At 59.2% G+C, this 57,671-nt stretch carries 42 protein-coding genes and 3 tRNA genes (1 of these 45 cut by a window edge); 28 read left to right on the top strand and 17 right to left on the bottom strand.

The window, feature by feature from the left end:
- The first annotated feature begins 361 nt into the window (after positions 1-361).
- From AB4N84_RS02835 to AB4N84_RS02820, 4 genes are all read left to right on the top strand, one after another.
- On the top strand, positions 362-835 hold the full coding sequence (locus AB4N84_RS02835; protein ID WP_074757162.1) for a MarR family winged helix-turn-helix transcriptional regulator: 474 nt from the start codon (positions 362-364) through the stop codon (positions 833-835).
- Positions 832-2,328, top strand: a complete 1,497-nt coding sequence (locus AB4N84_RS02830) for an efflux transporter outer membrane subunit (protein WP_460045179.1) — start codon at positions 832-834, stop codon at positions 2,326-2,328. The genes AB4N84_RS02835 and AB4N84_RS02830 overlap by 4 nt, the downstream gene beginning before the upstream one ends.
- A gap of 10 nt (positions 2,329-2,338) precedes the next feature.
- Entirely contained in the window at positions 2,339-3,616 is a 1,278-nt protein-coding gene (locus AB4N84_RS02825; RefSeq protein WP_460045178.1) for an HlyD family efflux transporter periplasmic adaptor subunit, read from the top strand.
- 63 nt (positions 3,617-3,679) lie between these two features.
- Positions 3,680-5,212 (top strand): DHA2 family efflux MFS transporter permease subunit, encoded by a 1,533-nt coding sequence (locus AB4N84_RS02820; RefSeq protein WP_074757156.1) that lies wholly within the window; start codon positions 3,680-3,682, stop codon positions 5,210-5,212.
- Between the two features lie 162 nt (positions 5,213-5,374).
- On the opposite strand, the gene lpxH is transcribed toward AB4N84_RS02820, so the two are convergent.
- Entirely contained in the window at positions 5,375-6,139 is a 765-nt protein-coding gene (gene lpxH / locus AB4N84_RS02815; protein WP_460045177.1) for a UDP-2,3-diacylglucosamine diphosphatase, read from the bottom strand.
- Entirely contained in the window at positions 6,136-6,639 is a 504-nt protein-coding gene (locus tag AB4N84_RS02810; RefSeq protein ID WP_074757367.1) for a peptidylprolyl isomerase, read from the bottom strand. Before AB4N84_RS02810 ends, lpxH begins: the two co-directional genes overlap by 4 nt.
- 270 nt (positions 6,640-6,909) lie before the next feature.
- Here AB4N84_RS02810 and AB4N84_RS02805 point away from each other — a divergent pair, with 270 nt between their 5' ends.
- Both AB4N84_RS02805 and cysS read left to right on the top strand, forming a co-directional pair.
- Entirely contained in the window at positions 6,910-8,610 is a 1,701-nt protein-coding gene (locus AB4N84_RS02805) for a glutamine--tRNA ligase/YqeY domain fusion protein (protein WP_074757152.1), read from the top strand.
- Positions 8,611-8,619: 9 nt separating this feature from the next.
- Entirely contained in the window at positions 8,620-10,002 is a 1,383-nt protein-coding gene (cysS, locus tag AB4N84_RS02800) for a cysteine--tRNA ligase (RefSeq protein WP_460045176.1), read from the top strand.
- Between the two features lie 132 nt (positions 10,003-10,134).
- On the opposite strand, the gene AB4N84_RS02795 is transcribed toward cysS, so the two are convergent.
- The gene (locus tag AB4N84_RS02795) at positions 10,135-11,988 is read right to left on the bottom strand and encodes a sigma-54-dependent Fis family transcriptional regulator (protein ID WP_460045175.1); all 1,854 of its coding nucleotides are present in this window, start codon (positions 11,986-11,988) and stop codon (positions 10,135-10,137) included.
- Positions 11,989-12,328: 340 nt separating this feature from the next.
- Here AB4N84_RS02795 and AB4N84_RS02790 point away from each other — a divergent pair, with 340 nt between their 5' ends.
- The 6 genes from AB4N84_RS02790 to AB4N84_RS02765 all read left to right on the top strand — a co-directional run bounded on the left by AB4N84_RS02790 (position 12,329) and on the right by AB4N84_RS02765 (position 18,487).
- Positions 12,329-13,423, top strand: coding sequence for an ABC transporter ATP-binding protein (locus tag AB4N84_RS02790; protein ID WP_460045174.1), 1,095 nt, complete (start codon positions 12,329-12,331; stop codon positions 13,421-13,423).
- Positions 13,423-14,553: an ABC transporter ATP-binding protein gene (locus AB4N84_RS02785; RefSeq protein WP_460045173.1), complete on the top strand. Its 1,131-nt coding sequence runs from the start codon at positions 13,423-13,425 to the stop codon at positions 14,551-14,553. The genes AB4N84_RS02790 and AB4N84_RS02785 overlap by 1 nt, the downstream gene beginning before the upstream one ends.
- Positions 14,546-15,412 (top strand): carbohydrate ABC transporter permease, encoded by an 867-nt coding sequence (locus AB4N84_RS02780; RefSeq protein ID WP_074757142.1) that lies wholly within the window; start codon positions 14,546-14,548, stop codon positions 15,410-15,412. The genes AB4N84_RS02785 and AB4N84_RS02780 overlap by 8 nt, the downstream gene beginning before the upstream one ends.
- A gap of 10 nt (positions 15,413-15,422) precedes the next feature.
- Positions 15,423-16,241, top strand: a complete 819-nt coding sequence (locus AB4N84_RS02775; RefSeq protein WP_074757140.1) for a carbohydrate ABC transporter permease — start codon at positions 15,423-15,425, stop codon at positions 16,239-16,241.
- An 11-nt stretch (positions 16,242-16,252) separates the two neighbouring features.
- Complete coding sequence (locus AB4N84_RS02770) at positions 16,253-16,525, top strand: DUF2160 domain-containing protein (protein ID WP_296262550.1); 273 nt, start codon at positions 16,253-16,255, stop codon at positions 16,523-16,525.
- A 156-nt stretch (positions 16,526-16,681) separates the two neighbouring features.
- Positions 16,682-18,487, top strand: coding sequence for an ABC transporter substrate-binding protein (locus AB4N84_RS02765; protein WP_460045171.1), 1,806 nt, complete (start codon positions 16,682-16,684; stop codon positions 18,485-18,487).
- A gap of 59 nt (positions 18,488-18,546) precedes the next feature.
- On the opposite strand, the gene folD is transcribed toward AB4N84_RS02765, so the two are convergent.
- A complete protein-coding gene (gene folD, locus AB4N84_RS02760) occupies positions 18,547-19,401 on the bottom strand; it encodes a bifunctional methylenetetrahydrofolate dehydrogenase/methenyltetrahydrofolate cyclohydrolase FolD (RefSeq protein WP_074757134.1) in 855 nt (284 codons plus the stop codon).
- Positions 19,402-19,709: 308 nt separating this feature from the next.
- On the opposite strand from folD, the gene AB4N84_RS02755 reads away from it, so the two are divergent.
- The 10 genes from AB4N84_RS02755 (at position 19,710) to AB4N84_RS02710 (ending at position 31,303) form a co-directional block, all read left to right on the top strand.
- Positions 19,710-19,786, top strand: a tRNA-Arg gene (locus AB4N84_RS02755).
- A 61-nt stretch (positions 19,787-19,847) separates the two neighbouring features.
- A tRNA-His gene (locus AB4N84_RS02750) sits at positions 19,848-19,923 on the top strand.
- 58 nt (positions 19,924-19,981) lie between these two features.
- A tRNA-Leu gene (locus AB4N84_RS02745) sits at positions 19,982-20,066 on the top strand.
- A gap of 373 nt (positions 20,067-20,439) precedes the next feature.
- On the top strand, positions 20,440-21,750 hold the full coding sequence (tig, locus tag AB4N84_RS02740; protein ID WP_460045170.1) for a trigger factor: 1,311 nt from the start codon (positions 20,440-20,442) through the stop codon (positions 21,748-21,750).
- A 91-nt stretch (positions 21,751-21,841) separates the two neighbouring features.
- Entirely contained in the window at positions 21,842-22,483 is a 642-nt protein-coding gene (gene clpP, locus AB4N84_RS02735; RefSeq protein WP_460045169.1) for an ATP-dependent Clp endopeptidase proteolytic subunit ClpP, read from the top strand.
- Between the two features lie 115 nt (positions 22,484-22,598).
- Positions 22,599-23,882 (top strand): ATP-dependent Clp protease ATP-binding subunit ClpX, encoded by a 1,284-nt coding sequence (gene clpX / locus AB4N84_RS02730; protein WP_062390606.1) that lies wholly within the window; start codon positions 22,599-22,601, stop codon positions 23,880-23,882.
- A gap of 181 nt (positions 23,883-24,063) precedes the next feature.
- Complete coding sequence (lon, locus tag AB4N84_RS02725) at positions 24,064-26,460, top strand: endopeptidase La (protein ID WP_074759351.1); 2,397 nt, start codon at positions 24,064-24,066, stop codon at positions 26,458-26,460.
- A gap of 145 nt (positions 26,461-26,605) precedes the next feature.
- A complete protein-coding gene (locus AB4N84_RS02720) occupies positions 26,606-26,878 on the top strand; it encodes an HU family DNA-binding protein (RefSeq protein WP_074759350.1) in 273 nt (90 codons plus the stop codon).
- Positions 26,879-27,129: 251 nt separating this feature from the next.
- Positions 27,130-29,004, top strand: a complete 1,875-nt coding sequence (locus AB4N84_RS02715) for a SurA N-terminal domain-containing protein (protein ID WP_074759349.1) — start codon at positions 27,130-27,132, stop codon at positions 29,002-29,004.
- 944 nt (positions 29,005-29,948) lie between these two features.
- Positions 29,949-31,303, top strand: a protein-coding gene (locus tag AB4N84_RS02710) for an IS3 family transposase (protein WP_460042898.1) whose coding sequence is annotated in 2 segments (ribosomal slippage) — positions 29,949-30,408 and positions 30,408-31,303 — 1,356 coding nt in all. Because the reading frame shifts where the segments join, the coding sequence is not laid out codon by codon here.
- Positions 31,304-31,925: 622 nt separating this feature from the next.
- Here AB4N84_RS02710 and fabI read toward each other — a convergent pair.
- From fabI to gloB, 8 genes are all read right to left on the bottom strand, one after another.
- Entirely contained in the window at positions 31,926-32,720 is a 795-nt protein-coding gene (gene fabI / locus AB4N84_RS02705) for an enoyl-ACP reductase FabI (protein WP_074759137.1), read from the bottom strand.
- Between the two features lie 18 nt (positions 32,721-32,738).
- Positions 32,739-34,349, bottom strand: coding sequence for an ABC transporter ATP-binding protein (locus tag AB4N84_RS02700; protein WP_074759139.1), 1,611 nt, complete (start codon positions 34,347-34,349; stop codon positions 32,739-32,741).
- Position 34,350: 1 nt separating this feature from the next.
- The gene (locus AB4N84_RS02695) at positions 34,351-35,370 is read right to left on the bottom strand and encodes an ABC transporter permease (protein WP_460045168.1); all 1,020 of its coding nucleotides are present in this window, start codon (positions 35,368-35,370) and stop codon (positions 34,351-34,353) included.
- A 1-nt stretch (position 35,371) separates the two neighbouring features.
- Positions 35,372-36,445 carry a microcin C ABC transporter permease YejB gene (locus AB4N84_RS02690; protein ID WP_074759143.1) on the bottom strand — a complete coding sequence of 358 codons (1,074 nt, stop codon included), beginning with the start codon at positions 36,443-36,445 and terminating at the stop codon, positions 35,372-35,374.
- Position 36,446: 1 nt separating this feature from the next.
- Positions 36,447-38,330: an extracellular solute-binding protein gene (locus AB4N84_RS02685; protein WP_460045167.1), complete on the bottom strand. Its 1,884-nt coding sequence runs from the start codon at positions 38,328-38,330 to the stop codon at positions 36,447-36,449.
- A complete protein-coding gene (locus tag AB4N84_RS02680) occupies positions 38,327-40,156 on the bottom strand; it encodes an extracellular solute-binding protein (protein ID WP_460045166.1) in 1,830 nt (609 codons plus the stop codon). The genes AB4N84_RS02685 and AB4N84_RS02680 overlap by 4 nt, the downstream gene beginning before the upstream one ends.
- A gap of 223 nt (positions 40,157-40,379) precedes the next feature.
- Complete coding sequence (locus AB4N84_RS02675; RefSeq protein WP_460045164.1) at positions 40,380-41,987, bottom strand: lytic transglycosylase domain-containing protein; 1,608 nt, start codon at positions 41,985-41,987, stop codon at positions 40,380-40,382.
- A gap of 99 nt (positions 41,988-42,086) precedes the next feature.
- Positions 42,087-42,866, bottom strand: coding sequence for a hydroxyacylglutathione hydrolase (gloB, locus tag AB4N84_RS02670; protein ID WP_460045163.1), 780 nt, complete (start codon positions 42,864-42,866; stop codon positions 42,087-42,089).
- A gap of 97 nt (positions 42,867-42,963) precedes the next feature.
- Between gloB and AB4N84_RS02665 the strand changes: the two genes are divergently transcribed.
- The 4 genes from AB4N84_RS02665 to AB4N84_RS02650 all read left to right on the top strand — a co-directional run bounded on the left by AB4N84_RS02665 (position 42,964) and on the right by AB4N84_RS02650 (position 45,810).
- Positions 42,964-43,722 (top strand): class I SAM-dependent methyltransferase, encoded by a 759-nt coding sequence (locus AB4N84_RS02665; protein WP_346829722.1) that lies wholly within the window; start codon positions 42,964-42,966, stop codon positions 43,720-43,722.
- 44 nt (positions 43,723-43,766) lie between these two features.
- Positions 43,767-44,219, top strand: coding sequence for a ribonuclease HI (gene rnhA, locus AB4N84_RS02660; protein WP_074759157.1), 453 nt, complete (start codon positions 43,767-43,769; stop codon positions 44,217-44,219).
- A gap of 199 nt (positions 44,220-44,418) precedes the next feature.
- Complete coding sequence (gene dnaQ / locus AB4N84_RS02655) at positions 44,419-45,177, top strand: DNA polymerase III subunit epsilon (protein ID WP_460045162.1); 759 nt, start codon at positions 44,419-44,421, stop codon at positions 45,175-45,177.
- 84 nt (positions 45,178-45,261) lie between these two features.
- On the top strand, positions 45,262-45,810 hold the full coding sequence (locus AB4N84_RS02650) for a GNAT family N-acetyltransferase (protein WP_460046926.1): 549 nt from the start codon (positions 45,262-45,264) through the stop codon (positions 45,808-45,810).
- A 94-nt stretch (positions 45,811-45,904) separates the two neighbouring features.
- On the opposite strand, the gene AB4N84_RS02645 is transcribed toward AB4N84_RS02650, so the two are convergent.
- Entirely contained in the window at positions 45,905-46,117 is a 213-nt protein-coding gene (locus AB4N84_RS02645) for a hypothetical protein (RefSeq protein WP_074759161.1), read from the bottom strand.
- Between the two features lie 316 nt (positions 46,118-46,433).
- Here AB4N84_RS02645 and AB4N84_RS02640 point away from each other — a divergent pair, with 316 nt between their 5' ends.
- Positions 46,434-46,997, top strand: a complete 564-nt coding sequence (locus AB4N84_RS02640; RefSeq protein WP_460045161.1) for an NADPH-dependent FMN reductase — start codon at positions 46,434-46,436, stop codon at positions 46,995-46,997.
- Between the two features lie 251 nt (positions 46,998-47,248).
- Positions 47,249-52,516, top strand: coding sequence for a hypothetical protein (locus AB4N84_RS02635; protein WP_460045159.1), 5,268 nt, complete (start codon positions 47,249-47,251; stop codon positions 52,514-52,516).
- Positions 52,517-52,540: 24 nt separating this feature from the next.
- Here the strand turns inward: AB4N84_RS02635 and AB4N84_RS02630 are convergent, their stop codons facing one another.
- The 4 genes from AB4N84_RS02630 to egtB all read right to left on the bottom strand — a co-directional run.
- Complete coding sequence (locus AB4N84_RS02630) at positions 52,541-53,692, bottom strand: acyl-CoA dehydrogenase family protein (protein WP_074759167.1); 1,152 nt, start codon at positions 53,690-53,692, stop codon at positions 52,541-52,543.
- Between the two features lie 3 nt (positions 53,693-53,695).
- The gene (locus tag AB4N84_RS02625; RefSeq protein ID WP_460045158.1) at positions 53,696-54,793 is read right to left on the bottom strand and encodes an enoyl-CoA hydratase/isomerase family protein; all 1,098 of its coding nucleotides are present in this window, start codon (positions 54,791-54,793) and stop codon (positions 53,696-53,698) included.
- Positions 54,794-55,003: 210 nt separating this feature from the next.
- Positions 55,004-55,582, bottom strand: a complete 579-nt coding sequence (locus AB4N84_RS02620; protein ID WP_460045156.1) for a TetR/AcrR family transcriptional regulator — start codon at positions 55,580-55,582, stop codon at positions 55,004-55,006.
- A 131-nt stretch (positions 55,583-55,713) separates the two neighbouring features.
- Positions 55,714-57,671 carry the 3' portion of an ergothioneine biosynthesis protein EgtB gene (gene egtB / locus AB4N84_RS02615; protein ID WP_460045154.1) on the bottom strand. It continues 190 nt past the right edge of the window, so 1,958 of the gene's 2,148 nt are visible here — the last part of the coding sequence; its start codon lies off the right edge, out of view — the gene reads right to left on this strand; it ends in the stop codon at positions 55,714-55,716.

Genomic DNA, 57,671 nt, shown 5'->3' with positions numbered 1-57,671 from the left:
TCCCACAGAGGTTCTGCCAGCCGCGAATCCAGATTACGCCGCGATAACTGTAGGACGTCCGAGGTTACGAGGGCAGCGAACGCGATGGGTCAGCCAATGGTGATGTCGGCTGGCCTGATGCCTTCGTCCGAACGCGGCCCGCACCAAGCCGGCTCCTACAGGTCGCAGTCTTTCGCAACGCCTTGTCGGCAGGCCTGACACCACCCCTCCAGAGAACCGAATTCGCCACCTCCCGCCACCGATCCGGGCGACCACGTTCGTCAGGAACTCTGCATCCTAAAAATTGTTTCATTGTGTGTTAGCTGCTTAGGCAGTAATATTCGGGCCATTCACTGCCTAGGCAGATAATTGGTGACTATCAATGGTTCATTTCACCCCTGAACGTTTTAATGAAAGCTTCCTCGGCATGCTCCTCGGCCGAGCCGAACAGCTGAAAAACCGCATCCTCGACAAGCACCTGGAACCTCACGACGTCACTGCTCAGCAGTTCAAGGTGCTGGTGATCATCTCCAGGTTCAACGCCGACACCCCGGCCGAGCTGTGTCGTTCGCTGTCACTGGACAGCGGTTCCATGACCCGCATGCTCGATCGTCTTGAGCAGAAAGGGCTGTTGGTCCGCACACGCTGCGAGTCCGATCGTCGTCAGGTGCGGCTGGTGCTGACCGAGTCGGGCCAGGCGCTTTCCGACCTGTTGCCGCACGTCGGCGCGGCCGCGATGAACGAGATGGTCGGCGTGCTGGAAGACAGTGAACTGGCCACGCTGGAAAAGATCCTCACCAAGATTCTGGTGGCCTCGGCTGACTCCATCACACTCGCCCGGTTGGCAGGAAAATGAACATACGACCCAAACAGGGCTCGGCCCTGCGCACTTCATTGAGCCTGGTGTTTGTCGCGCTGGTCATGGCCGGTTGTGCGAACTCCAAAGGCCTGAACACAGAAGGCGTCGGCATCGATGCCAACAGCCTGCAGGCCGGACAGAGCCTGCAAGGCGTCAACCTGTCGCCGGCCGCCTGGCCCAAGCGCGACTGGTGGACCAGCCTCGGCGATCCACAACTCAACGGTTTGATCACCGAAGCGCTGCGCGACAGCCCGGACATGCAGATCGCGGCTGCGCGCACCCATCAGGCAACTGCCGCCGCCTATGGCGCCGATGCCGAACGCATGCCGACCGTCGACGCCAGTGGCAGCGTCAGCCGCTCGCGTCTGGCGCGGGATCAGGACCCGCTCGGGCAGGGTGGCCGTTACAGCACCCTGCGCAGTCTGGGCGCGACCTTCAATTACAACTTCGATTTGTGGGGCGGCCAGCGGGCGGCCTGGGAAGCGGCATTGGGCCAGGCTCGTGCCACCGAGATCGACCAGCGGGCGGCGCAGTTGACCCTCGCGGCCGACGTCGCCCGCGCCTACAGCGACCTTGGCCAGGCCTACGTGGTTCGCGATCTGGCCGCTGAAGACCTGAAGCGCACCCGGCAATTGCTCGAACTGGGCGCCCGTCGCTTCAAGTCCGGCATCGACAGCGAATACCAGTATCAGCAGACCGAAAGTCTGGAAGCCAGCTCCCGGGAATCCCTGGCCGACGCCGACAAGCGCCTGCGCACCGCGAAAATTTCCCTTGCCGTGTTGATGGGCAAAGGCCCGGATCGCGGTGAAGAGCTCGCTCGGCCCTCAGTCTTGAAACCGGCTGTGGTGCAATTGCCGTCAACGGTGCCAGCCGAACTGCTCGGTCGCCGACCCGATCTGGTGGCGGCACGCTGGCGGGTTGAAGCGGCAAGCAAAAACATCGACGTCAGCAAGACCAACTTCTATCCAAACCTGAACCTCAGCGCGTCAGCAGGCGTTGAATCCCTGCTCGGCGATGCGATGTTCGGCTCGGCCAGCCGTTTCTTCAATGTGGCGCCGACCGTTTCGCTGCCGATTTTCGATGGCGGCCGTCGTCGCGCCGATCTGGATGCGCGGGACGCCGATTACGACCTCGCGGTGGCGCAGTACAACAAAAGCCTGGTGCGCGCGCTGGGAGACGTGAGCGACAACATCGGTCAGCTGCGTTCGATCAGCAGCCAGATCGACGCGCGCCAAGAGGCGACCGACGTCATTCAGAAGTCCTACAACACCGTCGTTCAGCGTTACTCATCGGGCATCGGCAACTACCTCGATGTGCTGTCCGTCGAGCAGCAATTGCTGCAATCGCAACGCCAACTGGCTGATCTCAACGCGGAACGAATCGATCTTTCGATCCAGTTGATGCAGGCCCTGGGGGGAGGCTTCGAGGACAGCAAGCCCGGCGAAAACGCCGCCCCGGCCGTCCCGTCAACTGCATCGCTGACCCATTAAGGTAATCGTCATGGCCACTGCCACTACCGAAAACAACACTGCAAACGAACAAAAAGCCCCCGAAGGTCAGCAACAGGCTGGCCAGGGCCAAGCGTCCCAGAATCAGTCGGGCCAACCCGGCCAGCCGCAGAAAAACCCGCGTAAGCGCAAACTGCTGCTGATCGGTCTGGCGGTCATCGTGATCCTCGGCGGCCTGGGTGTCTGGGCCTGGTACGAAGTCTATGGGCGCTGGAGCGAAAGCACCGACGACGCCTACGTCAATGGCAACGTGGTAGAAATCACGCCGCAGGTGACGGGCACGGTCGTCAGCATCGGTGCGGACGACGGCGATCTGGTTCGCGAAGGCCAGGTGCTGGTGCAGTTCGACCCCAATGACTCGGAAGTCGCGCTGCAGAGCGCCGAGGCAAATCTGGGCAAAGTCGTGCGTCAGGTGCGCGGTCTGTACAGCAACGTAGACGGCATCAAGGCGCAGTTGGCGGCCCAGCGCGCCGAGGTGAAGAAGGCGCAGGACAACTACACCCGTCGTCGCAACCTGGCGGCGGGCGGGGCGATTTCCCAGGAAGAGCTGTCCCACGCCCAGGATGACTTGACCAGTGCGAAGAACGCCCTGAACAACATCCAGCAGCAATTGGAGACCAGCACCGCGTTGGTCGACGACACCAGTGTTGCCTCGCACCCGGACGTCAAGGCGGCGGCTGCTCAGTTGCGTCAGGCGTACTTGAGTAATGCGCGCAGCACGCTGATTGCGCCCGTTACCGGTTATGTGGCCAAGCGCACTGTGCAATTGGGTCAGCGAGTGCAGCCGGGTACTGCACTGATGGCGGTCATTCCCTTGGATCAGCTGTGGATCGACGCCAACTTCAAGGAAACCCAACTGGGCAAGATGCGCATCGGTCAGCCGGTGGACATCGAAGCGGACCTGTATGGCAGTGACGTGAAGTACAGCGGCACCGTGGACAGCGTGGGCGCCGGCACGGGCAGCGCCTTTGCGTTGTTGCCCGCGCAGAACGCCACCGGTAACTGGATCAAGATCGTGCAGCGCGTGCCGGTGCGGATTCACATCAATCCGGACGAACTGGCACAACATCCGCTACGCATCGGCCTGTCCACTGTGGTCGATGTCAACCTGCACGACCAGAGCGGTCCGGTACTGGCGCAGCAGCCACCCAAGCAGGCGTCCTTCACCACGGACGTGTACGTCAAGCAACTGGCTGAGGCCGACACCTTGATCAACCGTCTGATTCACGAAAACAGCGCCTCCGCTTCCGGCAAGACCGCCCAGCGCTGATTCGCCGATCCATCAGCTCCGGCGTGATCGCCGGAGCCATTTTCGAGTGTCAAAGGATTCGCGATGAGTAACAACGCTCCCGCTTCTTTTACGCCGCCCAGCCTGTTGTTGACGACCATCGGTCTGTCGCTGGCGACGTTCATGCAAGTGCTCGACACCACCATCGCCAACGTCGCACTGCCGACGATTTCCGGCAACCTGGGGGTGAGTTCCGAGCAAGGCACCTGGGTCATCACCTCGTTTGCCGTGAGTAACGCCATCGCCTTGCCGCTGACGGGCTGGCTGAGCCGGCGCTTTGGCGAGGTGAAGCTGTTTATCTGGGCCACGATCCTGTTCGTGATGGCGTCGTTCCTGTGTGGTATTTCCACCTCGATGCCGGAGCTGGTGGGCTTCCGTGTCCTGCAGGGCGTGGTGGCAGGGCCGCTGTACCCGATGACCCAGACGCTGCTGATTGCGGTTTATCCCCCGGCGAAAAGGGGGATGGCACTGGCACTGCTGGCGATGGTGACGGTCGTTGCGCCCATCGCCGGGCCGATTCTCGGCGGCTGGATCACCGACAGCTACACCTGGCCCTGGATCTTCTTCATCAACGTGCCGATCGGGTTGTTCGCCGCATTCGTGGTGCGTACGCAAATGGCGGCTCGCCCCGTGACCACGAGCCGTCAGCCGATGGACTACGTGGGACTCATCACCTTGATCATTGGTGTGGGTGCTCTGCAGATCGTGCTCGACAAAGGCAATGACCTGGACTGGTTTTCGTCGAACTTCATCATCATCGGCACGGTGATCTCGGTAATCGGTCTGGCGGCGTTCGTGATCTGGGAAATGACCGACGAGCACCCGGTGGTGAACCTGCGCCTGTTCGGTTTCCGAAACTTCAGGGTCGGCACGATCTGTCTGGTGTTGGGGTATGCGGGGTTCTTCGGCATCAACCTGATCCTGCCTCAGTGGTTGCAGACGCAGATGGGGTATACGCCGACTTATGCAGGCCTTGCGGTGGCGCCGATCGGGATTCTGCCGGTGTTGATGTCGCCGTTCGTGGGACGTTACGCCAACAAGTTCGACCTGCGCATATTGGCGGGTCTGGCGTTTCTCGGCATCGGCATGAGCTGTTTCATGCGCTCGGCGTTCACCAGTCAGGTGGATTTCGAGCACATCGCGCTGGTGCAGTTGTTCATGGGCGCAGGCATCGCGTTGTTCTTCATGCCGACCCTGAGCATCCTGTTGTCGGACCTGCCGCCTTCACAGATTGCCGACGGCTCGGGCCTTGCGACCTTCCTGCGTAACCTGGGTGGCAGCTTCGCGGCCTCGTTGACGACCTGGATCTGGATTCGCCGGGCCAACATGCACCATGCGTACCTGAGTGAAAACGTGAACACCTACGAGTCGACGACGCGGCACGCGCTGGACACACTGGGCGGGGCGAGCAATCAGGCGTATGCGCAGCTTGACGGGATGGTGACCAGCCAGGCCTACATGATGTCCACGGTGGACTACTTCTACATGATGGGCTGGCTGTTCATGGCGCTGATCCTGGTGATCTGGATGGCCAAACCGCCGTTTGCCGCGAAAGCCGGGCCCGGCGCAGGGCACTGATAGGGTTCCCGGGGATGCAACGGATGTGATGACGTTCGGGAATCTCCTGTGGGAGCGAATTCATTCGCGATAGGTTCCAACCGCCATGGAGATCTGTCGGCTGTGCCGCCGTCTCGCGAATAAATTCGCTCCCACAGGTTTGCACCAGACGATCAACTGCGTTCAATCCTGGCTTTGTGAATGCCCAATCGCCAAAGGCGCCTGGGGCACGAACCCGAACGAGGTCAGCTGAAAGCCCTGTTCGTCGACCTGCAACGTCCAGCCCTCGCGGTCCCAGTCGCCCAGCACAATGCGTTGAGCGGTCTGGTCGCCGATCTGCAATTTGTGCAGGGCAGGGCGGTGGGTGTGGCCGTGGATCAGCGTTTTGACGCCGAACTCGGTCATGATCCGCGGGACTTCTTCGGGGGTCACATCAACGATGTCGTTGGCTTTCATGCGGGTCTGCGCGCGGCTTTCGCTGCGCAGCTTGCGCGCCAGTTTATGGCGGCTGCTCAAGGGCAGGTGACGCAGAACCCATAAAGTCAGTGGATTGCGCAGGTAGCGGCGCATGCGCATGTAGGCTTCGTCGCGGGTGCACAGGCTGTCGCCGTGCATCAACAACACCGGTTCACCGTTGAGTTCAACCACGCTCGGGTCGCTCAACAAGGTGCAGCCAGCGGCTTTGCAAAAAGCCTTACCGATCAAAAAGTCGCGATTGCCATGCATCAGGAACACCTGCGTGCCGCTGTCGCTCAAAGCGCGCAGGGCCTCGCAGATCGAGCGCTGGAAGGGCGACATCGCGTCATCGCCGATCCAGGCTTCGAAAAAATCTCCGAGGATATATAGCGACTCGGCGCCACGGGCGCGGTCAGTCAGTAGATCCAGAAACGCCCGGGTAATGTCCGGGCGTCCTTCTTCCAGATGCAGATCGGAGATCAGCAGTATCACTCAACGATCTCTGCTTTCTCGATGATCACGTCATCAGCAGGAACGTCCTGGTGGCCAGCCTTGGACGTGGTGGCAACGGCCTTGATCTTGTCGACGATGTCCTGACCTTCGATCACTTCACCGAAGACCGCATAGCCCCAGCCCTGAACGGTCTTGGCGCTGTGGTTCAGGAAGCTGTTGTCAGCAACGTTGATGAAGAACTGCGCGGAGGCCGAATGCGGCTCCATGGTACGGGCCATGGCCACCGAGTACTTCTTGTTCGGCAGGCCGTTGTCGGCTTCGTTCTGGATGCTTGGGCGCTTGTCTTTCTTCTCTTTCATGCCTGGCTCGAAACCGCCGCCCTGGATCATGAAGTTGCCGATAACGCGGTGGAACACCGTATTGGTGTAATGACCGGCATTAACGTACTCAACGAAGTTGGCGACCGTGATCGGCGCTTTTTCGGCGTTCAGTTGCAGGACGATTTCACCGTGGTTGGTGGTCAGTTTTACTTTGGACATGTGCGAGTCGCTCTTTTGGAATTCGTGGTTGGACGTGTCGATCGCGGCCTGCAGCGTAATAAATGCCGACGATTTCACCCAGACGCGCAGTTTACAGAGGCTAGTCGCTTAACGGGTAGTCGCTGTTAAGTCGCCGCCTCAAATGACCGATGGCGTATCTCGGCAGTTTTGTCACTGCGCGCTGTCAGGGGCTTGACAGGTTCGGCTATGATAGGCGCTTTGATTTATTCGGCCTACCCTGGCCAAGACTGTCAGGTTTTCAAGGATCCTATGAGCAAGCCCACTCAAGACGCTAATGCCAACACCAAGGCAGGCCCTGCAATTCCCACCAACTTCCTGCGCCCGATCGTGCAGGCAGACCTGGATTCGGGCAAGCACACCAAGATCGTGACCCGTTTCCCGCCGGAGCCCAACGGCTACCTGCACATCGGTCATGCCAAGTCGATCTGCGTCAACTTTGGTCTGGCTCAGGAGTTCGGCGGTGTCACGCACTTGCGTTTCGATGACACCAACCCGGCCAAGGAAGACCAGGAATACATCGACGCGATCGAAAGCGACGTCAAATGGCTGGGCTTCGAATGGTCCGGTGAAGTGCGTTATGCCTCGCAGTATTTCGACCAGTTGCACGACTGGGCGGTCGAGCTGATCAAGGCTGGCAAGGCTTATGTCGACGACCTGACCCCTGAGCAGGCGCGCGAATACCGTGGAACCCTGACCGAGCCTGGCAAGAACAGCCCGTTCCGCGAGCGCAGCGTCGAGGAAAACCTGGACCTGTTCGCCCGCATGAAAGCCGGTGAGTTCGAGGACGGCGCCCGCGTGTTGCGCGCCAAGATCGACATGGCGTCGCCGAACATGAACCTGCGCGACCCAATCCTGTACCGCATTCGTCACGCCCATCACCACCAGACCGGCGACAAATGGTGCATCTACCCGATCTATGACTTCACCCACGGGCAGTCGGATGCCATCGAAGGCATCACGCACTCGATCTGCACCCTGGAGTTCGAAAGCCATCGTCCGCTGTACGACTGGTTCCTGGATAACCTGCCGGTGCCGTGCAAGCCGCGCCAGTACGAATTCTCGCGCCTGAACCTGAACTACACCATCACCAGCAAGCGCAAGCTCAAGCAACTGGTCGATGAGAAACACGTCAATGGCTGGGACGACCCGCGCATGTCGACCCTGTCGGGCTTCCGCCGTCGTGGCTACACCCCGGCGTCGATCCGCAACTTCTGCGAAATGATCGGCACCAACCGCTCAGACGGCGTGGTCGACTTCGGCATGCTCGAATTCAGCATCCGTCAGGACCTGGACCACAACGCGCCGCGCGCCATGTGCGTGCTGCGTCCCTTGAAAGTGGTGATCACCAACTACCCGGAAGACAAGGTCGATCACCTCGAACTGCCGCGTCATCCGCAGAAAGAAGAACTGGGCGTGCGCAAGCTGCCGTTCGGCCGTGAAATCTACATCGACCGCGATGACTTCATGGAAGAACCGCCAAAAGGCTACAAGCGTCTTGAGCCTAACGGTGAAGTGCGCCTGCGCGGCAGCTACGTGATCCGTGCCGACGAGGCCATCAAGGACGCCGACGGCAACATCGTCGAGCTGCGTTGCTCCTACGATCCGGACACCCTGGGCAAGAACCCTGAGGGCCGCAAGGTCAAAGGCGTGGTGCACTGGGTGCCTGCGGCGCAAAGCGTTGAGTGTGAGGTGCGTCTTTACGACCGTCTGTTCCGTTCCGCCAACCCTGAGAAAGCCGAAGATGGCGCCAGCTTCCTGGACAACATCAACCCCGACTCTCTGCAGGTACTCACCGGTTGTCGTGCCGAGCCTTCGCTGGGCGACGCACAGCCGGAAGACCGTTTCCAGTTCGAGCGCGAAGGTTACTTCGTGGCTGACATCAAGGACTCCAAACCTGGTCATCCGGTATTCAACCGTACCGTGACCCTGCGTGATTCCTGGGGTCAATAAGGAATAGCCGTGCTTTCTATCTACAACACGCTCACCAAGAGCAAAGAAGTCTTCAAGCCTCTGGATGGCAACAAGGTGCGCATGTACGTCTGCGGCATGACCGTGTACGACTACTGCCACCTGGGCCACGGCCGCAGCATGGTCGCGTTCGATCTGGTCACGCGCTGGCTGCGTTTCAGCGGGTATGACCTGACCTACGTGCGCAACATCACCGACATCGACGACAAGATCATCAATCGCGCCCGTGAAAACGGCGAAGCGTTCGATGCCCTGACGGCGCGCATGATCGATGCCATGCACGAGGACGAAGCGCGCCTGAACATTCTCAAGCCGGACATGGAGCCGCGTGCCACCGACTACATCGGCGGCATGCACGACATGATCCAGAGCCTGATCGATAAAGGTTATGCCTACGCGCCGGGCAATGGCGACGTGTACTACCGCGTCGGCAAGTTTCTGGGCTACGGCAAGCTGTCGCGCAAGAAGATCGAAGACCTGCGCATCGGCGCGCGGATCGAAGTCGATGAAGCCAAAGACGATCCGCTGGACTTCGTGCTCTGGAAAGGCGTCAAACCGGGCGAACCCAGCTGGGAATCGCCATGGGGTCCGGGCCGTCCGGGCTGGCACATCGAATGCTCCGTGATGTCCACCTGCTGCCTGGGTGAGACGTTCGACATTCATGGCGGCGGCAGCGATCTGGAATTCCCGCACCATGAAAACGAAATTGCCCAGAGCGAAGCGGCCACCGGCAAGACTTACGCCAACGCCTGGATGCACTGCGGCATGATCCGCATCAATGGCGAGAAGATGTCCAAGTCCTTGAACAACTTCTTCACCATCCGCGACGTGCTGGATAAATACTCTCCGGAAGTGGTGCGTTATCTGCTCGTGTCGAGCCACTACCGCAGCGCGATCAACTACTCCGAGGACAGCCTGAAAGAGTCGAAGGGCGCGCTGGAGCGTTTCTACCACGCGCTCAAAGGCTTGCCGGTTGCCGAGCCTGCCGGCGGCGAAGCGTTCGTGGAGCGTTTCTCGGCGGCCATGAACGACGACTTCGGCACGCCGGAAGCCTGCGCTGTGCTGTTCGAGATGGTGCGCGAGATCAACCGCCTGCGCGACAGCGATGTCAACGCCGCAGCCGGTCTGGCGGCGCGTCTGAAGCAACTTGCCAGTGTGCTCGGTGTGTTGCAGCTCGAGGCGGACGACTTCCTGCGTGCGGGGGCCGAAGGTCGTGTCGACGCGGCGGAAGTGGAGGCGCTGATTGCCGCGCGTCTGCAAGCCCGCGCCGACAAGAACTGGGCCGAATCCGACCGCATTCGCGACCAGCTCACCGCCATGGGCGTAGTGCTGGAAGACGGGAAGGGCGCAACGACGTGGCGGTTGGCGGATTGATCCTCACCGCCTGACACATCAGCGCCTGTTATACCGATTCGCGAATGAATTCGCTCCCACAGGTTGATCGCATTTCAACTGTGGGAGCGAATTCATTCGCGATGACGTCGGGCCGAACGCTGCCCCTCCCGATCAGAACCCCTGCTCACGCAACCGCTTGTACAGCGTATTGCGGCTAACCCCCAAACGCTTGGCCAGCTGCGAAATATTCCCTCCGGCCGCCTGCAACAGCTCGTTCAATTCCTCCGGCGTATCCAGCGCGGCCCTGCGGTTGAACGGGGTCTCCTGCTCGTTTTGCTCGGCGTCCATGTCCAGATCGGCGAAGAAATCCTCCGGTAAATGCTCGGTGGAGATCGGCTGATCGTCGGCCAGTGCCAGCGCGACCTGAATCACGTTGCTCAACTGCCGCAAGTTGCCCGGCCAGGGATGACGCTCGAACAACGCCAGGACCGATGGCTCGAAGCCCGCCGTCTGTTGCGGTTCGCGATGCTGCTCCCAGATCGCCTGGACCAGCGCGGCCTTGTCGGTCCGTTCCCTCAGCGGCGGGAGTTCAAGGTTAAGCCCGCTGATGCGGTAGTAGAGGTCCTGACGGAAACGGCCGCTCTGCACCTGTTCGCGCAATGAGCAGTGCGTGGCGGAGATGACCCGGATATCCACCGGAAACAACTCGCTGCTGCCCAGCGGCTGAACGCAGCGCTCCTGCAACACCCTCAAAAGGCGCGCCTGAACGGGGAGGGGCATGTCGCCGATCTCGTCCAGAAACAACGTGCCTTTGTCGGCCTTGCGAATCAGCCCGATGCTGCCTTTATGGTGGGCCCCGGTAAACGCCCCTTTTTCGTAACCGAACAACTCGGCCTCCACCAACTCGGAAGGAATGGCGGCGCAGTTCACCGCGATCAACGGTTGGTCAGCCCGCGAACTGGCGTGGTGCAGGGCTTTGACGAACACCTCTTTGCCCGCGCCGGTCTCTCCGAGGATCAGCAGCGGAACGTTTTTCTCCAAGAGACGCTGCGCCTGACGCGCTGCTCTTTCGACCTTCTCATCCCCATGGCTCAACCCGCTAAACGCCGAGGAACCAACGCTGGGTTCGGCTTTTTTCGGCGTCTGCACGGTCCTGAATTTCAGCACCGGTGCCTTCGGCCGCTTGATCAGGCAATGAAAGCGGTTATGCCCCGACGCCTGGAGGGGAAACGCTTGGCCTTCCTGCTGATCCAGCAGATGGGCAATCGGCGCCTTGAACAGGTCTTCGATATTGGCCCGCAACAGGCTGACCCCCAGCAGGTTGTCGGCGCGGCGGTTGGCGCAGAGGATGCGGCCGCTTTCATCGAACACGAGCAGGCCCGCCCACTGACTGTCGAGGTTGTTCAGGCCGGTGTTGAAGGTCAGCTGAAAGTGCGTGTGCTGGAACTGGTCGAGGATCAGGCGGTTTTCGATGGTCTGGCTCATCATCTTCACCATCCCGAGCGTGTGGGAAGGCGGCAGGAAGCTGTCGCTGGACACATCGAGCACCGCGATCATGCGCCGCGACGCATCGAAAATCGGCGCGGCCGAGCCGGTCATGAAGCGGTTGGCCTTGAGAAAGTGTTCATCGTGTTCAATGTGAACGGCCTGTTCACAGGCCAGCGCCGTACCAATGGCATTGGTGCCTACACCCTGCTCGAGCCAACTGGCGCCGGCGACGAAGCCCATTTGCTGAGCCGGTTCTACAAAGCGCTTGGTGCCCCAGGAGTTGAGCACCTGGCCTTGCTGGTCGGCCAGAAGAATCAGGCAATTGGAGTTGCTCAGGATGTTTTCGTAGAACGGCAGGACCTGCTGATGGGTGGTCTGCACCAGCGAGTGATGCCGTTCCAGCAACTGCGAAACCTGTGGTTCCGGCAAGCGGCCGAAAGCAGGGCGTGACTGATGGTCAAGGCCGAACTCGCGGCAACGGGCCCAGGAGTCCTGAATGATGGTGTCGTGAGCGATGGATGCGCCTGGTGTGGCCATGAAAAGGCTCCGTCCGAGTTCTTTTATTGTTTTTGGGATACGGCTTTGGCAGAGCATCCGTGCTCGAAACGTTCACCCATTGTTGTTCAGGATTGTTCAAAGTCAATGTTCATTTTGTTCAGGTGTTCAGTATTTTCTGTTCACTTATGTTCAGCAACGAATATGGTTTTGTTCCGCCAGACGCGCTGATGGCTCTATCTCGGGCCTCTGGCCGAAGCGCGCGATAACGAACGTGGATTGGCACGATTGTCGCTATTCAACAACCGGTCGACGAATGTCATGACCTGAACACGCTACACCCTGAGCAACACCCTAATAAGAACAGATAAAAGGGCACGCCATGTCTCTCACGCTTGAGCACGTCAGCCGCGCAGTCGACGGTCAGATCTGGATCGATGATGCTTCGCTGAGCTTCGAACCCGGCTCATTCAACGTATTGCTGGGGCGCACCTTATCAGGCAAAACCAGCCTGATGCGCTTGATGGCCGGTCTGGACAAGCCAGACAGCGGCCGAGTACTGATGAATGGCAAAGATGTCACCCAGGTTGCGGTGCGTCATCGCAACGTCTCCATGGTTTACCAGCAGTTCATCAACTACCCGAGCATGACCGTTTTCGACAACATTGCCTCGCCCCTGCGTCAGGCGAAGATGTCGAAGGACGAAATCGAAAGCCGCGTGCGGGAAACCGCCAAGATGCTGCGGATCGAAAAATTCCTCACCCGTTACCCACTTGAGCTCTCAGGCGGTCAGCAACAGCGCACGGCCATGGCTCGCGCGCTCGTCAAGGACGCCGAGCTGATCCTGTTCGACGAGCCGCTGGTCAACCTCGACTACAAGCTGCGCGAAGAGCTGCGTCAGGAAATGCGCCAGTTGTTCGAGACCCGCAACACCATCGCGGTGTATGCGACCACCGAGCCCAACGAGGCCTTGGCGCTGGGCGGGACGACGACGATCCTGCACGAAGGCCGTTTGATCCAGAGCGGCAGGACGCCTGAGGTCTACCACCAGCCGAAAACCGTGCTCGCGGCCGAGCTGTTCTCCGAGCCGCCGATCAATCTCATGCCGGGCCGCATCGATGGCAACGAAGTGAGCTTCGCCAACTTCGTGCACTTCCCGCTGAACGTCGACCTGCGCACGATCGGCGATGGCGAATACGGCTTCGGCGTGCGCCCCAGCCACCTGAGCCTGGTGCCGTCCAACGACGACGACCTCGAACTGGCGGTGACCGTGGAACTCGCTGAAATCAGCGGTTCGGAAACCTTCCTGCATGTGCGCAACGAGCATTTTTCGCTGGTGCTGCACCTGCCGGGTGTTCACGAGTACGACGTCGATACGCCGATCCGCGTGTACATCCCGACTCATAAACTGTTCGTATTCGATCAGCAGGGCGGCCTTATTCAGGCGCCGGGCCTGCGCATGGCGAGGGTTGCCTGATGGCCGAGATCCGCTTGCAACAACTCGCACACAGTTACAGCGCCACGCCGAGCGGCCCTGAAGACTATGCCATTCGCGAGATGACTCACATCTGGGAGCAGGGCGGCGCTTACGCGTTGCTCGGCCCTTCCGGCTGCGGCAAATCGACGTTGCTCAACATCATTTCCGGCCTGCTCAGCCCGTCGGAAGGCAAGGTGATGTTCGACTCCACGGTGGTGAACGACATGTCGCCCGAGCAGCGCAACATTGCTCAGGTGTTCCAGTTCCCCGTGGTCTACGACACCATGACGGTGTACGACAACCTCGCGTTCCCATTGCGCAATCAGGGCATGGCGGAAGCGAAGATTCAGACCAAGGTGCAGGAAATCGCCGATGTCCTGGACCTGCAACCGCTGCTGAAGAAAAAGGCCAAGGGCCTGACCGCTGACGAAAAGCAGAAAGTGTCGATGGGACGCGGTCTGGTGCGTGACGACGTTTCGGCGATTCTGTTCGACGAGCCATTGACCGTGATCGACCCGCACCTGAAGTGGAAGCTGCGGCGCAAACTCAAGCAGATCCACGAGCAGTTCAACATCACCATGGTCTACGTCACCCACGATCAGCTGGAGGCGTCGACCTTCGCCGACAAGATTGCGGTGATGTATGGCGGCCAGATCGTGCAGTTCGGCACGCCGCGCGAGCTGTTCGAAAAGCCGCATCACACGTTTGTCGGTTACTTCATCGGCAGCCCCGGCATGAACCTGATCGAGGTCAAGCCGCAAGCGGGAGGCGTGGGGTTTGGCGGCATTCATCTGCCGTTGTCGGACGCCTTGCAACAGCGTCTGGCGGCCACCCAGTGGAAGACGCTCAAGGTCGGGATTCGTCCGGAGTTTGTACACGTCTGGGACGGTCCGTTCGAAGACGCCATGTGCGCCGACGTGACCTACGTCGAAGACTTGGGCACCTACAAGATCCTCACCCTGAACCTGGCCGGACAATCGCTGAAAGTCCGCCTGCCGGAAGACAAGCCCGTGCCGCAAGGCCAGGCCTGGATCAGTTTCCCGTCCCAATGGCTGATGTTGTACGCCGACGAATTTCTGCTGGAAGCCGACGCGAATCAAGCCTCGGCCAGCGAGGTGCCCCATGAGTAAGGTGCAGAACAACAAAGCCTGGTGGTTGGTGCTGCCGGTGTTTCTGCTGGTGGCGTTCAGCGCCATCATTCCGATGATGACCGTGGTCAACTATTCGGTGCAGGACATTTTTGACCAGTCCAGCCGCTACTTCGTCGGCACCGACTGGTTCAGGCAAGTGCTGCAGGACCCGCGCCTGCATGACTCGCTGCTGCGTCAATTCATCTATTCGGCGTGTGTGCTGCTGATCGAAATCCCGCTGGGCATCGCCATCGCACTGACCATGCCGACCAAGGGCCGCTGGTCTTCCGTGTGCCTGATCGTCATGACCATTCCGCTGCTGATCCCTTTCAACGTGGTCGGCACCATCTGGCAGATCTTTGGCCGTGGCGACATCGGCCTGTTGGGCTGGTTTCTCAATAACGTGCTGGGCATCAGCTACAACTACGCCGCCAATGCGTCGGATGCCTGGGTGACGGTGCTGATCATCGACGTCTGGCACTGGACCTCGCTGGTGGCGTTGCTCTGCTACTCGGGTCTGCGCGCGATTCCGGATGTGTACTACCAGGCGGCCCGTATTGACCGGGCCTCGAACTGGGCGATTTTCCGGCACATCCAGCTGCCGAAAATGAAAAGCGTGCTGCTGATCGCGGTGATGTTGCGGTTCATGGACAGCTTCATGATTTACACCGAGCCGTTCGTGCTCACCGGGGGCGGTCCGGGCAACTCAACGACCTTCCTCAGCCAGACCCTGACCACCATGGCGCTGGGGCAGTTCGACCTGGGGCCGGCGGCGGCATTCTCGCTGGTGTATTTCCTGATCATTCTGTTGGTGTCGTGGGTGTTCTACACCGCGATGACCCACGGCGAAAAGAACTGAGGAGCGGCTCATGAACAAGCGCGAAAAGCTGCCGTGGAAAAAAATTGTGCCGTTGTGGATCTACCTGCTGTTTCTGCTGGTGCCGATCTACTGGCTGGTGAACATGTCGTTCAAGACCAACACCGAAATCCTTGGCGGTCTGACCCTGTTTCCGCAGGATTTCACCTGGGCGAACTACAAAGTCATCTTCACCGATGAAAGCTGGTACAGCGGCTACATCAACTCGCTGTACTACGTTTGCCTGAATACCGTGATATCGCTGAGTGTGGCTTTGCCAGCGGCTTATGCGTTTTCACGCTATCGTTTCCTCGGCGACAAGCACCTGTTCTTCTGGTTGCTGACCAACCGTATGGCGCCACCGGCGGTGTTTTTGCTGCCGTTCTTCCAGCTCTATTCGTCCATCGGCCTGTTCGACACCCACATCGCCGTCGCCTTGGCGCACTGCCTGTTCAACGTGCCGCTGGCGGTGTGGATTCTTGAAGGGTTCATGTCCGGTGTACCGAAGGAGATCGACGAAACGGCCTACATCGACGGTTACAGCTTTCCCAAGTTCTTCGGCAAGATTTTCATCCCGTTGATTGGTTCGGGCATCGGGGTGACAGCGTTCTTCTGCTTCATGTTTTCCTGGGTCGAGCTGTTGCTGGCGCGCACCCTGACATCGGTCAACGCCAAGCCGATCGCCGCCGTCATGACGCGTACGGTGTCGGCCTCGGGGATCGACTGGGGTGTGCTCGCGGCAGCGGGGGTGTTGACCATCCTGCCGGGCATGCTGGTGATCTGGTTCGTTCGTAATCACGTGGTCAAGGGTTTTGCCCTTGGTCGTGTCTGAGGAGTCGAAAAATGGAGTGGATGTCCTGGACACTGCCGACCGCCATTTTCTTTGCGTCCATCGCTGCCATCCTGGTTGCGATGACCGTCTGGGAGCTGCGCTCGGCGAGCATTGAACGTCGCGGTTTTCTGCCGATTGCCACCACCCGTGGCGACCGGTTGTTCATCGGTCTTCTCGGAAGCGCCTACCTTCATCTGCTGGTGATTGGTGCAACCGACTGGAGCATTTGGGTCGCCTCAGGGCTGTCCCTGGTTTGGTTGTTGGTGGTAATGCGTTGGGGTTGAAGGTCTGAAACGCGTTCTGGTGTAGGAGCGCGCTTGCCCGCGATTGCGGTCTGTCTGCGAACGATGCGTCAACGGGCACTCCCCATCGCGGGCAAGCGCGCTCCTACAAAGCAAAGGCAAAGCAGGAATACATAAGAATCAACACTGGAGGTGTCTATGTTCAATAAGAAAAACAAGCTGCGACATAGTGTGACGGTAGCAACGATGGTGATGCTCAGCGGATTGAGCGTTTCGGCATGGGCCGATCAGTATGAAGACGCAGCCAAGAAGTGGGCGGTCAGCGAATTCAAGCCGACGACCCTGTCCGACGCTGACCAGCTCAAGGAACTGGAGTGGTTCATCAAGGCTGCCGAACCGTTCCGCGGCATGGACATCAAGGTGGTTTCCGAAACCTTGACCACCCATGAATATGAATCGAAAACCCTGGCCAAAGCCTTCACCGAAATCACCGGCATCAAAGTGACCCACGACCTGCTGCAGGAAGGTGACGTCATTGAGAAGCTGCAGACGGCCATGCAGTCCGACAAAAGTATCTATGACGGTTGGGTCAACGACTCCGACTTGATCGGTACCCATTTCCGTTATGGCAAGGCGCTGTCCCTGACCGACCTGATGGCCAGCCCCGAAGGTGCAAAAGTCACCTCGCCTACGCTGGACATCAAGGACTTCATCGGCACCTCGTTCACCACCTCGCCTGAAGTCAAAGATGCCTCGGGCAAGGTCATCACCCCGGCCAAACTGTATCAACTGCCAGACCAGCAGTTCGCCAACCTCTACTGGTTCCGTGCCGACTGGTTCGAGCGTCCTGACCTGAAAGAAAAATTCAAAGCCAAATACGGCTATGAACTGGGCGTTCCGGTGAACTGGTCGGCGTACGAAGACATCGCCAAGTTCTTCAGCGAAGACGTCAAGGAAATCGACGGCAAGAAAGTCTATGGCCACATGGACTACGGCAAGAAAGACCCGTCGTTGGGCTGGCGCTTCACCGATGCCTGGTTCTCCATGGCAGGCAGCGGCGATAAAGGCTTGCCGAACGGCCTGCCGGTGGACGAGTGGGGCATTCGCGTAGAGGACTGCCATCCGGTCGGTTCGAGCATCACCCGCGGTGGCGACACCAACGGCCCGGCCGCTGTGTACGCCACACAGAAATACATCGACTGGCTGAAGGCCTACGCACCGCCTGAAGCGGCGGGCATGACCTTCTCCGAATCGGGTCCGGTGCCGTCTCAGGGCAACGTCGCTCAGCAGATTTTCTGGTACACCGCCTTCACGGCCGACATGACCAAGCCAGGCCTGCCGGTGATGAACGCCGACGGCACGCCGAAATGGCGGATGGCGCCTTCGCCTAAAGGCCCGTACTGGAAAGAAGGCATGAAGCTGGGCTATCAGGACGTGGGTTCGTGGACCTTCCTCAAGTCCACCGAAGAGAAGAAGCGTCTGGCGGCTTGGCTCTATGCGCAGTTCGTGACCTCGAAATCGGTGTCGCTGAAGAAAACCATCGTCGGCCTGACCCCAATTCGTGAGTCGGACATCAACTCCAAGGAGATGACCGCACTGGCGCCGAAACTCGGTGGTCTGGTGGAGTTCTACCGCAGCCCGGCCCGCGTGCAGTGGTCACCGACCGGCACCAACGTTCCGGATTATCCGAAACTGGCACAGCTGTGGTGGAGTCACGTGGCTGAAGCCGTCACCGGCGAGAAATCTGCGCAGGCAGCGCTCGACGGTCTGGCCAAGGATCAGGATGCAATCATGACCCGCATCGAGCGCTCCAAGGTCCAGGACGCCAGCGGCTGTGCGCCGAAGATGAACCCGGAGACCTCGGCTGAAGAGTGGTACACCAAGGCTGAGAAGAGCAACGGTGCATTCCTCGCGCCACAACGCAAACTGGCTAACGAGAAGCCGAAGGGCGAAACCATCGCGTACTCCGATCTCCTGAAGAGCTGGGAAGCCGCGAAGAAGTAAGCAGTAGCGGAACAAAAAACGGCACCCTCGGGTGCCGTTTTCGTTTGCGCTGTTTGTAATCAGCCGTGCAGGGTTTCTGCAGCGTACAGCGTGTTCTCAAGCAGGCAAGCGCGGGTCATCGGGCCTACACCGCCCGGAACCGGCGTGATCCAGCCGGCGCGGGGCAGGGCGGTCTCGTAAACCACGTCACCCACCAGTTTTCCATCGTCCTGACGGTTAATGCCCACGTCGATGACGATCGCGCCGTCCTTGATCCATTCGCCCTTGACCAGGCCCGGTTTGCCAGCGGCCACGACCACCAGGTCGGCACGGCCGACATGCCCGGCCAGATCCTGAGTGAAGCGATGGGTCACGGTGACGGTGCAGCCCGCCAGCAGCAACTCCATGGCCATCGGACGCCCGACAATGTTGGAGGCGCCAACCACCACCGCATCCTTGCCGTACAGGTCGACGCCGGTGCTTTCCAGCAAGGTCATGATGCCTTTGGGTGTGCACGGGCGCAGCAGCGGGATGCGCTGGGCCAGACGGCCGACGTTATACGGGTGGAAACCGTCGACGTCCTTGTCGGGACGAATGCGCTCCAGCAGGCTGGAGGATTCCAGGTGCTCAGGCAGCGGCAGCTGCAGCAGGATGCCGTCGATGGCCGGATCGTCATTGAGGCTGTCGATCAGATCGGTCAGTTCGGTCTGGGTGGTTTCGCTGGGCAGGTCGTAAGCGCGGGAGATGAAGCCGACTTCTTCGCAGTCTTTGCGTTTGTGCGAGACGTAAACCTGAGAGGCGGGGTCGCTGCCGACCAGAATCACCGCGAGGCCCGGCGTGCGCAGCCCTTGCTCGCGACGTTCGGCGACTCGTTGGGCGATCTGCTGGCGCAGGTTGGCTGCGATCGCTTTGCCGTCTATTAGTTTTGCAGTCATTACGCGTGATTAACCATCGGAAGGGAGGGAAAAAGAGCGCGCATTCTCGCATGACCTGACGCAAGGGCAAAGGCGGTTGGTCTGCTTAATAAGCTAACCCCTTTAATTAACTGAATTTTTTAGAAAAAAGTGTTGACGACCTTTCGGACCGTCTATAAGATTCGTCGCACTTGTCGGGCACAACCCTACACAGGATAAGCCGGAAGCGGTTGATCAGGTCGAAAGGTTGATTAAGTCAGGTAGAGTTCAGATCGGCTCAGCGTGATTGAAAGCTCTTAATTTGCCGTCGCAAGACGCAGATTAAATAAGCGCCCGTAGCTCAGCTGGATAGAGCATCCGCCTTCTAAGCGGATGGTCGCAGGTTCGAGTCCTGCCGGGTGCGCCATTAACGGCAGCTTTGGCACAAGTAGCATTCAAGTTGAATGCGTCGGTTACAACGCAATATGGTGGGCGTAGCTCAGTTGGTAGAGCACGGGATTGTGACTCCCGTTGTCGAGGGTTCGATCCCCTTCGTCCACCCCATATTCGAAGAAGGCGCCAGATGCATAATCTGGCGCCTTTGCTTTAAGCGCTTCAAAACGCGGATGTGGTGGAATTGGTAGACACACTGGATTTAGGTTCCAGCGCCGCAAGGTGTGAGAGTTCGAGTCTCTCCGTCCGCACCAGCTACAAACCCTGAGAAGTGCCATCAGCCTTCAACGGGATCGAAAAGCCGCCTAGTGCGGCTTTTTTTGTTTCAGCGTATTGGTTTCATGCTGGATCGAGCCTGTCATGCGGTCTTTGGCAGGCTCATCCGGAGTGTTTCCAGGGATTGGATCGACATTCGGTCGTGCTTCGCTTCCTTTATATAGGTACGCGTCAGGCGCGTTCCAGACCGCTTGTGAGGGTATAAACCTTCATCCTTTCTTCTCTGGTTGCATTCCACTGTATTTACCCTTGTTCAGTAGGGTGACTTCTTGAGTTTGACCCACTAGAATGCTTGCCCTTGATTCTGGGGTCGGAAACGGCCGGCTAACGTCTGTGCAACGAGGAATATCCATGCAAGTTTCTGTTGAAAACACTTCCGCTCTCGAGCGCCGCATGACCATTGGCGTGCCAGCTGAGCGCATCGAGACCGAAGTCAACAAGCGTCTGCAGCAGACCGCACGTAAAGCCAAGATCCCGGGCTTCCGCCCTGGCAAAGTGCCTATGAGCGTGATCCGCCAGCGTTATGAAGACGGTGCTCGTCAGGAAGCTTTGGGCGACCTGATCCAGGCGACCTTCTACGAAGCTGTCGTAGAGCAAAAGCTGAACCCGGCCGGCGCACCTTCCGTCGAGCCAAAAACCTTCGAAAAAGGCAAGGACCTCGAGTACGTCGCCACGTTCGAAGTGTTCCCTGAATTCTCTGTTGCCGGTTTCGAGTCCGTATCCGTAGAGCGTCTGTCTGCCGACGTCGCTGACTCCGATCTGGACAACATGCTGGAAATCCTGCGCAAGCAGAACGTCCGTTTTGAAGTGGCTGATCGTGCTGCCGAGAACGAAGACCAGCTGAACATCGACTTCGTGGGCAAGATCGACGGCGAAGCATTCGCTGGCGGCTCGGCGACTGGCACTCAGTTGGTACTGGGCTCGGGTCGCATGATCCCTGGTTTCGAAGAAGGCCTGGTTGGCGCCAAAGCGGGCGAAGAGCGCGTTCTGAACCTGACGTTCCCAGAGGATTATCAGAATCTGGAACTGGCTGGCAAAACCGCAGAGTTCACCGTTACCGTGAACACCGTGTCGGCACCGACCCTGCCTGAGCTGAACGAAACGTTCTTCAATCAGTTCGGCATCAAGGAAACCGGTATCGAAGGCTTCCGCACCGAAGTTCGCAAGAACATGGAGCGCGAGCTGCGTCAGGCCATCAAGTCCAAGGTCAAGAATCAGGTCATGGACGGTCTGCTGGCTGCCAACCCGATCGACGTGCCTAAAGCACTGCTGGAAAACGAAGTGAACCGTCTGCGCGTTCAGGCCGTTCAACAGTTCGGCGGCAACATCAAGCCTGATCAACTGCCGGCTGAGCTGTTCGAAGAGCAGGCCAAGCGCCGCGTAGAGCTGGGTCTGATCGTTGCTGAAGTCGTCAAGCAGTTCGACCTCAAGCCTGACGAAGCCCGCGTTCGCGAGCTGATCCAGGAAATGGCTTCCGCTTACCAGGAGCCTGAGCAGGTTGTGGCCTGGTACTACAAGAACGAACAGCAAATGAACGAAGTGCGTTCGGTTGTGCTGGAAGAGCAAGTTGTGGATACTGTTTTGCAGAAAGCGAGCGTGACCGATAAAGCGGTCTCGTACGAAGAAGCAGTCAAGCCGGTAGAAGCTCCACAAGCCGACTGATTTCTTTCTCTCGTTCGAAAACACCATAAGCCAGCCTTCGCGCTGGCTTATGCGTATTCAAGACATGACTATTTGGGAGTGAATGCGAGACATGTCCCGCAATTCTTATATTCAGCAGAACTCTGACATCCAGGCCGCTGGCGGCCTGGTCCCGATGGTTATCGAGCAGTCCGCCCGTGGCGAACGCGCCTATGACATCTACTCCCGCCTGCTCAAGGAACGCGTCATCTTCCTGGTCGGTCCGGTTGAAGACTACATGGCCAACCTGATCTCGGCGCAACTGCTGTTCCTTGAAGCGGAAAACCCGGACAAGGACATCCATCTCTACATCAACTCCCCTGGTGGTTCGGTGACTGCCGGCATGGCAATTTACGACACCATGCAGTTCATCAAGCCGGACGTGTCAACGACGGTCATGGGGCAGGCGTGCAGCATGGGCGCTTTCCTGCTGGCAGGCGGTGCCAAGGGCAAGCGTTTCGCGCTGCCTAACTCCCGCGTGATGATTCACCAGCCACTGGGCGGTTTCCAGGGGCAGGCGTCGGACATCGACATTCATGCCAAGGAAATCCTGTACATTCGCCAGCGTCTGAACGAGCTGCTGGCCTACCATACGGGCCAGTCTCTGGAAGCCATTGAGCGCGACACCAACCGCGACAATTTCATGAGCGCCGAACGCGCTGCTGAATATGGTCTGGTGGACTCGGTGCTCGACAAACGTCAAATGATCAAATGATTGCTTGATAGGCAGTAATCCCAGGCGGTCGGCACGTCCTTACCGCCTGCGGACTTGAAAAAGCCCGCAATTGCCTTCATCTTGTGTTGCAAGCCTACCGGATTGGATCGATCGAATGACTGACACCCGCAACGGCGAGGACAACGGCAAACTGCTTTATTGCTCCTTCTGCGGCAAAAGCCAGCATGAAGTACGCAAGTTGATTGCCGGCCCCTCGGTATTTATCTGTGACGAGTGCGTCGACCTGTGCAATGACATCATCCGCGAGGAGGTGCAGGAAGCACAGGCAGAAAGCAGCGCGCATAAATTACCATCGCCTAAAGAAATCAGCGGCATCCTTGACCAGTACGTCATTGGTCAAGAGCGTGCCAAAAAGGTTCTCGCAGTAGCGGTGTACAACCACTACAAGCGTCTGAACCAGCGCGACAAGAAAAATGACGACGTTGAACTGGGCAAGAGCAACATCCTGCTGATCGGCCCTACGGGCTCCGGCAAGACCCTGCTGGCGGAAACGCTGGCGCGTTTGCTCAACGTACCGTTCACCATCGCCGACGCCACCACCCTGACCGAAGCCGGTTATGTGGGTGAGGACGTGGAAAACATCATCCAGAAGCTGTTGCAGAAATGCGATTACGATGTCGAGAAGGCCCAGATGGGTATTGTCTACATCGACGAGATCGACAAGATCTCCCGCAAATCCGACAACCCTTCGATTACGCGTGACGTGTCCGGCGAGGGCGTGCAACAAGCCTTGCTGAAACTGATCGAAGGTACTGTGGCTTCCGTTCCGCCGCAGGGCGGTCGCAAGCATCCACAGCAGGAATTCCTGCAGGTTGACACGCGCAACATCCTGTTTATCTGCGGCGGTGCGTTCTCGGGTCTCGAAAAGGTCATCCAGAATCGCTCCACCAAGGGCGGCATCGGTTTCAACGCCGAAGTGCGCAGCAAGGAAGAGGGCAAGAAGGTTGGCGAATCCCTGCGTGAGGTCGAGCCTGACGATTTGGTCAAGTTCGGTCTGATCCCGGAATTCGTGGGCCGTCTGCCAGTACTGGCGACCCTGGACGAACTGGACGAAGCTGCGTTGATGCAGATTCTGACCGAGCCAAAGAACGCGCTGACCAAGCAGTACGGCAAGTTGTTCGAAATGGAAGGTGTGGACCTCGAGTTCCGCACCGATGCGCTGAAATCGGTTGCTCGTCGTGCGCTGGAGCGCAAGACCGGTGCCCGTGGTCTGCGTTCCATCCTCGAAGGCGTGTTGCTCGACACCATGTACGAAATCCCGTCGCAAACCGACGTGAGTAAAGTGGTAATCGACGAAAGCGTGATCGAAGGTACGTCCAAGCCGCTGTTGATCTACGAAAACAGCGAGCCACCCGCCAAGGCGGCTCCCGACGCGTAAGCTGGAAGGCTTCGTACCGGGCGACTGGAAAAGAAAGGGGCCCTCGGGCCCCTTTTGCATTTCACCGTCTCTTTCGCATTAACTCAAAGCGACGCTTGTTTTTTTGGGTATCTACCCCCATCTTGATTTTCAGCTTATTTCTATCTGTCCATGGCCTAAAGGCCGCCGTAGAGGCGAAATCATGAAGACGACCATTGAACTGCCTCTCTTGCCATTGCGCGATGTCGTGGTGTATCCGCACATGGTTATCCCACTGTTCGTGGGTCGCGAGAAGTCCATCGAGGCCCTTGAGGCCGCGATGACGGGCGACAAGCAGATCCTGCTGCTCGCGCAAAGAAACCCAGCAGACGATGATCCTGGTGAAGACGCTCTTTATAGCGTGGGTACGATTGCAACTGTGTTGCAGCTGCTGAAGCTACCTGACGGCACCGTCAAGGTGCTGGTGGAAGGTGAGCAGCGTGGCTCGGTAGAGCGTTTCATCGAAGTGGACGGCCATTGCCGTGCCGAAGTCGCGCTGATCGACGAAGTCGACGCGCCTGACCGCGAATCCGAAGTGTTCGTGCGCAGCCTCCTGGCGCAGTTCGAACAATATGTGCAGCTGGGCAAGAAGGTCCCGGCTGAGGTCCTGTCATCGCTCAACAGCATTGATGAGCCGGGCCGTCTGGTCGATACCATGGCAGCTCACATGGCGCTGAAAATCGAGCAGAAGCAGGAAATCCTCGAGATCATTGACCTGCCTGCGCGTGTCGAACACGTGCTGGCGTTGCTGGATGCCGAAATCGACCTGTTGCAGGTCGAGAAGCGCATTCGCGGCCGTGTGAAAAAACAAATGGAGCGCAGTCAGCGCGAGTACTACTTGAATGAGCAGATGAAGGCCATTCAGAAGGAACTCGGCGACAGCGATGAAGGCCACAACGAAATCGAAGAGCTGAAAAAGCGCATCGACGCCGCTGGCCTGCCCAAAGATGCGATGACAAAAGCCACTGCCGAGTTGAACAAGCTCAAGCAGATGTCGCCGATGTCCGCTGAAGCAACGGTCGTGCGTTCCTACATCGACTGGCTGGTGCAGGTGCCTTGGAAGGCACAAAGCAAGGTGCGTCTGGACCTGGCGCGCGCTGAAGACATCCTCGATGCCGATCACTACGGTCTGGAAGAAGTCAAAGAACGGATCCTCGAATACCTCGCCGTGCAAAAGCGCGTGAAGAAGATTCGTGGTCCGGTGCTGTGCCTGGTCGGTCCGCCTGGCGTGGGTAAAACCTCGCTGGCGGAGTCGATCGCTCACGCCACCAACCGCAAGTTCGTGCGCATGGCGTTGGGCGGTGTGCGTGACGAAGCTGAAATTCGCGGTCACCGTCGTACCTACATCGGTTCGATGCCAGGCCGTCTGATTCAGAAAATGACCAAGGTCGGCGTGCGCAACCCGCTGTTCCTGCTCGACGAAATCGACAAAATGGGCAGCGACATGCGGGGCGACCCGGCGTCAGCACTGCTCGAAGTGCTCGATCCCGAGCAGAACCACAACTTTAACGATCACTATCTGGAGGTCGATTACGACCTGTCCGATGTGATGTTCCTCTGCACCGCGAATTCGATGAACATTCCTGCGGCGCTGCTGGACCGTATGGAAGTGATCCGTCTGCCGGGCTACACCGAAGACGAGAAGATCAACATCGCCACCAAGTACCTCTCGCCGAAGCAGATCGCTGCGAATGGCCTGAAAAAAGGTGAAATCGAGTTCGAAGAAGAGGCCATACGCGACATTATCCGGTACTACACGCGCGAAGCTGGTGTGCGTAGCCTGGAGCGCCAGATCGCCAAAGTCTGCCGTAAGGCAGTCAAAGAGCATGCTCACGAGAAGCGTTTTGCGGTCGTGGTGACAGCTGCAATGCTCGAAAACTTCCTCGGTGTACGCAAATTCCGCTACGGCCTTGCCGAGCAGCAGGATCAAATCGGTCAAGTCACGGGCCTGGCGTGGACTCAGGTGGGTGGCGAATTGCTGACCATCGAAGCGGCAGTGGTCCCGGGTAAAGGTCAGCTGATCAAGACCGGCTCGTTGGGTGATGTGATGGTCGAATCGATCACCGCCGCACTGACGGTTGTGCGCAGTCGGGCGAAAAGCCTGGGCATCCCTCTGGACTTCCACGAGAAGCGCGACACCCACATCCATATGCCGGAAGGGGCGACGCCTAAAGACGGCCCTAGCGCGGGTGTAGGCATGTGCACGGCACTGGTTTCGGCACTCACCCAGATCCCGGTCCGTGCGGACGTGGCAATGACGGGTGAAATCACCCTTCGCGGTCAGGTTCTGGCGATTGGTGGCTTGAAGGAAAAACTGCTGGCGGCACACCGTGGTGGAATTAAAACGGTGATCATTCCAGAAGAAAACGTGCGTGATTTGAAAGAAATTCCTGACAATATCAAGCAGGATCTTCAAATCAAACCGGTTAAATGGATTGACGAAGTCCTGCAAATTGCGCTGCAATACGCGCCGGAGCCCTTGCCGGATGTGGCTCCGGAGATGGTTGCAAAGGATGAAAAACGCGAGTCTGACTCTAAGGAAAGAATTAGCACGCATTAGTCTGGGGGGCCTTCCTTGACAGCTTTTTAGAGCCCTTGTTATAAAGCGGCTCTTTGCAGCGTCAGAAGGCCATTCAGCGTTTGTCTGGCTTCACCAAAAAACTTAGAAAATATACTCAAAATAGATAGATATAAGGGGACTTAGAGTGAACAAGTCGGAACTGATTGATGCTATCGCCGCATCCGCTGACATCCCGAAAGCTGCTGCTGGCCGTGCGCTGGACGCAGTAATCGAATCCGTCACTGGCGCTCTTAAGGCTGGCGACTCTGTTGTACTGGTTGGCTTCGGCACGTTCTCCGTAACTGATCGTCCTGCTCGTACCGGCCGTAACCCACAGACCGGTGAAGCGCTGAAAATTGCAGCTGCCAAGAAACCAGGCTTCAAAGCCGGTAAAGCTCTGAAAGAAGCCGTCAACTAAGTTTCTTTTTTACCTTTGCCTATCCCCAGGACAGGGTTATCCCTGTTCTGGTCGTGAAGCGGCACGGGCGGTTGGTCAAGCGCTGGCCTGTCACCTCAGGGAACGCACATTCGAACCCTGTTCGTTTTGCCCGCTTCACTGGTTACACCTGTTACGACGAGAAGGCGCATCCTCGGATGCGCCTTTCTTCTATCCGGATTTCACCCACGCTCGGCGGTTTGTGAGTCGAATACAACCGTTCTGGGGGACGCATGCTGCAAAATATCAGGGACAATTCACAAGGCTGGATTGCCAAGACCATCATCGGGGTCATCGTGGCGCTGATGGCCCTGACGGGTTTCGATGCCATTTTCAGGGCCACCAGCCACAGTCAGGATGCTGCGAAGGTCAATGGCGACGAGATCACTCAGACCGATCTGGGCCAGGCGGTTGAAATGCAACGCCGTCAGCTGATGCAACAACTGGGCAAGGATTTCGATCCTGCGATGCTCAATGAGAAGATGCTGCGCGACTCGGCCCTCAAGGGCCTGATCGACCGCAAGCTGCTGCTGCAGGGCGCAGCCGACGCGAAGTTCGGTTTCTCCGAAGCTGCGCTGGATCAGCAGATCCTGATGACGCCTGAATTTCAGGTCGATGGCAAGTTCAGCGCCGACCGTTTTGATCAGGTGATTCGTCAGTTGGGCTACACCCGTATGCAATTCCGCCAGATCCTCGGTCAGGAAATGCTGATCGGCCAGATCCGTGCGGGCATCGCAGGCAGTGCGTTCATCACTGACGCACAGGTTGACGCGTTCGCTCGTCTGGAAAAGCAGACGCGTGATTTCGCGACCCTGACGCTGCCAGCCGATCCGTCGAACGTGAAGGTCACCGACGACGAAATCAAGGCGCACTACGACCAGCACGCCAAGGAATTCCTCAGCCCCGAGCAAGTTGTGCTCGACTACATCGAGCTGAAGAAATCCTCGTTCTTCGACAAGGTGTCGGTGAAGGACGAAGACCTGCAGGCGGCGTACCAGAAAGAAATCGCCAACCTGGCTGAGCAGCGTCGCGCTGCGCACATCCTGATCGAAGTCAACGACAAGACTACCGATGCGCAGGCCAAGGCGAAGATCGAAGAGATTCAGGCGCGTCTGGCCAAGGGTGAAAACTTCGCGGCACTGGCCAAGGAGTTCTCGCAGGACCCTGGCTCGTCGGCCAAGGGCGGTGACTTGGGCTACGCCGGCAAGGGTGTTTATGATCCGGCCTTCGAAGACGCACTGTATGCGTTGAACAAGGATCAGGTATCGGCACCGGTTCGCAGCCAGTTCGGCTGGCACCTGATCAAGCTGCTAGGCGTTGAGGCCCCGTCGGTCCCGACCTTCGCCAGCCTGAAAGACAAGCTGACGCATGACCTGAAGTCTCAACAGGTTGAGCAGAAGTACGTAGACGCGAGCAAGAAACTGCAAGACGCCGCGTATGAAGCGTCTGACCTGGTCCAGCCTGCTCAGGATCTGGGCGTGAAGGTGCAGACCACGGCGCCGTTTGGTCGTGAAGGCGGCGAGGGCATCGCGGCTAACCGTGCGGTGATCCAGGCAGCGTTCAGTCAGGAAGTGATGGAAGAGGGTTCCAACAGTTCTGCGCTTGAGCTCGATCCGGAAACCACGGTGGTCGTGCATGTCAAGGAACACCGTCAGCCGGAGCAGTTGCCTCTGGAAGCGGTTTCCAGCGCGATTCGTGCCCAGCTGACCAAACAGCACGCCAGCGAAGCCGTCAAAGGCAAGGGCGAGGCGCTGCTGGCCAGTCTGCGTGATGGCAAGGTTCCTTACAGTGCTACCAAGCAGGAAGGTCAGAACTGGAAGGTGGTGGAAGCCGCTTCTCGCAGTCAAGAGGGTGTTGATCCTCAGGTGCTGCAGGCGCTGTTCCGTATGCCTAAGCCGGAAGGCAAGGACAAGCCGGTCTATGGCAGCCTGACCGCGGCTGACGGCAGCTTTGTGATTGTGCGCCTCAATGGCGTGAATCAGGCGGCGCCGGCGACCGATGCCGAGAAGACGCAGTACCGTCGTTTCCTGGCATCCCGTGAGGGGCGTCAGGACTTCGAGTCGTATCAGTCTCAGCTGCAGTCGGCGGCGAAGATCGAGAAGTATTGATCGTCGCGTTGCGCTGAAAACGAAAAGCCCCGGCTCGTGAGAATTGGGGCTTTTTGGTTTTTTGGTTTTTGGTGGGATTGGCGTTGGGAGGGTGAGCTGATCCATTTTCCTGGGTGGCGCCGAATCACCTTTCCGCCCCTCCGGCGGGTCACTTTTGAAAAGGCACCAAAAGTAACCAAAAGTGCCCTGCTCCTGGTTGGGCCCGACTTCGTCGGGTACCCGCACTCCGACGACGCTCCGTGGGCCCGCGCTGAACGGACATCCATGTCCTGGCAGCGCTCTCGCGGCATCCATGCCGCTCGACCCACTGCGCGCCGTCTGCGTTTGGCCTGCACCCAAGTCGCGTTCTGCGGCGTCTGATCTATCGCGTATGAAGATCAAGATCAAAAGCGAACATTGATCTTGGCCTCGCCCCGATCCTCTTGTAGTAGCAGTGGGAGGTTACGACGGCCGCGAAGGTGGTGTATCAGATAAAACATTTGCAGCTGACCCACCGCTTTCGCGGCCGTCGTAACCTCCGACTGCTCCTACAGGTTCGGCGGCGGGCACAGACCTCTGTAGCAGTCCGGCTTGCCGGCGTTGGCGTCCGTGAGATCGCTGCCGCCGGCAAGCCGGACTGCTACAGGAGATCGCACAACCTCCAGCTTTTGTTTTCGCTTTCGCTTTTGCTTTTGATCTTCCTGCGCGATAGCCCAGACACCACAAGTCACGATTTGGGTGAAGGCCAAACGGAGACGACAGGAGGGCTTTTTAGTTTTTGACGTTGGCGGTTGGTGGGTTTGTTGGGGGTGGCGTTGGGATTGTGAGCTGATCCATTTTCCTGGGTGGCGCCGAATCACCTTTCCGCCCCTCCGGCGGGTCACTTTTGAAAAGGCACCAAAAGTAACCAAAAGTGTGAACTGACCCCCGAAAGTTGGACACCCAGTCCAACCGAGGGAACAGCCATGACGAAGTACGATCCAGCCTTCAAACTCAAACTGGTTAAACAATGCCTGGCCGGCAGCAGCACCAACGGGGTTGCAGTCAAAAATGGTATCGGTCATTCCATCCTGCAGCGCTGGGTGCGCAGCTATCAGCAACACGGTCTGCCCGGCCTTGCGAGGCAGTACAGCCGCTATGACGCCCAGTTCAAACTCAGTGTTCTACAGCGCATTGAGCAGGATGGATTGTCGGACCAGCAAGCCGCCATTCTCTTTGGCATCCGCGGGCAAAACAGCATCGGGGAATGGAAGAGGCTGTACCATGCCGGAGGTATCAATGCGCTGAAGCCGCATCGGGAGAGAGAGCCTGCCATGCCCCAAAAACCATCTGAAAAAGCTGTACAGCCTTGCCCTGGCGATGACGAGCGTACTCGCCAGGAACTGCTCGATGAGCTGGGTTACCTGCGAGCGGAGAATGCCTACTTAAAAAAGCTCGATGCCTTGATCCGGGAGCAGAATGCAGCGCGAGCCAAAAAGCGCACATAATCCAGGGATTGAGGCATGAGCATTCGATGCAATGGCTGTTGCGTGCTGCCGGCTTGGCCCACAGCACGTTCTACTATCAGGCCAAGGCCGTTGCCCGCGATAAACACGCCGGGCTCAAGGCTCACGTGCGACGCATCTATGAGCAGCACAAGGGACGTTACGGCTATCGCCGTATCACCGCGGTCCTGAGACAGATAGGCGAACATGCCAATCACAAGACGGTACAGCGGTTGATGCAGATGATGGGGCTCAAGTCGTTGGTCAGGATCAAGAAATATCGCTCCTACAAAGGCCCGGAGGGCGAGACAGCGCCTAATCGGTTGGCGCGCCAATTCAAGGCCGACCTTCCCGACCAAAAATGGGTGACCGATGTCACCGAGTTCAAGGTCAACGGGCAAAAGCTTTACCTGTCACCAGTACTGGATCTTTGTACCCGGGAGATCGTGGCTTACCAGACCAGCAGGCGGCCGGTGTTTGAGCTGGTGTCAAAAATGCTGGAGAAGGCTCTGGCACGACTGGGGCCAGAGCAGACTCCTTTGCTGCACTCGGACCAGGGGTGGCAGTATCGTCAGGTTAATTACCGGCATCGGCTGGCCCAAAAAGGCCTTCAACAAAGCATGTCGCGTAAAGGGAACTGCTATGACAACGCTGTGATGGAGCGCTTCTTCGGCACTCTGAAGAGCGAGTTTTTTTACCTTGAGCGCTTCGACACCGTTGAGCAATTAGAAGCCGGGCTCGACGAGTACATCCATTACTACAACCACGAGCGGATCAGCATGAAGCTCAACGGCCTCAGTCCGGTACAATTTCGAAGCCAGATAATGAGTCTGTAATTTGTCCAACTTTCGGGGGTCAGTTCAAGTGCCCTGCTCCTGGTTGGGCCCGACTTCGTCGGGTACCCGCACTCCGACAACGCTCCGTGGGCCCGCGCTGAACGGACATCCATGTCCTAGCAGCGCTCTCGCGGCATCCCTGCCGCTCGACCCACTGTGCGCCGTCTGCGTTTGGCCTGCACCCAAGTCGCGTTTTGCGGCGTCTGGGCTGTCGCGTCCAAGAGCAACTTGGGCTGGAGCTAACGCTCTTCGCTTTCTTGAGTCGTGCATCTATCGACCGCACGGCATCCTGTAGGAGCGCGCTTGCCCGCGATCTGCCGCGTAGCGGTAGCAAAATCAGGCGACTCGGTTCTGCCTATCACCCCGCATGCACAGGTTTTGCTGCCGGTTCCCGGCAGATCGCGGGCAAGCGCGCTCCTACAGGATTCGCACAGCCGATACTTTTGCTTTTGATTTTCTAGAGCGGAACCATAATCCGCGTCACCATAAATAACGGATATACACCCACCACCACCCCAAAAAACGCTGGCCAAAAAAAACGGCAGGCCACTCAGCAAACCGCTGACTGACCCACCGCATTCGCCAGCAAGCCGGCTACAAAGGGTGCACGAAGGTTAGAGCATCAACCTTCCAGATCACCCATCGCCGTGGTGTTGAAGCCACCGTCGACGTACATGATCTCGCCGCTGACACCGGACGCCAGGTCAGAGCACAGGAAGGCGCCGGCATTGCCGACTTCTTCAATGGTCACGTTGCGACGCAGCGGTGTCTGCGCTTCGTTGGCAGCCAGCATTTTACGGAAGTTCGAGATACCCGAAGCCGCCAGAGTACGAATCGGACCCGCCGATACCGCGTTGACGCGGGTGCCTTCTGGACCAAGGCTGCGGGCCAGATAACGAACACCGGCTTCCAGACTGGCCTTGGCCATACCCATAACGTTGTAGTTAGGCATGGTGCGCTCGGCGCCCAGGTACGACAGGGTCAGCAGGCTGCCATTGCGGCCTTTCATCATCTCGCGACCGGCTTTGGCCAGCGCCACGAAGCTGTAGGCGCTGATGTCGTGAGCAATACGGAAACCGTCACGGGTGGTGGCTTGGGTGAAGTCGCCGTCCAGTTGATCGCCCGGGGCGAAGCCCACGGAGTGCACGATGCAGTCCAGACCGTCCCACTTCTTGCTCAGTGCTTCGAAGACCTTGGCGATTTCTTCATCGCTGGCCACGTCGCACGGGAAGCACAGGTCGGCGTTCGAACCCCAGCCGGCTGCGAATTCTTCAACGCGGCCTTTGAGTTTTTCGTTCTGGTAGGTGAAGGCAAGCTCAGCGCCCTCGCGATGCATGGCGGCAGCAATGCCGGATGCGATGGACAGTTTGCTGGCGACACCGACGATCAGGACGCGCTTACCGGCGAGAAAACCCATGGTTTGTTCCTCTTCAGGTTAATCGACAGCTGCCGGCGCCAAGAAGGCGGCTTCCAGCAGCTGCTGTGTATAAGGATGTTGCGGTGCGGCGAAGATGTCTTCTGCCATACCCTGTTCGACCACTTGGCCTTGCTTGACCACCATCAGTTGGTGGCTCAGCGCTTTGACGACCGCCAGGTCATGGCTGATAAACAAATACGTCAGGTTGTACTTCGTTTGCAGGGAGCGCAAAAGCTCCACCACCTGGCGCTGAACGGTCCGGTCGAGGGCCGAGGTCGGCTCGTCCAGTAAAATCAGCGCCGGTTTTAACACTAATGCCCGGGCAATGGCGATCCTTTGCCGTTGTCCACCGGAAAACTCATGGGGGTAGCGGTGCCGGGTGTCCGGGTCCAGACCTACCTCCTTGAGCGCTTCGATCACCGCGGCTTCCTGCTCCACCGGCGTGCCGATCTTGTGGATACGCAGGCCTTCGCCGACGATGTCGCACACCGACATGCGCGGGCTAAGGCTGCCGAACGGGTCCTGAAACACCACCTGCATCTGGCGTCTTAACGGACGCACTTGATCCTGCTTGAGACACGCCAGTGAATCGCCCTGAAAGCGTATCTCGCCTTCGCTGCGAATCAACCGCAGAATCGCCAGGCCCAACGTCGACTTGCCCGAGCCGCTTTCGCCGACAATCCCCAGCGTCTGGCCCTTGGGCAGACTGAAGTGGATGCCGTCTACGGCTTTGACGTGATCGACGGTGCGCTTGAACACGCCTTTCTTGATCGGAAACCAGACTTTCAGGTCTTCGACTTCAAGCATCGGCGCGCCGGGAGCGTTGTTCGCAGGGCCGCCTTTGGGCTCGGCACTCAGCAGTTCTTTGGTGTACGGATGCTGCGGCGCACGGAACAGCTCTTCGCACGATGCCTGTTCGACGATGCAACCGCGCTGCATGACACATACTCGGTTGGCAATTTGTCGAACCACGTTCAAATCGTGGCTGATCAACAGCAAGGCCATGCCCAGACGCGCCTGCAATTCCTTGAGCAATTTGAGGATTTTCAGCTGCACCGTGACGTCCAGCGCCGTGGTCGGCTCGTCGGCGATCAACAGTTCCGGCTCGTTGGCCAGCGCCATGGCGATCATCACACGCTGGCGCTGACCGCCGGAGAGCTCGTGTGGCAGGGCTTTGAGGCGTTTCAAGGGTTCCGGGATGCCTACCAGTTCCAGCAGCTCCAGTGTGCGCCGAGTGGCGGCTTTGCCGGTCAGGCCCTTGTGCAGGCCGAGCACCTCGTTGATCTGCTTTTCGATCGACTGCAATGGATTCAGCGAGGTCATCGGCTCCTGAAAGATCATGGCGATCCGGTTGCCGCGAATGGCGCGCATACGTTTCTCGCTGACCGTCAGCAATTCGTTGCCCGCGTACTGAATCGTCCCGGTGGGATGCCGCGCGAGCGGGTAGGGCAGCAGGCGCAGGATCGAATGCGCGGTGACTGACTTGCCGGATCCGCTTTCGCCGACCAGCGCCAGGGTTTCGCCCTTGGGGATGTCAAAGCTGACGCCTTCGACCACGCGCTGGACCTTGTCGCCGGTGACGAACTCGACGGACAGGTTGCGGATTTCGATCAGATTGTCCTGATTCATCTCATTTCCTCGGGTCGAATGCGTCACGGGCGGATTCGCCGATGAACACCAGCAAACTCAACATGATCGCCAGCACGGCAAAAGCACTCATGCCCAGCCACGGCGCTTGCAGGTTGGATTTGCCCTGTGCAACCAGTTCGCCCAACGAGGGAGAGCCGGCGGGCAGTCCGAAGCCCAGGAAGTCCAGCGCGGTCAGCGTTCCGATCGCGCCGGTGAGGATGAACGGCATGAAGGTCATGGTCGAGACCATGGCGTTGGGCAGGATGTGGCGGAACATGATCGCGCCGTTCTGCATGCCCAGCGCCCGCGCGGCGCGCACGTATTCCAGGTTGCGCCCGCGCAGGAATTCGGCGCGTACCACGTCGACGAGGCTCATCCACGAGAACAGCAGCATGATGCCCAGCAGCCACCAGAAATTGGGCTGGACGAAACTGGCGAGGATGATCAACAGGTACAGCACCGGCAGGCCTGACCAGATCTCCAGAAAGCGCTGGCCGACCAGATCCACCCAGCCGCCATAGAACCCCTGCAATGCACCGGCGATGACGCCGATGATCGAACTGAGGATGGTCAGGGTCAGGGCGAACAACACAGAGACGCGGAAGCCGTAAATCACCCGCGCCAGGACGTCCCGACCCTGGTCATCGGTGCCCAGCAGGTTTTCCCACGAAGGCGGGGCGGGCGCCGGGACTTTCAGGTCGTAGTTGATGCTCTGATAGCTGAACGGGATCGGCGCCCACAGGGTCCAGCCGCCTTTGGCTGCCAGCAGTTCTTTGATGTACGGGCTTTTGTAATTGGCTTCCAGCGGGAACTCGCCGCCGAAGGTGGTTTCCGGGTAGCGCTCCAGCACCGGAAAATACCAGTGCCCGTCATAGCGCACGGCGAGCGGCTTGTCGTTGGCGATCAACTCGGCGCCCAGGCTCAGCCCGAACAGAATGAGGAACAGCCACAGCGACCACCAGCCACGTTTGTTGGCCTTGAATCGTTCGAAACGGCGTCGATTGAGAGGCGACAACGTCATATCAATGATCCCTGCGGTCGAAGTCGATACGTGGGTCAACCAGCGTGTAGGTCAGGTCGCCGATCAGTTTCACCACCAGCCCCAGCAGGGTGAAGATGAACAGCGTGCCGAACACCACCGGGTAGTCGCGGTTGATCGCGGCTTCAAAGCTCATCAGGCCCAGGCCGTCGAGGGAAAAGATCACTTCTACAAGCAGTGAGCCGGTGAAGAAGATGCCAATGAAGGCCGACGGGAAACCCGCGATCACCAACAACATGGCATTGCGGAACACGTGCCCGTACAGGACCCGACGCTGGGTCAGGCCCTTGGCCTTGGCGGTGATCACGTACTGCTTGCCGATTTCGTCGAGGAAGCTGTTTTTGGTCAGCAGGGTCATGGTGGCGAAGTTACCGATCACCAGCGCAGTGATCGGCAGGACCAGGTGCCAGAAGTAGTCGCCCACTTTGCCCAGCCAGGTCAGCTCATCGAAGTTGCTGGACGTCAGGCCGCGCAACGGAAACCAGTCGAAATAACTGCCGCCGGCAAACACCACGATCAGCAGGATGGCGAACAGGAAGGCGGGGATGGCGTAACCGACGATGATCGCCGAACTGGTCCAGACGTCGAACTGGCTGCCGTGCCGCGTGGCTTTGGCGATTCCCAGCGGGATCGACACCAGGTACATGATCAGCGTGCTCCACAGCCCCAGGGAGATCGAGACGGGCATCTTCTCGACGATCAGGTCGATCACCTTGGCGTCGCGGAAGAAACTGTCGCCGAAGTCCAGGCGGGCGTAGTTCTTGACCATGATCCACAAGCGTTCCGGCGCCGACTTGTCGAAGCCGTACATGTGCTCGATTTCCTTGATCAGGCTCGGGTCCAGGCCCTGCGCGCCACGGTAGGTCGAGCCTGCCACGGAGACTTCCGCGCCGCCGCCGGCGATCCGGCTGGTGGCGCCCTCGAAGCCTTCGAGCTTGGCGATCATCTGTTCCACCGGGCCGCCCGGCGCGGCCTGGATGATCACGAAGTTGATGAGCAGGATGCCGAACAGGGTCGGCACGATCAGCAGCAAGCGCCGCAGCATGTACGCCAGCATGTTATTGCTCCGTGCCTTTGGATGGCGCAGCTTCAGGTTCGGCGAGGTCAGGCGCGGTCTGCACCGGAATCGCAGGCGTCGCATCGGGTTTGACCCACCAGGTCATGGTGCCGATGTCGTACAGCGGCGATTTTTTCGGGTGACCGAGATGGTCCCAGTAGGCCAGACGCCAGGTCTTGATGTGCCAGTTGGGGATCACGTAATAACCCCACAGCAGCGCGCGGTCGAGGGCGCGAGCGTGGTCGATCAGGCTCTGCCTTGAATCGGCGTTGATCAGGCCGCTGACCAGGGTGTCGACGGCGGGGTCTTTGAGGCCGATCAGGTTGTAGCTGCCCGGTTTGTCCGCAGCCGACGAGTCCCAGTATTCACGTTGCTCATTACCCGGTGAGCTGGACTGCGGGAAACTGCCGACGATCATGTCGTAGTCGCGCGAGCGGCGGCGGGTGATGTATTGCGAGACATCGACCCGACGGATGTCGAGGTTGATGCCGATGTCGGCCAGGTTGCGCTTGAACGGCAGCAACACGCGCTCGAATTCGGTCTGGGCCAGCAGAAATTCAATGCTGACCGGCTTGCCTTCGGTGTCGACCATCTTGTCGCCGACGATTTTCCAGCCCGCGTCCTTGAGCAGCTGGAAGGCCTTGCGCTGTTGGTCGCGAATGATGCCGCTGCCGTCAGTTACCGGCAGCTTGAACTCATCCGTGAAGAGCGGCGCAGGCAGCTTGTCGCGCAGCGGTTCGAGGATTTTCAGTTCGGCGTCGGACGGCAGGCCGCGCGAGGCCATGTCCGAGTTGTCGAAGTAACTCTTGGTACGGGTGTACGTGCCAAAGAACAGCTGTTTGTTGGTCCACTCGAAGTCCAGCAACAGGCTCAGTGCCTGACGCACACGGATGTCCTGGAACATCGGCTTGCGCAGGTTGAAGATGAAACCCTGCATGCCCTGCGGGTTGCCGTTGGGGATTTCTTCCTTGATCAGTCGGCCTTCGCGCACGGCGGGCACGTCGTAGGCCGTGGCCCAGTTCTTGGCGGTCATTTCCTGCCAGAAATCGAAAGCCCCGGCCTTTAGCGCTTCGAGCGCAACGGTGTTGTCGCGGTAATAGTCGGTGGACAGCCTGTCGAAGTTGTAGAGGCCTTTGTTGACCGGCAAGTCCTTGCCCCAGTAATCCTTCACCCGCTCATAGCGCACCGAGCGCCCGGCCTTGACGTCGACCACCTTGTACGGCCCACTGCCCAGCGGGATTTCCAGGTTGCCCTTGTTGAAATCACGGGTCGCCCACCAATGCTTCGGCAGGACCGGCAACTGGCCGATGATCAACGGCAATTCGCGGTTGTCGTTGTGCTTGAACTTGAACAGCACGGTCAGCGGATCCTCCGCGACCACCTGATCGACGTCGGCGTAGTAACTGCGGTAGAGCGGCGAGCCATCCTTGATCAGGGTGTTGAAACTGAACACCACGTCTTCGGCGCGCACCGGATGGCCGTCGTTGAACTTCGCTTCGGGGCGCAGGTAGAACCGTACCCAGCTGTTGTCCGGGGCTTTTTCAATTTTGCCCGCAATCAGGCCGTATTCGGTGAACGGTTCGTCCAGGCCCTGACGCGCGAGGGTGTCGTAGATCAGGCCGATATCATCGGCAGGCACGCCTTTGCTGATGAACGGGTTGAGGCTGTCGAACCCGCCAAAACCGGCACTGCGCAGAATCCCGCCCTTGGGTGCATCCGGGTTCACGTAGTCGAAGTGTTTAAAGTCGGCCGGGTATTTCGGTGGCTCGTTGTACAGCGTGATGGCATGTTGCGGGGCCGCCTGGGATGAACAGGCCATCCCCAATAGAAGAGGGCCGAGCAGGAACAGGCCGCCGGCCCGTGTCACGGCGCGCAGTACGGTCATTGAGTTTTCTCCGAAGGCTTGAGCCACCACGCACGCAGGCCCAGGGTATAGGGCGGGGTGGTGACGAAGGCGAACCGGTTGCGGTACGCCAGGCGATGATTGTTGAGGAACCAGTTGGGAATCATGTAGTGCTGCCAGAGCAGAACGCGGTCCAGTGCCTTGGTGGCCGCGACCTGATCGTCCCGGGTTTTCGCCGCCAACAGCTGGTTGAGCAGGTTATCCACAACCGGGTTGGCGATGCCTGCGTAATTCTTGCTGCCTCTGATGCCGGCCTGGCTGGAGTGGAAATACTGCCACTGTTCCAGGCCCGGACTCAGCGTCTGGTTCAGGGTCATCAGAATCATGTCGAAATCGAACTGGTCCAGGCGCTGTTTGTATTGGGCACGATCCACCGTGCGCAGCCGGGCATCGATGCCGATCCGCGTCAGGTCTTCGATGTAGGGCTGCAGGATTCGTTCGAGATTGGGGTTGACCAGAAGTATTTCGAAACGCAACGGTTGGCCGGCATTGTTGGTCAGGCCACGGTCAGTGAATTTCCAGCCGGCTTCAGCCAGCAGACCCAGCGCTTTACGCAAGGTGTCCCGTGGCACGCCGCCGCCGTCGGTTTTTGACACCGTGAACGGCTGGGTGAACAGCTTGGGCGGCAGTTGATCGCGATAGGGCGACAGCGTCAGAAACTCGCGACCGGCGGGCAGGTCGGTCGCGGAAAACTCGCTGTTGGGGTAATAGCTGGTCGAGCGACTGTAGGCATTGTTGAACAACGTACGGTTGGTCCACTCGAAGTTGAACATCAGGCCCAAGGCTTCACGCACCTTGATGTCGGCGAAGGTGCCGCGACGGGTGTTCATGAACAGGCCTTGGGTCTGCGTCGGGATCTGATGCGCAATCTGCGCCTTGATCACGCTGCCGTTAGCCACAGCCGGGAAGTCGTAACCTGTCGACCAGTTCTTGGCCTGATGCTCAATGTAAATGTCGAACTCGCCCGCCTTGAACGCTTCGAAGGCGACGTCGGCGTCGCGGTAGAACTCGACTTCCACGCGATTGAAGTTGTACTTGCCGCGATTGACCGCCAAATCCTTGCCCCAGTAATCCTTCACCCGCTCGAACACCAGGCTGCGACCGGGACGCACTTGGGTGATGCGATAAGGACCGCTGCCCAGAGGCGGCTCGAAGGTCGTGGCCTTGAAGTCGCGGTTCTTCCAGTAATGCTGGGGCAGCACCGGCAATTCACCGAGGCGCAGAATCAATAATGGGTTGCCGGACCGCTTGAACACGAAGCGAATGCGATGCCGGTTGAGAATGTCCACCCGCTGCACTTCCTGCAACGCCGTGCGGTACTGCGGATGGCCGTCTTTGAGCAGCGTTCGGTAAGAGAACGCCACGTCATAGGCCGTGATCGGTTTGCCGTCGTGGAAGCGGGCTTCCGGGCGCAGGTTGAACACCACCCAGCTGCGGTCTTCGTTGTATTCGACCGATTTGGCAATCAGGCCGTAACTGGAGGTGGCTTCGTCGCCGGAAGGATCGTACTGACCGGTACCGACCATCAACGGTTCGTTCAGCTCGCTGACGCCGTACTGACCGAAGTTGGGCGTCGAAATCGGGCTGCTGCCCTTGAAAGTGTAGGGATTGAGGGTGTCGAACGTCCCGTTGGCCATGATTCGCAAGGTGCCAGCCTTCGGCGCCTCGGGATTGACCCAGTCGAAATGGGTGAAGCTGGCCGGATACTTGAGGACACCGAACTGTGCGTAACCATGGCTTTCGCTGATGGTCGCGGCGGCTGTCGTGCTCAAGACCAGGCTGGAAATCAGCAGCAATGGGCGTATCAAATGGGCATTCGATCCAGGCAGCGGTCGGTCACAGTAACAGCTTGTATGGGCTGGAAAAAGGGGAGTCGTGGATGCTCACCTGTAGGAGCGCGCTTGCCCGCGAATGCGGTATGTCTGTGACACATCTGTCGTTTGACACGCCGCAATCGCGGGCAAGCGCGCTCCTACAATGGGGTCGTTTTCCAGGCGGGCAATCGGTGAATACTGCCCAGTTGTGCGCCCATCAATGCGGCAGATAAACCGTCAGCGTCTGCCCCGGCTTCAGCGCCTGGCCGCTGCGAGGGTTCCAGCGCTTGAGGTGTTGCATTTCGACGTTGAAACGTTTGGCCACCAGGTACAGCGAATCGCCTTTCTGGATCTTGTACTGTGTGGCCTTGCCATCTGCGTCATCCGCTTTGCTGTCGTTTTTGGCGACGGCGCGGGAAGGGGTCCTGGCCGGCTTGCTGTTGTCCTGCATGACCAGGGTTTGACCCACTTTCAGGTTGTAGCCCGACAGTTTGTTCCAGTGCTGCAGATCCTTCACCTCAACCTTGTTGATGCGGGCGATCTGGCCCAGGTTGTCGCCTTTCTTGACCTTGTAGGTGCGCGTGCGAGCGGGCTTTTCGTCCACTTCCGCCACTTCTTCGAACACCGGCATCGCCGTCTTCATGCCCGGCTGAACCGGAATGGTCAGCGCCTGACCACGTTTCAAATGGTTGCTGGACAGCTTGTTCAGGTCTTTGATGGTGCTGGTCGACACTTTGTAGCGGCTGGCAATGCTGGCCAGGCTGTCACCTGGACGCACGCGGTATTGCTGCCAGTCGACCAGTTCTTCAGGCTTCAGGTTCGACAGGCTGGCGGTCAGTAACTGCGACTTCGAGGTCGGGACGAGCAAATGCTGCGGGCCGTCGATGGTCAGACGCTTCTTGAAGGCGGGGTTGAGCTGCATCAGCTCGTCTTCGTCGATGTTGGCCATTTGCGCGACCTTGTTCAGGTCCATGCGCTGGTTCAGCTCAACGACGTCGAAGTAGGGCTTGTTGTCGATCGGGTTCAGGTTGACGCCATAGGCTTCCGGCGACATGACCACCTGCGAGAGGGCCAGCAATTTAGGCACATAGTCGCGGGTTTCCTGCGGCAGTGGCAGGTTCCAGTAGTCGGTCGGGAGGTTGAGCTTTTCGTTGCGTTCGATGGCCCGGCTGACGGTGCCTTCGCCGGCGTTATAGGCGGCAAGGGCCAGCAGCCAGTCACCGTTGAACATGTCGTGCAGCTTGGTCAGGTAATCCAGCGCTGCCGTGGTGGACGCCGTGATGTCGCGGCGGCCATCGTAGAAATTGGTCTGCCGCAGGTTGAAATAACGGCCGGTGGACGGGATGAACTGCCAGATCCCGGCCGCATCGCTGCGTGAAAGCGCCATCGGGTTGTAGGCGCTTTCAATCACGGGCAACAGCGCCAGCTCCAGCGGCATGTTGCGTTCTTCCAGGCGCTCGACGATGTAATGCATATACAGGCTGCCACGCTCGCCAGCCGTTTCGAGGAACGACGGGTTGTTGGCGAACCAGAGACGCTGTTGATCGATGCGCGGGTTGAGGTCGTTGCCATCCTGCAGCTGGAAGCCCTGACGCATGCGCTCCCACACGTCGTGCGGCGGAGCCAGAGGCGCTGGTTTGCGTGCAACAAATACCGACTTCGGCTTGACGGTGGCGGGCGAGTGAGAGGCGATTGACGCGCCGGCAGGGTCCAGACTGCTGGTGGTCTGGCAGCCTGCCAATGTTGCGCTCGCGACCACCGCGATTGCCTGAGCTAACCGAGTCAATGCGTCGGAATTAAAGGTTCTGCGTATAGATGACGACATTGGCTGGGGGATAGTTCCAGTCGAAAATGTCGGGCGATTCTAGAAAGCGTCTTAACAACGGTCAACCTTTCAGAATTTTTGTGCTGATCCCGACGCGGATTAGAACTTATCTTTCCACGCCCTCAGGGCGGCAAAAACCGCTGTGGGCGAGGTGTTGTCTGTACCGGTCCGTTCGTCTGCTTTTTGTTTCACCGCAGGCTGTGAAACACGTAGAAACGGATTGGTCTTGTGTTCCAGCGCCAACGTGGACGGCAGGCTGATGCGGTTCTCTTCACGCCATTGCGTCACTTGCTCGAAGCGGCCGGTGACGTCGGGGTTGTCCGGTTCGACGGCCACGGCAAAGCGCAGGTTGCTCAAGGTGTATTCGTGGGTGCAGTAGACGCGGGTGTTGTCGGGCAGTGCGCCCAGTCGCGACAGGGAGTGGTGCATCTGCTCGGGCGTGCCCTCGAACAGGCGACCGCAGCCAGCCGCGAACAGGGTGTCGCCGCAAAACAGCAGCGGTGATTGTGGGTCGGCGTGATAAAAGGCGATATGGCCCAGTGTGTGGCCCGGAACCGCATGGACGGCGAACCCAAGGCCGAGTACGGTGATCTTATCGTTGTCGGACAATGCGACATCCCGGGCAGGAATCTTCTCGTTGGCTGGCCCATAGACGTTGGCGCCCGTGATGTTTTTCAGCTCGGCAACACCGCCGGTATGATCGGCATGATGGTGAGTCACAAGGATGTCACTCAGTTGCCAGCCGGGGTTGTTGCCCAGCCAGGCGAGGACCGGTGCCGCATCGCCCGGATCGACGACTGCGCAGCGCTTGCTGGCATTGTCTTGTAACAACCAGATGTAGTTGTCGGTGAAAGCGGGCAGGGCATCGATCTGTATCATGGCGCGGTTCGCTTTGTTGAGAACAAAGAAGCATCTTAGAGTCTGAACAGCGTCCAGGCGAGCCGCGCTCGCCGAGGATCACTCATGGAGACCGGAAATGACCGATGAAGCGTTCGCCCAGGCCGACCCCGAATGGCTTGAGTTGATCAGCTCTGCCCGTGAATGGTTGTCCGGGCCGTTGGGGCAATTGCTGCTGGAAGAAGAGCGCCGGGTGCTCGAGGAAGAGCTCGAGCGATTCTTCGGGGGTTATCTCGTGCACTACGGCCCGTCGGCGCAAACGCCGCCTGCCGCCAAACAGGTTCAGCGCAATGTGCGGCTGGGCGCGCCTTTGCCGGGGGTCGAGATCGTCTGTGAAGAACAGGCCTGGCCCTTGAGTGAGCATGCCGCGGACGTCGTCGTCATGCAGCACGGCCTGGACTTCTGCCTTTCCCCCCACGGCCTGCTGCGCGAAGCGGCGAGCAGCGTGCGGCCGGGTGGCCATCTGCTGATCGTGGGCATCAACCCTTGGAGCACCTGGGGCATTCGTCATTTCTTCGCCAACGACGCCTTGCGCCGAGCGCGCTGTATTTCGCCTTCCCGGGTGGGGGACTGGCTCAACCTGCTGGGCTTTGCGCTGGAGAAACGCCGGTTCGGATGCTATCGTCCGCCGCTTGCTTCGCCCAAGTGGCAGACCCGGTTATCGGGCCTGGAGCGTCTGGGCGACGGTTGGCAAAGCCCCGGTGGCGGCTTCTATTTATTAGTGGCGCGCAAACTGGTCGTCGGGCTTCGGCCTGTGCGCATGCCGCGTCGCGAGCCCATGGGCAAACTGCTTCCATTGCCGATGGCCAAGGTCAATCGGCGCAGCCCCGAGCCTTGATCTTCAGGCTGTACCCGGCCTTTCAAATTCTGGAATAAGTCGTAATGAGCGATACCGTAGAACTCTTTTCCGATGGCGCCTGCAAAGGCAACCCAGGCCCCGGCGGCTGGGGCGCGTTGCTGGTGTGTAAAGGCGTTGAAAAAGAACTGTGGGGCGGTGAGGCCAACACCACCAACAACCGCATGGAGCTGCTTGGCGCCATTCGCGGGCTGGAAGAGCTGAAGCGTCCCTGCGACGTGATTCTGGTGACCGATTCCCAGTACGTGATGAAAGGCATCACCGAGTGGATGGTCAACTGGAAGAAACGCGGCTGGAAGACCGCCGCCAAAGAGCCGGTGAAGAATGCCGACCTGTGGAAGCAGCTGGACGAGCAGGTCAGTCGCCACAACGTCACCTGGAAATGGGTACGCGGACACATTGGCCACCACGGCAACGAACGGGCCGACCAGTTGGCGAACCGTGGAGTGGATGAAGTGCGTGGGATCAAACACGGTTAATTGTTGCAACCAGAAACGCTGAACCCTTGTGGGAGCGAATTCATTCGCGAGACGTCGGTACATTCGACTTAACGAGGTCGACTGATAAACCGTATCGCGAATGAATTCGCTCCCACAGGGCGGGATCGTCGATCGTCGGTCCTGCACATCCCGAAAACACCCATGTTAGTATTCGCGCCTGAAAGTGAGGCGGTAGGCAATGACGGTACAAAACATCATCACTGAACGTAGGGTCGTACTCGACACCGAAACCACGGGCATGCCGGTAACTGATGGCCATCGGGTGATCGAGATCGGTTGTGTGGAGTTGATCGGTCGGCGCCTGACCGGGCGTCACTTTCACGTGTACCTGCAACCGGATCGCGAGAGTGACGAGGGCGCCATCGGCGTTCACGGCATCACGGATCAGTTCCTGATCGGCAAACCCCGGTTCGCTGAAGTCGCCGATGAATTCTTCGAATTCATCAAAGGCGCGCAACTGATCATCCACAACGCAGCGTTCGACGTTGGCTTCCTCAACAATGAATTTGCCCTGATCGGTCAGAACGACCGTTCGGACCTCAGCACCTATTGCACGATCCTCGATACCCTGGCCATGGCCCGGGAGCGTCACCCAGGGCAGCGCAACAGCCTCGACGCCCTGTGCAAACGCTACGATGTCGACAACTCGGGCCGCGAACTGCACGGCGCACTGCTCGACTCCGAGATTCTGGCTGACGTCTATCTGGCGATGACCGGTGGCCAGACGACCTTGTCTCTGGCGGGTAACAATGATGGCGAAGGCGGTGCTGACCGGCCGACAGAAGTTCGCCGCATCGTCAATCGCGCGCCGGGCCGGGTCATTGTCGCCAGCGATGCGGAAATGGCGGACCATGAGGCGCGGCTCGCAGTGATTGCCAAGTCAGCCGGAGCGCCGGCCTTGTGGACTCAACTGCTGGAAGCTCAGGCTCAAGCTTAAGGGCTGCAACGTAGGCGGCGGGCATCATGGATGACCGGCCGCACACGGGTGTGATCCTTTCATCGATGGTGCAGGAGGCCCATGGTGACAATGGCGAACCCCACGTTGAGCATTCGTGTCGCAGACGAGTGCTTCGAAGACTACATCCTCAACTGCGAATTCACGTTTACGGTCACCGGCTACGCTCAGGTGCAGATCGGCACACCGGTCGCGCAATGGCGCATCGACCCGGTCGAACCTTATCTCAAGAATTACGGCATCGACTCGGAAGAGTTCTGCCATTACCGGGACGCGGCGGACGGCACCGTGCTGGTGGCGTGGCTCGACGAGGATCCAGTGGGCCACATTGTCATCAGCAGGCACTGGAACGGCTTTGCACACATTGATGAACTCGCCGTGGACACGCTCGCCCGACGCAATGGCGTTGCACGCAAACTGCTGGACGTCGCGCAGTTCTGGAGCCAGAAACACAACCTGCCCGGCATCATGCTGGAAACCCAGAACAACAACCTGGCGGCGTGCAAACTGTATGAAAGCTACGGATTTGTGGTCGGCGGGGTGGATCGTCTGCGTTATCGCGCGATTGATCCGGCCACCCGCGAAGCCGCCATCTTCTGGTATCTGGTGTTTTAGCTGCAAGCCGCAAGCGCTGAGCCGAACGCGGTCGGTGGCCAGATTGCGGACAGCCGTTAACGTGCCACGTAAAGCCTGGTGCCTGTAACGGCTTTTAAACCACCCTGGTCAGTTTGATTCCCGACTGGAGCAACTCGAACTCGTCGCCGCCCAGATGAGTCACGCGGTCGCCAATGGCCAGGCGATAGGTAGACACGGGCTCCTTGCCGTCAGCCTCTTCCGGCTGTGATTCGCGGAATTCATGCACCGGGTAGATGCGGCCTTCCGCATCTCTGGCATGAAATTGCCCAACTAGAACTGAAGCCATTTGCTTTGTAACCTCTGGAAATAACTGCTCGTTTTCGTCCGCATCGTAACACTGCGCGCGAAGGGTCCGTGTCCGCTTGTAAGGGAATTCTGTAGGTTATGTACGTACCTTCCTCACTCAAGCCTCTCAGACCGCTGTTTTAAGGGGGAGTTTTCCGTGGAGGAAAAAATAGTCTCGACCAACGGTATCGCCGCAATACCCGGTATGGGCGTCACGTATCATTTTTTTCGATCAGTGATAACGAAAAAACAGGGCGGTAGACATCGCATCTTTCATCTATAACTGTCCATTCCTCCATTAGAAGAAGGTCAGCTTCATGAGCCAGGTTCATTCGATTGCGGTGATCGTCGGCAGTCTGAGAAAAGACTCACTCAACCGCAAGGTTGCCCGCGCACTGGCAGAGTTGGCGCCCTCCAGCCTGAAACTGAGCATCGTCGAGATCGGCGATCTGCCGCTCTACAACGAAGACATTGATCTGGATTCACCGCCCGCCGCTTACACCGCGTTCCGTCAGGCGCTGCAAGGCGCGGACGGTTTTCTGTTCGTCACGCCGGAATACAACCGTTCGGTGCCGGGCGTGCTGAAAAACGCCATTGACGTGGGCTCCCGGCCCTATGGCAAGAGCGCCTGGGGCAAAGCCAAGCCTGCGGCGGTGGTGAGTGTTTCTCCGGGCGCGATTGGCGGCTTCGGTGCCAACCAGCACTTGCGTCAGAGTTTCGTGTTCCTTGATGTGCTGTGCATGCAGCAGCCTGAGGCGTATCTGGGTAACGCTGGCAGCTTCTTCGATGAGAAGGGCAAGCTCAGCGAGAAAACCCGGCCGTTCCTGCAGAGCATTATCGACGGCTTCGCCGCGCACGTGGCCCGGACGGTCAAGGCCTGATCACAGCGCTTCAAACACTGCGAACCCGTGTGGGAGTGAGCGGGCTCACTCCCACACGTCAGGGATTGACGACACGACCTGCATGATCTCGCCGTTAGCCAGGCGGCCCAGGGCCGTCAGTCAATCCTGAATATCCCCTCTGCATGACAGCGTTATGTAACGCAGTTCGTACGAAATTCGACCATACGCTCCTTTGCCATTGTTGCCCCTGTCAGTTGCTGGCGGGGCGTTATTGTGCAAAAGGAACTGTTATGTCCTCGACGTCTTCTCCCTATTTCCACGCAGCTTCACTCAAGCAGCGGTTCATCGACGCGCTTGGCGAGGCGGTGATTGAGCAGCGGCTTACGGCCGAAGAGCAGCGATGGCTGCAACGCGTGACTCGCCACAGTGAAAGCGAGGCACCAGACCCTGTCCGAGTCGACCGCCTGACGCTTGATTCGAGCAGGGTGACGCCATTCGAACTGGCGGCGGCTTTGCTGCTGAGCCACGCAAATGGCAGCCAGCCGCAGGTCTATCTGTACACGCTGGCCCACGGTATCGAACGCTTCGAACATCGCATCGACCTGTTGGCCGCGCTGCAGCGCTATTTCGCCGAGGCGAGTGTGACCGCCAATTTCGAGTACGAAAAAATCGATGACGATGTGTTTCAGGCGCAAATGCTGGAAATCGTCGATTATCAGGCCGAGCGCGTCGCCAGGCTGACTGACGCGCTCTCACAGACACCCTCGCTGTTCACGGCGTTGGTGCGTTCGCTCAAACATCAACTGTCGGACACGCTGCCGCAGTTGAACATCGATGCGGAAAATCAGTTGCTTCAGGTCGTGGAGCGGGGCTCGGCGAACAATCCGGACATCGTGCTGATGACCCAAACCCTGGCTCAGGCCGCTTTTGAGGATGGCAGCGGCAGGACGTTGCTGCCCAGTGTCGAGCGACGATTCCTCGCGCCCGACGGGCAGCCATTGGGTGTTGAAAATACGCAGCTGATGGCCCAGGCGTTGGGCAAGGCGGTGAGCCATGTTGGCGACCACTATGGCGTGCTGCTCAAGGCGTTCTGGGAAGAAAAGCTGATGCACCAGCGAACCCGTCGTGACCTCGCGGTGGAGAGCTTTAGCGCCAGTGTGCGCCATGCGTTGTATCGGCAGCTCAATCAAACCGAGCTGTCGAAGCAGGCCCGGCACGTGTTGCAGTCTCTGTTACGGTCGGCCCATGGCACGTTGCCTGCTGATGGCAATGCGCGTCTGGCGCGAATGGCGATAGTGGGGAATGACGGCAGGTCGTACTCACTGGCGGGAACGTTCGTGGTGCGTCTCGGCGCGGGTTCCGACACCCCGTTGCTCTGGTTTTCACCTCAGCACCGGTTGCTGCCGTTCGACAATCTTGCAGCGTTGCAGACCTTTGCCGCGACGCCCGAAGGCTGTGAGTGGTTGCGTCGGTCGCTGGCCCTGGACGATCAGGGCATCGTGCTTGCGCCCGACACGTGGCAGCTGGGTCTGAACACCATCGAGACTGCGCTCTTCGCCGAGCGGGTCGATTCGATCATCGCCGTGCAAGCGCGAAATCTGGCGTATGGGTTGAGTGTGGTGATCAACTCCGAAAGTTTTTCGGCGATGGTCGACGACGCGCTCGATGTCCGGTTGCTGATGGACCCTCGGCAACTGCAATTCAGTGCCCGACGCTGGCGGGTGGATGCCCTGATCAATTTTGCCTCGGTCTGGGAAGGCAGCGTCTCCGACGACTTGATTCAGGTCCAGGCGCCCAGATCCCGAAGCGAGCCTGCGCCGTCGTGGGTTGAGCAGACTCAGATTTTTGAGGCCAGGGCCACCCAGCTGCGACACGTGGGCGACGGTCTTCGTCACTACTGCGCTCAATTGCTGCAGCACTATTTGTGCGTCGTGAACACGACGGACGTGGACCCAGCGCTTATTTGGGTGACGTGGCAGGCACCGGCTGCTGTCGATTCTCTGGATCCCCCGGCCAATGGCGAAGCCGCCGTCCCCGTCAGCGTGCAACCGGCGCGCGTTTCCAGAGATCTGGTGTCGCTGCTCATCGAGCGAGTCAGTGGTCATTGGAACGACGCCGTGGTTACCGATGCGCAAATCGTGCAGCGTCTGTCATCGGGCTCGGACGAGTCGATGCTCAATGACCTTGACGTCCCTCTGATCAACCATGTGCTGGACAGCGCGGCGTTCGACTTCGTCGAGCTTTATCAGCGCTACGTCAAGCAATGCCGGGAGGGCGTATGGCGTGACGGCGATGAGAAGTGGAGGCCCGAAACGGTTGCGCGGTATTTGCGTGAAGACATCTTGCGCCTGGATCTGGCGGTCAAGCGTCGCACCAATGACATTGAGCTTGATGAGCTGAACATGGCCCAGCAGGTTCTGGATCGACCGGTTCGTGGTTTGAGAACCGGGCTCCCCGGGCCTGTGACCGAAGCGTTTCTGGTGTCGGTCCTGTACGGCAACAATCGCGCGACCCCGTTGAGTGACATGCTGGTGGTGTGGCAACCACAAGCGCAAAACGGTGGGGTGATGCTCTGGAACGGGGTGAAAGGCTGGTGCAGCTTTTCCTCTGTCAAACAGATGCAGGACCATGTGCGGAACGGGTTTTACGGAGTACACCGTGACCAGATGCTGGCGCTGACCGGCGCCTACGACCGGGCGTTGCTGCAAAAACACTTGCAGCAAGACGCCGACAGTACGGTGGTGATTCGGCTCGACCGGGTCGACGATCATGCCCTCACGGCCCTTCAAACCCGCGCGCTTGACCGCCAGCAGCAAAATCTCAAGCAGGTCACTGCCAGGGCCCTTCGCTGCGGTCTGGAGGCTGAGCTGTTTGCCCGCATGATCGAGGAGGTTAATTGCGATACGTATCTGAGTCGCGCACTGGACACATTGTCACTGCGCATCGACAGTGCATTGATGCAGGCCTTGCTGCCGGACTGGCTGTTGGAGGCCTCCCCCGCAGACCAGATGCTGTATGCCGACAGGCTGCACCGCTTCGATCAGCAGACCAGTGACCAGCCGGATTTTCTGTTCGACATTCCCTCGTTGCAAAGCTACTCCCGTGAGCAATTGCTCCAGCAGTTGGGCAAGGATTTTAAGGAGCAATCCTGGGACCCTGACCACATTGTTGTGACGCTGCGCCATTATGTGCCGGGATTGCCAAATGCGGGGCAGACACCGTCGGGCATTCCTGCTTCGACCATCGTCAACAGCGAGTCGCTGACCGAATACGCGCTGAACCGCTTCGTCACCATCCAGGACGCAGCGCTGAGTGTCACTGCGCCAGACCAGCCAAGTGCGGCCGAGTTACTGACGCCGGACTACTTGCGCGGGTTGATCGACAAGCTCGACGTGGGCGGTGGTTACATGACGCTGCTGGAAAATGCGCTGAGCCCGAAAAGCCCCGATTACCCGCTGCGTCACGAGTACTTTTTCGACCAACTGCCCCCGATGATGGCCATCCGGGCACTGGAAGAAAAGCTTCAAGGGAACATCAGTGATCAGGCCTACCACTACATTCTGGCCGTGATCATGATGCCGGACGGGATTGCAAGGGAGCCGGTGGGTCAAACACCGGTCATCATCAGCCCGCTGCAATTGGTGGCTGACGCGGGCATGGCGCCCGACGGTGTTCCGGGCGTCTACTTGATCTGTGCACGCGGTGCTGCCAGCGGGCCCGTGATCCTTCACACCGTTTACAACTCGGACTTCAGTATCAAAGAATACGCCAGTCTGGATGCGCTGCTCGTAGACATTCGCAGTGACGAAGCGCTGCAGAAACTGCTGCTTGCGCGCCTTGATCCGTTCACACGCCGACGTTACGACCAGGGAGGTTTTGTCGAGCCGCATCTGCCTTTCAATGTCGATGGGCTGGGGGAAGTGCCGTTTGAAACACCGGGCCCGGTGACGCTGGCGCTGGCCGAGCAAAAGGGCAACGCTCTGGAGTTCATGTTTGGCAATGCATTGCGTGTGCTGCTGGACATCGGACGCGCAAACACGGTGACAAACGCCGAGGCAAGCGAGGCATCAACCCGGTTTCTGCTGACCCTTGGGGTTGAGCAGATCATGAGTTTGATGCCCGGCAAACTCGGTGCGCTGGTCGGTTTGTGGCAAAGCGAAACCCTGCTGCGGGCCTCGGCCGCCTCGGCACAGGGCAAGCGCTGGGGCGAGGCACTCTCGGAGTTTTCTGCGGCACTGGGTGTGATGGCCAGCGCCCGGGAGCAGGTTGACGACGACTTGGTGAGCGGGGGCGAGTCGCAACCCGATGTCATCGAGGCGCTGGAAGACGAGACCACGACGTTCTCCTGGTCTGACCCACGATTGACCCCCGAGCAATGGGTGCGATTAGGCGCACTGGAAGTCAAGGATGTGGCGCTGAACGAGCTTCAACACGATGAGCTGTTAAGCCTGTACATCGGCGCCGGCGGTACGCGCTTCTATGCGTCGGTCAGGGGGCGGGTGTATCAGGTCGCGCGAACCACGGACGAAACCCGGTGGATGATCATCGGTGCCGATGGCGCGCCAGGGCCGATGCTTGAAATGGACGCCAGTCAGCGCTGGCAACTCGATTTGAAGCTGGGCTTGAAGGGCGGTGGTCTGATCACTCGAATGCGATCAGCGCTCCTGGACCTCGATATTGACGAGATCATGGTGGTCCAGGCGACCGGCATGCCGGAAATTCGCGCACGTTATCGGGATAAAGCCCTGCAAATTGCTGAAGCGCAGCTCTACAGCAAACGGTATCTGGAGAACTGCCTGGATAACCTGCATATCCATCAGCGAGGCAAACCGCTGGATCCCCGGGTCAATAAGATTCTGACGGATTTCTATGGTGTCGTGACCCCTGACCAGCGCTTGCTGAGCGAAACCGAACGCGTGATCAAGTTGCTGTACGACGGGCTGATGGATGCGTCCATGTCGACGCATTCGTCGTCGCGGTATGTCGTCGGCACCAATCGATCGGTCAAGGACCCGACCACGGGCTTTGTGTTCAAGCGTGATCCACAAAAACGCATGTTCCTGACCGAGCGTTTTTTCGACGTTTTACCTTATTCGCTGAATGCCCGGGCGCGAACCGAAGGTTTCGAACTGGTCCCGCATTTTCAGGCGGCGACATTGATTCATGAGTTTTCGCACCTGGTCGCGGACACCCATGACATCGTCTATCTGGAAACGTCGGCGCCTTATCCTGACCTTCTGCTGGAGGACAACGCGAATAACGTTAGGCTCAAGGCCGATCTGGCACTGGTGCATAGCCAGGGCATGTCGCATCTGACGCAGAAAGCCAACCTTTTTCTGTACCAGAAGGACGGTCAGTGGCGAGATCTCGGTCGCAGCGAGGGCAGCGGCTACGATGCGGTCTTGCGGATCACCGGCACACGAAACCTTGATGCTGCACGGGATGTGTTTCTGACGGATGCGGTCAAGCGCAGTCAGCTGTTGCTGAGCAATGCCGACTCGGTGACTCTGCTGGTGTTGCTGCTCGGTCGCCACAACTACGTGGTGCCGACCCCGTGAAGCAGTCGGCACCGCGCGAGGCTATTACAGCGCGTAGTGCCGCAGCTCGCGGGCGATCAGCAGGCGCTGGATTTCGCTGGAGCCTTCGTAGATCTGGGTGATACGTGCGTCCCGGTAGTATTTTTCCACCGGGTAGTCTTCGAGGTAGCCGTAGCCGCCATGAATCTGTACCGCTTTGGAGCAGACCCACTCGGCCATCTCCGACGCAAATAGCTTGGCTTGTGAGGCTTCCGACAGACAAGGCCTGCCCGCCGTGCGCAAGCGCGCGGCGTGCAGGACCATCAAGCGTGAGGCGTTGATGCGGGTGTGCATGTCGGCCAGCAGGTTCGAGACGCTCTGGTGTTCGATGATCGGCTTGTCGAACTGCACCCGTTCACGCGCATACACCAGCGCCGCTTCAAACGCTGCACGCGCGATGCCCAAGGCTTGTGCGGCGATGCCGATGCGTCCGCCTTCAAGGTTGGAGAGGGCAATCGACAGCCCCTTGCCACGCTCGCCCAGCAGACTGGACGCGGGAATCCGACAGTCGCTCAAGGTCACCGCGCACGTGTCCGAGGCGCGGATGCCCATCTTGTGTTCCATTCGGTCGACGCGATAACCGGGGTTGTCCGTGGGCACCAGAAACGCCGAGATGCCTTTCTTGCCCAACTCTGGATCGGTCACCGCAAAGACGATTGCCAAGTGGGCGCGCTTGCCGTTGCTGACGAATTGCTTGGCGCCGTTGAGCACCCATTCACCGTCTTTGAGCTCGGCGCGGGTGCGCAGGTTGTGGGCTTCGGAACCGGCCTGCGGTTCGGTCAGGCAAAAACAGCCGATGGCTTTGCCGCTGGCGAGTTTTTCCAGCCACGCTTGCTTCTGTTCTTCGCTGCCGTAATTGAGCACGGGGCCGCAACCCACCGAGCTGTGCACGCTCATCAAGGTGCCGGTCGCAGCGTCACCGGCGGAGATCTCCTCCACCGCCAGGGCGTAGGCCACGTAGTCGATGTAGGTGCCGCCCCACTGCTCCGGGACGATCATGCCCAGCAGCCCCAGCTCGCCGAGCTTGTCGACGAGCCTGTCATCGATCCATCCGGCCTGTTCCCACGCGTGTGCATGGGGCGCGATTTCGTTGCGCGCAAATTCGCGCGCCATGTCGCGGATCATGATCTGTTCTTCGGTCAGTTCAAGGTCTTGCATAGGTCATGCCTCATGACCGCTGAAGAAGCTCGCCACGTGTTCGGCATTCAGTGCCTGCACGGTGGGCGGGTTCCATTGCGGCTTCTTGTCTTTGTCTACGATCAGGGCGCGGACGCCTTCGATCAGGTCGCCCCGTTCGAACCACTGCCGGTCCAGATGCAACTCCAGTTCGAAGCAGCCTTCCAGCGTCAGGTGTCGACCCCGGCGCAGCATCTCCAGCGTCACGGCCATGGCCAGGGGGGAACGGGTTTTCATCAGATTGGCCGTGTCGACGGCCCAGCTGTGGGTGTCGATGACGGTCACTTCCAGCAGTTGCTCGATGATGCTCGGGATGTCCGGCAGGGCAAAGAAATGATCGATGGCCGGGCGCAGTTTTTCCAGCGGCGGATCCGGCAGGCGCTGCACGGCGATTCTCGCCAGCACGCCTTGCAGGTCCTTGAGCGGGGTCAGTGTCCACTTCAGGTTGTCGAGCTGGCGGTCGAGATCATTCACGCGTGCGCTTTGCAGGTACCAGTCAGCCAGGCCGCAGTACAGCGCATCGGCCGCTTGAATCTGCACGCCGGTGACGCCCAGATAAATGCCCAGTTCCCCGGGCACGCGCGGCAGGAAATAACTGCCGCCAACGTCAGGGAAATAGCCGATCGCCACTTCAGGCATCGCCAGCCGGCTGCGCTCGGTCACCACGCGCAGGTCCACGCCCTGCGCCAGGCCCATCCCGCCGCCCAGCACGAAGCCGTCCATCAAGGCCATGACGGGTTTGCGGTAGTGATGGAGGGTGAGGTCCAGCGCATATTCTTCGACGAAGAAGTCCTGATGGTGGGGCTCACCGTGTTTGAAGCTGTCGTAGAGCGCGCGGATGTCGCCCCCCGCACAGAAAGCCTTCTCGCCGGCCCCGCGCAACACCACTGCATAGACCTTGTCGTCGGTGGCCCATTCATCCAGCTGGCGTTGCAACTGGCGGACCATGTCCAGATCGATGGCATTGAGCCCTTGTGGGCGATTGAGGGTGATGTGGCCAATATGATTGCGTACGTCGGACAGAACGGTGTCGCAGGCCGGTTCATGACCTGAGGACTTGGCCGATACTACCTGTGCCGTCATTGCAGACTCCCTGTGGCTTTTTATTCTTGCTCGTTCAGGCGGCCATTCGAGCCGCATTCCATGAGGTTCAGCAGGGATGCTAACAGCGCAATTTTGCAAATGACAATGAAGAATCGTGCTGGGTGGGTGTGCAAGTTTGCATGGGAGAACGGGTATTCACCGCTTAATCGCGACCCGGCGCCCTGCAGCAAAGGCGTTCGCTGTCGCCGCTCAGCGCAGGACGCTGGTCGCCAGAATCGTGGAGAAACTGTCCAGCGCGGCGGTGTTGCGCTGGGCCTTGGCCAGCAGAACGGCGCCTTGTACCGAGGCGATGATGAACAGGGCGACCTGGCGGCTGTTGAAGTCCCGGGGCAGGTCGTCCGCTTGAATGGCCTCGTCCAGACAACCACTAACGTGGTCGCTGAGCCAGTCATAAATCTGCGCCAGACGCGCGCGGATCGGCTCACTGTGTTCGGTGCTCTCAGCGGTGAAGTTGCCGAACAGACACCCTTTGTTTACGGCGCATTCGAGCGCGCTTTTGTGGAAGTCGACATAGGCTTGCACACGCGCGATGGGTGGCAGTGACGGGTTGAGCAAGGTCTGTCCGACCATTTGTCGGGTGCCTTCGAAGTAGAGGTCGATAATCTCCAGGCCGAAGGCTTCCTTGGACACGAAATGATTGGTGAACGACCCCTGAGGCACCCCGGCCGCCTGCACGATGTCACGCACACTGGCGCCTGCGAACCCTCGCTGGTGAACAACCTTCAATCCTTCGGTCAGTATCTTTTCACGGTGCGATGGTTTAGCCATGGAGGGGCAAGCTGCCTGTACCGGGTCGGGTCGGTTTTGAAGAGGCTGGACGTTATCAGCCGGGTACGGCTGGCGTCGATAAGCGCCAGAAGGATCGGTTGCGGTGCGCCGGTCAGCGCACCGCAACGGTTCTACGCTTGCAGGCTGAACAACGCCATCTCTGGCGCGTCGCTGATCCAGACCTGGCTGACCGACCATCCTGCACGCGCCGCCAGTTCAGTAAAAGACGCCACCGTGAACTTGTGCGAGTTCTCAGTGTGCAGCCGCTCACCGGCAGCAAAGTGAAAGCGGTGGCCCGCAACGTTTACCACCTGCTCGACCTGACTCACCAGATGCATTTCCATGCGCTCCCGATCGGCATTCCAGACTGCCAGATGATCGAATGCCCCGACGTTGAAGTCGGCACTCAGCTCGCGATTGATGCGCGTCAGCAGGTTCTTGTTGAAGCGTGCCGTGACGCCCTCGGCATCGTCATAGGCCGCAACGAGCGTGTGAGCGTCTTTGACCATGTCCACGCCGACGATGAAGTGAGCGTTCTTCCCCAGCACATCGTGTGCCGCATGAAGGAAGTCCACGGCCTGTTCGTGGGTGAAGTTACCGATGGTCGAGCCCGGAAAGAAACCGACGCGGGTGTGGCCATCGGCTTCCTTGGGCAGGGTCAGTACGCGAGTGAAGTCGTCCACCTGTGGTGCAACCACCAGCGTCGGGTACTTCTTGCGTAACGACTGCGCCGCCTTGTTCAACGCAGTGGCGCTGATGTCGATCGGCACGTAAACGGCAATGTGCGGCGCGGCGTCCAGCACCAGTCGGGTTTTCTCGCTGGCGCCGCTGCCAAATTCCACTAGCGCGGCACCGTCGGGGATCGACGCGGCGATCTGATCCGCAATGCCTTTGAGCAAGCCGGTTTCAGCGCGCGTCGGGTAATACTCGGCGGTTTCGCAGATGGCCTCGAACAGGTCCGACCCCATCGCGTCATAGAAATATTTCGGCGACAGCGTCTTGGTCGGTTCCGATAAACCTGCAACGACATCGCGGGCGAACTCGCTGTCGTTGGGATTCACCACGCCCGGTTGGCGGCTGTCACGGGCCAGGCGCAACCCGGCAACCATCCAGCGTTTTTCGGTCTGGAAGAAGTTGCGATAGGTCAGGCGGCAGTGATCGGGCGAGGTCACGCTGGCGCCACCGCGCAGGACCATCTGGTTGACCATGAATTTACCGTTGTACTCACCCACGGCACCGGCCGAAGGCTTGAAACCGGGGTAGGCGCTGTAGGCACTTTGTGTCCACTGCCAGGCCACATCATCGACCTGTTCCAGTAAACCGGCCCGGGCGGCGGCTTCCCATTCGGCCTCCGTCGGCAGGCGGGCGTCGGCCCACGTGGCGAACGCGGCGGCTTCGTAATAACTGATGTGCGTCACAGGACCTGCCGGGTCGATGGGCTCCAGTCCGCGCAGGCTCATGCGTTTCCAGCCGTTCTCGTCGTGTTGCCAGTACAGCGGCGCGTTCCAGCCATTTTCCTGAACCATCGTCCAGCCTTCGGACAACCACAGAGCAGCGGTGTGATAACCGCCGTCTGCGATGAAGCTCAGCCATTCGCCATTGGTGACCAGCCGATCGCTGATTTCGAAGGATTGCAGGTACGTGGTATGTCGCGGGCCTTCATGATCGAACGCAAAGCCGTGGCCGTCGTGACCGATTTGCGTCAACCCGGCGCTCAATGGCTTGAACTGGCCGCGCCGTCCAGAAGCATCTTTCGGCCAGTCGGGGCTATACGCGGGCTTGAGCGACGACAGGCTGAACAGGTGCAGGATGTCCATCAACAGCAGTTCCTGATGCTGCTCCTCGTGGGCGAGGCCCAGTTCGATCAGACTTGTGACCTCGTCGGACAACGGGGTCATCAGCAAGGCCGACATGTGTTCATCGACGTGTTTTCGATAGGCCATCACCTGATCGACGCCCGGACGGGTCATCAGCCCTCGTTGCGGGCGAGGATGACGTGGGCCTACGGCTTCGTAATAGGAGTTGAAGAGGTAGCCGAAGGTCGGGTCGAACGGCGCGTAATCGGGGAGGTTGGGGGCCAGCAGGAAGG

The organism is Pseudomonas sp. S2_H01, assembly GCF_054668305.1.
The sequence above is the reverse complement of the archived record's forward strand: the minus strand, read 5'-3'. Positions and strand labels throughout refer to the sequence as shown.

Excerpts from the sequence above, each read along its gene's own strand:
- AB4N84_RS02835 (WP_074757162.1), top strand. The coding sequence starts at position 362 with ATGGTTCATTTCACCCCTGAACGTTTTAATGAAAGCTTCCTCGGCATG.
- AB4N84_RS02830 (WP_460045179.1), top strand. The coding sequence starts at position 832 with ATGAACATACGACCCAAACAGGGCTCGGCCCTGCGCACTTCATTGAGC.
- AB4N84_RS02825 (WP_460045178.1), top strand. The coding sequence starts at position 2,339 with ATGGCCACTGCCACTACCGAAAACAACACTGCAAACGAACAAAAAGCC.
- AB4N84_RS02820 (WP_074757156.1), top strand. The coding sequence starts at position 3,680 with ATGAGTAACAACGCTCCCGCTTCTTTTACGCCGCCCAGCCTGTTGTTG.
- AB4N84_RS02810 (WP_074757367.1), bottom strand. The coding sequence starts at position 6,639 with ATGTCCAAAGTAAAACTGACCACCAACCACGGTGAAATCGTCCTGCAA.
- AB4N84_RS02805 (WP_074757152.1), top strand. The coding sequence starts at position 6,910 with ATGAGCAAGCCCACTCAAGACGCTAATGCCAACACCAAGGCAGGCCCT.
- AB4N84_RS02795 (WP_460045175.1), bottom strand. The coding sequence starts at position 11,988 with ATGGCCACACCAGGCGCATCCATCGCTCACGACACCATCATTCAGGAC.
- AB4N84_RS02790 (WP_460045174.1), top strand. The coding sequence starts at position 12,329 with ATGTCTCTCACGCTTGAGCACGTCAGCCGCGCAGTCGACGGTCAGATC.
- AB4N84_RS02785 (WP_460045173.1), top strand. The coding sequence starts at position 13,423 with ATGGCCGAGATCCGCTTGCAACAACTCGCACACAGTTACAGCGCCACG.
- AB4N84_RS02780 (WP_074757142.1), top strand. The coding sequence starts at position 14,546 with ATGAGTAAGGTGCAGAACAACAAAGCCTGGTGGTTGGTGCTGCCGGTG.
- AB4N84_RS02775 (WP_074757140.1), top strand. The coding sequence starts at position 15,423 with ATGAACAAGCGCGAAAAGCTGCCGTGGAAAAAAATTGTGCCGTTGTGG.
- AB4N84_RS02770 (WP_296262550.1), top strand. The coding sequence starts at position 16,253 with ATGGAGTGGATGTCCTGGACACTGCCGACCGCCATTTTCTTTGCGTCC.
- AB4N84_RS02765 (WP_460045171.1), top strand. The coding sequence starts at position 16,682 with ATGTTCAATAAGAAAAACAAGCTGCGACATAGTGTGACGGTAGCAACG.
- folD (WP_074757134.1), bottom strand. The coding sequence starts at position 19,401 with ATGACTGCAAAACTAATAGACGGCAAAGCGATCGCAGCCAACCTGCGC.
- tig (WP_460045170.1), top strand. The coding sequence starts at position 20,440 with ATGCAAGTTTCTGTTGAAAACACTTCCGCTCTCGAGCGCCGCATGACC.
- clpP (WP_460045169.1), top strand. The coding sequence starts at position 21,842 with ATGTCCCGCAATTCTTATATTCAGCAGAACTCTGACATCCAGGCCGCT.
- clpX (WP_062390606.1), top strand. The coding sequence starts at position 22,599 with ATGACTGACACCCGCAACGGCGAGGACAACGGCAAACTGCTTTATTGC.
- lon (WP_074759351.1), top strand. The coding sequence starts at position 24,064 with ATGAAGACGACCATTGAACTGCCTCTCTTGCCATTGCGCGATGTCGTG.
- AB4N84_RS02715 (WP_074759349.1), top strand. The coding sequence starts at position 27,130 with ATGCTGCAAAATATCAGGGACAATTCACAAGGCTGGATTGCCAAGACC.
- fabI (WP_074759137.1), bottom strand. The coding sequence starts at position 32,720 with ATGGGTTTTCTCGCCGGTAAGCGCGTCCTGATCGTCGGTGTCGCCAGC.
- AB4N84_RS02700 (WP_074759139.1), bottom strand. The coding sequence starts at position 34,349 with ATGAATCAGGACAATCTGATCGAAATCCGCAACCTGTCCGTCGAGTTC.
- AB4N84_RS02695 (WP_460045168.1), bottom strand. The coding sequence starts at position 35,370 with ATGACGTTGTCGCCTCTCAATCGACGCCGTTTCGAACGATTCAAGGCC.
- AB4N84_RS02690 (WP_074759143.1), bottom strand. The coding sequence starts at position 36,445 with ATGCTGGCGTACATGCTGCGGCGCTTGCTGCTGATCGTGCCGACCCTG.
- AB4N84_RS02685 (WP_460045167.1), bottom strand. The coding sequence starts at position 38,330 with ATGACCGTACTGCGCGCCGTGACACGGGCCGGCGGCCTGTTCCTGCTC.
- AB4N84_RS02675 (WP_460045164.1), bottom strand. The coding sequence starts at position 41,987 with ATGTCGTCATCTATACGCAGAACCTTTAATTCCGACGCATTGACTCGG.
- gloB (WP_460045163.1), bottom strand. The coding sequence starts at position 42,866 with ATGATACAGATCGATGCCCTGCCCGCTTTCACCGACAACTACATCTGG.
- AB4N84_RS02665 (WP_346829722.1), top strand. The coding sequence starts at position 42,964 with ATGACCGATGAAGCGTTCGCCCAGGCCGACCCCGAATGGCTTGAGTTG.
- rnhA (WP_074759157.1), top strand. The coding sequence starts at position 43,767 with ATGAGCGATACCGTAGAACTCTTTTCCGATGGCGCCTGCAAAGGCAAC.
- dnaQ (WP_460045162.1), top strand. The coding sequence starts at position 44,419 with ATGACGGTACAAAACATCATCACTGAACGTAGGGTCGTACTCGACACC.
- AB4N84_RS02645 (WP_074759161.1), bottom strand. The coding sequence starts at position 46,117 with ATGGCTTCAGTTCTAGTTGGGCAATTTCATGCCAGAGATGCGGAAGGC.
- AB4N84_RS02640 (WP_460045161.1), top strand. The coding sequence starts at position 46,434 with ATGAGCCAGGTTCATTCGATTGCGGTGATCGTCGGCAGTCTGAGAAAA.
- AB4N84_RS02635 (WP_460045159.1), top strand. The coding sequence starts at position 47,249 with ATGTCCTCGACGTCTTCTCCCTATTTCCACGCAGCTTCACTCAAGCAG.
- AB4N84_RS02630 (WP_074759167.1), bottom strand. The coding sequence starts at position 53,692 with ATGCAAGACCTTGAACTGACCGAAGAACAGATCATGATCCGCGACATG.
- AB4N84_RS02625 (WP_460045158.1), bottom strand. The coding sequence starts at position 54,793 with ATGACGGCACAGGTAGTATCGGCCAAGTCCTCAGGTCATGAACCGGCC.
- AB4N84_RS02620 (WP_460045156.1), bottom strand. The coding sequence starts at position 55,582 with ATGGCTAAACCATCGCACCGTGAAAAGATACTGACCGAAGGATTGAAG.